Raw genomic sequence first — 56262 nt, forward strand, 5'->3', positions numbered from 1 at the left:
TCCTGAGCGGAAAATGCGGTGATGCTCTTTGGCGGGCATGTGCGGCGAAAGAAACAGAGTGGGCGAGCCGCAATCTTAACGCGGCGCCACACGCACGGCCGTCATCAACCCGATCAGGCACAGCGTGGGCTCGTCGTCTCGATAAGCGCGCACCTCGACCTGGCAAATGCTGAGGCGTCTGCCGGGCTTGACAACGCGGCCGCTGGCCACGAAACGTTCGCCGTCGGCGGGGGCCAGGAAGTTCATCTTGAATTCCGAGGTCAGTACGTCTTCGCCCGGTTCGAACAGGGTCAGTGCCGCGTACCCGCCCGCGGTGTCGGCGATGGTGGTGGAAATGCCGGCATGCAGGTAGCCGTTCTGCTGGCAAAGCTGGGGCTGGTAGGCAAGTTCGATATCCACCTGCCCCGGCTCGACGCGGGCCAGCGTTGCGCCGAATGCGGACATGACGGTCTGGCGGGCGAAACTGCTGCGCACCCGTTGGGCCGCCTCGGCAGCTGCGGCGGCGTTCATGCGGCCTTGTCCGTGTAGAGCTTGACGATACTGGAGAAATCGAGCTTGCCAGTGCCGGCCGCGCTATGCAATGAATACAGGTTGCGCGCCAGTTCGCCCAGCGGAATAGACGAGCGCGTGGACAGGGCGGATTCTGCCGCCAGGCCCAGGTCCTTGAGCATGAGATCCACGCCAAACCCACCCGCATAGCCCTTGGATGCCGGCGCATGATCCATGACGCCCGGCCACGGATTGTAGAGTTCGGTGGCCCAGTTGCGCCCCGAGCTTTTTGCAATGATGTCGGACAACACTTTGGGATCCAGGCCATTGGCCACACCCAGCGCCAGGGCCTCGGACGTGCCTGCCATCAGGATGCCGAGCAGCATGTTGTTGCAGATCTTGGCAACCTGCCCTGCCCCGGCCGCCCCCGCATGGAAGATGTTCTTGCCCATGCATTGCAACACGGGCATTGCGCGTTGCAGCGCGTCGGCTTCGCCGCCGACGATGAAGGTCAGCGTGCCGGCCACTGCGCCGCCCGTTCCGCCGGACACCGGCGCGTCTATCATGGCCAGCCCGCGGGCCTTGGCGGCCGCCGCCACCTTGCGGGCGGAATCTGGCGCGATGGTGCTGCAGTCGATGACGAGCGCGGCGGCATCGATGGCGGCAAGCAGGTCGTCGGCAAGATAGAGCGCTTCGACATGCTTGCTGGCCGGCAGCATGGTTACCACGACTTCGGCGCCCTTGACGGCCTCGGTTGCGTCGGCTGCGGCGCGCGCGCCCGCCGCCACCAGGCCCTGCACGGCCTGCGGCACCAGATCGAATACGGTGAGTTGATGGCCGGCCTTGATCAGGTTGTGCGCCATGGGCGCGCCCATGTTGCCCAGGCCGATGAACGCGATACTGCTCATGTTGGGTCTCCTTGGTTTTTATTGATGGCAACGGTAATGCCCGGCCGGGCGCCTGAACCGGGCGCGGGGCCGAGGCAGTCAGGTTTCGGGCGGCCCGAGATCGGCAAGCGGATGCGGCTCGCCTTCGGGCCAGGGCGGCTCGAAAAAGCGCTGCACCCAGGCTTCGCTCGCGCCGTCAAGGGTGGCCGGATTCCATTTGGGCTGCTTGTCTTTATCGATAAGCAGGGCCCGTATGCCTTCGGCGAAATCGCCATGGGCAGCGCAAGCCAGCGCGGCGATGTACTCGGTGCGAAACACGTCGGCCAGCGAGCGCAGGCGGGTGCGCTGCTGCAGGGTAAAAGCCAGCCGCGCCGAACCGGGCGAGCCGGCCAGCATGGTGGCCGCGGCGCGTGCCAGCCAGGGATCGGCATGTTCTTCAAGGGCCGCGATGGCCTGGTAGATGGCGCCCAGGTCGTTGCCGCTGCACAGGCTGTTGATCTGGAAGGCATGCTGGCGCAGCGGCCCCGGCGGCAGGGGCGCGGGCGGCTCGTGCGCCAGCAGCGCGCGACGTAACAGGCCATCGTTGATGGAGCGCGGCGGCGGTGCGCCATTACCGGGCCCGCCGGCCTGGCCTGCCCATGGGGTGTCGAGCAGGGTTTGCATGAAACGCGGCCAGTCTGCCGAATCGAGGCGGAAATCGGCCACCCCCGCGTAGAAGGCGTCGGAGGTGTTCAGGTGCGCGCCCGTCAGGGCCAGGAACAGGCCCGTGCGACCCGGCATGCGGTTGAGCAGCCAGCTTCCCCCTACGTCGGGAAACAGGCCGATGGAAATTTCGGGCATGGCGATGCGCGATGTTTCGCTGACCACGCGATGGCTGGCTCCCATCATGAGCCCCACGCCGCCGCCCATCACGATGCCATGCCCCCAGCACAGCAGCGGCTTGGGGTAGGTATGAATGCGGTAGTCCAGGCGATATTCGCGTTCGAAGAAATCGCGCGCCAGCCGGTTGGCCCAGGCGCCCTGCCCGCGATGCTGCTGCATGCTGCGATACAGGCCATGCAGGTCGCCGCCGGCGCTGAATGCCTTGTCGCCCGCCCCCTGCAGCACCACAATGGCCAGCCCGGCGTCGCGCGCCCATACATCCAGGCGCTCGGCAAGCAGATCGACCATTTCGAGCGACAACCCGTTGAGCGTCTGCGGCGCGTTCAGCGTCGCAATGCCCACGCGCATACCGTTGGACGCGGCCTTTTCTTCGAACAGCACCGGCGGGTTCATCTGATATCGGCTCCCTTTTCGAGCAATTGACGGGCCACGATGACACGCATGATTTCGTTGGTGCCCTCGAGTATCTGGTGAACCCGAGTATCGCGCACCAGGCGCTCCAGAGGATAGTCGCGCAAGTACCCATAGCCGCCGTGGATCTGCTGCGCATCAAGGCAGATCTGGAACCCCATGTCGGTGGCAAATCGCTTGGCCATCGCGCAGTAGGTGCCGGCGTCGGGCGAACCGGCGTCGAGCTTGCAGGCTGCCAGCCGCACCATCTGGCGCGCGGCGACCAGATGCGTGGCCATGTCGGCCAGCTTGAACTGCAGGGCCTGGAACTCGGCCAGCCGCCGTCCGAACTGGCTGCGCTCGTGCATATAGCGCCGCGCGGCATCCAGCGCGCCCTGTGCCGCCCCCACCGAACATGTGCCGATGTTGATGCGGCCGCCATCCAGGCCTTTCATGGCGATCTTGAAGCCTTCGCCTTCCCGGCCCAGCAAGTTTTCGGCCGGCACCCGGACGTTCTCGAAAGTGATGGGCCGGGTCGACTGGCTGTTCCACCCCATTTTCTCTTCTTTACGACCGTAGCTGATTCCCGGGCTGTCGGCCGGCACCGCGAACGCGCTGACGCCGCCCGGCCCGCCGGCGCCCGTGCGCGCCATGACGACCAGCAAGTCCGTATCGCCGCCGCCCGAAATAAAAGCCTTGGCGCCGTTCAGGACATACTCGCCGCCATCGAGCTCCGCGCGGGTGGCCAGCGATCCGGCGTCCGAGCCCGCCCCAGGCTCGGTCAGACAATACGAAGCCAGCTTCTGCCCGCTGGCCAGCAATGGCCCCCACGCTTCGCGCACGGCGGGCGTGGCCCATTGGCCGATCATCCAGGTGGCCATATTGTGAATGGTGAGGAATGCCGTGGTCGAAGGGTCGACGGCGGCCATTTCCTCGAACACCAGGGTGGCGTCCAGCCTGGGCAGCCCCAACCCGCCGATGTCTTCGGCGGCATAGATGGCGCAGAACCCCAGTTCGCCCGCGCGCCCCAGGGCTTCGCGCGGAAAGATGCCTTCGGCGTCCCAGTGCGCCGCATGGGGCGCGAGCTCTCCTTCGGCGAAATCGCGCGCGGCCTGGGCGAAGGCCTGCTGCTCGTCGGTCAGTTCCAGATCCACGGTTGTCTCCTGTTGATCGGTCTTGATGCGCCGTGGCTGCCTTGTGGGCCGCCACGCCGGTCAAGCGCCGATTTTGCATGACGTTAACGTAAACGTAAACCTTTTGAACCTGATATTACGCCCGATGGGCAGGCGGATTTTGTCAGGCCGGCGACAATGGAGCCCGCATGGGCCGGCCGGCGGGCTAGAGCAGCCCTGGGGGGCGCTCGCGCCCCTGTCGCGCCGCCTTGGCACGCCGGTGCTCGGCGCGGCGCCGGCGCGATATCTTGGGGTCGAAGGTCAGGGGCCGGTAGATTTCCAGGCGATCGCCGTCAGACAGCGGCGTACCGGGCTGGCAGGACTTGCCGTAAACTCCCACCCCGTGCTCCCAGGCATCGCGGCCAGGGTACTGGGTTGCAAACCCGCTGGCGCGCACCGCGTCGGCGGCCGTGGCCGAAGCCGGCAGGCGCACCGTGCGCTGCCATGCCGAGGTTGCAGATTCGGCAAAGCATACGCACACCTGCAGCGTGCCCGCCTCATTCGCCATACACTGCCTGCGCCCGCTTGGTGAACGAATCGATGAAGCTCGTGGCAATGCGGTTGAAAACCGGCCCCACCACCATCTCGAGCGCCCGGTTGGAAAAAGCGTATTCCAGGGTGAACAGCACCTTGCAGGCGTCCGGGGCCAGGGCATGGAACTCCCAGTGCCCCACCAGCATCGAAAACGGGCCGTCGACCAGTTCGAGCTCGATGCGCTCGGGATAATTGTGCGTGTTGCGCGTGGTGAACCGCTGCTTCATGCCGGCAAAACTGATCTGGATCGATGCCTGCATGCCGTGCTCGGTGCGCGACTGCACCTCGGCGCCGCCGCACCAGGGCATGAATTCGGGATACTTCTCCACGTCGGCCACCAGATCGAACATCTGCGCGGCGCTGTAGGGAACCAGGACGGATCGCTGTACTTTGTGCATCGGCTATCGCAAATGGCTAGAATGATCAGATTTTACCGGTAGCGCCGCTACCTCCGGATTTTCCGCCTCATGAGCATCATCGACAACCGCAAGGCCTCGCACGACTATTTCATCGAAGACCGCTACGAAGCCGGCCTGGTTCTGCAGGGCTGGGAAGTCAAGGCGATCCGCGAAGGCCGCGTGCAACTGAAAGAAAGCTACGTCATCGTGCGCGACGGCGAACTCTATCTGCTGGGCATGCATGTCAGCCCATTGCCGACCGCGTCCACGCACATCCACCCCGACGCCATGCGCACGCGCAAGCTGCTGCTCAAGGCCGAAGAAATCAGCAAGCTGATCGGCAAGGTCGAGCAACGCGGCTATACCCTGGTGCCGCTGAACCTGCACTACAAGAATGGGCGCATCAAGCTTGATTTCGCGCTGGGCCGCGGCAAGAAACTGTACGACAAGCGTGACACGGCGCGCGAAAAAGACTGGCAGCGCGAGAAAGAACGCATGATGAAGCACGACACGCGCAATGCGCGCAAGGGCGACTAGGCGGGCCCCTGGGCCCGCCTGGCGCGTCCGGCCTGTCAGGCCGTCTTGCCGGACTTCACGATCGTCATGGCCGAGGCGATCAACCCGCCCACGTCGGCCAGGTTCGACGGCAGGATCAGCGTATTGCCTTCCTTGGCCACATTGCTGAACGCATCCACGTAGCGTTCGGCCACCTGCAGGTTCACCGCTTCCATGCCGCCCGGCTGGCGCACGGCCTCGCCGACCTGCGTGATGGCCTTGGCCGTCGCTTCGGCAATGGCCAGCACGGCCGCTGCCTCGCCCTGCGCCTGGTTGATCTGCGCCTGCTTTTCGCCTTCGGAGCGCGCGATGGCGGCTTCCCGTTCGCCGGTAGCGATGTTGATCTGCTCCTGGCGACGGCCTTCCGAAGCGGCGATAAGCGCCCGCTTTTCGCGCTCGGCCGTGATCTGCGCCTGCATGGCGCGCAGGATTTCGTTGGGCGGAGTCAGATCCTTGATTTCGTAGCGCAACACCTTCACGCCCCAATTCAGGGCGGCCTCGTCCAGCGCGCTGACGATGGTGCTGTTGATGAACTCGCGTTCTTCGAACGTGCGGTCGAGTTCCATTTTGCCGATCACCGAACGCAGCGTGGTCTGGGCCAGCTGGGTAATGGCCGAAATATAGTTGGACGACCCGTACGATGCGCGCATGGCGTCGGTTACCTGGAAATACAGCACGCCGTCGACCTGCAGCTGGGTGTTGTCGCGGGTGATGCAGACCTGGCTGGGCACATCCAGCGGAATTTCCTTCAGCGAGTGCTTGTACGACACCCGCTCGATGAACGGGATGACAAAGCCCGCGCCGGGCGAGAGCACCCGATCGAATTTGCCCAGGCGCTCGACCACCCAGGCATGTTGCTGCGGAACGATGGCAATGGCCTTGATGATGACCAGCAAGGCCAGGATGACCAGTACGATCAGGGTGATGGTGGAAGTGTCAAACATCATGGAAGTTCCCTGCGTGGTAGTGAATAAGCATGTCAGCCATGCGCCGCGCTCTTGGGCGCCAGCACCAGGCAATTGCCGCGCACTTCGGCGATGACATGGGCGCCCGCCATGCGCGGGTGGCCGGCGGCCAGTTCGGCCTGCCAGTGCGCGCCGCGATACCACACCCGGGCCGCCCCGGCGTCGGACCAGGCTTCTACTTGTACGGTCTGGCCGATATCCATGTTGACGTCGGCGTTGCGCGCAGCGTTGACCTCGCGCTTTTTCAAGACGCCGGCGCGGCGCAACACCAGCAGCCCCAGCAGCGCTACCAGCGCGCAAGCGGCCAGCTGCCATTCGAAGCCCGCGGCCAGCCACGCGGCAATGCCGCCCCCGACCAGCCCCAAGGCAACCAGCAGCAGGTAGAAGGTGCCGCTGGCGACTTCGCCGATCAGCGCCAGCGCCGCCAGGCCGAACCAGATCCACATGCCCATACGACTTGTCCAGTTCAAATTGATACCGCGTCGATTGTACGGATTTCCGCCACACACCGTGCGAAATCGCGGCGCGGAGCTTATCATGGCGGCATGAACCCCGCCGTCCGCCCTGAACGTCCCGTGCTCATCCTGCACACTGGCGACCCCGACGACGGCCTGCGGCGCCGCCACGGCGATTATGCGCAGATGCTGCGCCATGCCGCGGGCCTGGCCGCCGATGCCGCACATATCGTGCGCGTCTTCGAGGGGCAAACGCCTCTGGGCGCCGACGCCTATCGCGCGGTGCTGATCACCGGCTCCCCGGCCATGGTCACCGACCACGCAAGCTGGAGCGAACAGACGGCCCAGTGGCTGCGCCAGGCCGCCGCGCAGCGCCTGCCCATGTTCGGCGTCTGCTACGGCCACCAGCTGCTTGCCTATGCACTGGGCGGGGCCGTCGACTTCAACCCGCAGGGCCGCGAACTGGGCACGCAAACCATCGACTGCCTGCCCGCCGCCGAAGGCGACCCGCTCATGGCCGGCTTGCCGGTGAGCTTTCCCGCACAACTGCTGCACGCCCAGACCATCACGCGCCTGCCCGATGGCGCCGTGACCCTGGCGCGCTCTGCGCTCGACGCCCATCAGCTGGTGCGCCTGGCTCCCGGTATTTATTCATCGCAGTTTCATCCGGAATTCGGCCCGGAATTCCTGCGCGCGCACCTGATACGCTATCAGGCCGTTTATGCGCGCGAAGGCCTGGACGCCGCCGCGCTGGCCGCCAACCTGAAGCCCACCCCTACCGCGGCCAGCCTGCTGCGCAGGTTCCTGCGCCTGAACCACGCGCCCGCCACTCAACAGGCATAAAGCGCGCGCGGCGGCGTCGCCAGCCACCCAGGGTGTCTGACACCCTACGGGAGTCAGACACTCGCGGCAGCCCACTTCCAGGCAGCCCATGTCCAGGCAGCCGACTTCCTGGTGTCTGACTCCCGCCAGGGTGTCAGACACCACCCAGCCGAAAAGCCGATTGCTGGTGTCTGACTCCCACCGGGTATCACACACCGCACCCAGCCGCCGCGCACAAAAAAGCCTGGCGCCCCAAAGGGGCCAGGCTTGCTCACACCGACCACGCGGCCGCCACTCAACAGGCATAAAGCGCGCGCGGCGGCGTCGCCAGCCATCCAGGGTGTCTGACACCCTACGGGAGTCAGACACCGGCGGCAGCCCACTTCCAGGCAGCCCATGTCCACGCAGCCCACGTCCAGGTGTCTGACTCCCGCCAGGGTGTCAGACACCACCCAGCCGAAAAGCCGATTGCTGGTGCCTGACTCCCGCCGGATATCACACACCGCACCCAGCCGCCGCGCACAAAAAAGCCTGGCGCCCCAAAGGCGCCAGGCTTGCTCACACCGACCACGCGGCCGCCACTCAACAGGCATAAAGCGCGCGCGGCGGCGCCGCCAGCCATCCAGGGTGTCTGACACCCTACGGGAGTCAGACACCGGCGGCAGCCCACTTCCAGGCAGCACACTTCCAGGCAGCCCACGTCCAGGTGTCTGACTCCCGCCAGGGTGTCAGACACCACCCAGCCGAAAAGCCGATTGCTGGTGCCTGACTCCCGCCGGGTATCACACACCGTACCCAGCCGCCGCGCACAAAAAAACCTGGCGCCCCAAAGGCGCCAGGCTTGTTCACACCGGCAAGCTTGCCTGACGGCAAGCCGAGCAGCTTCAGCCCTGCTTGGCCAGACGTTGCCAGGTATCCACCACCGTATCGGGGTTCAGGGACATCGACAGGATGCCTTCGTCCTTGAGCCATTGAGCGAAATCGGGGTGGTCGCTGGGGCCTTGGCCGCAGATGCCGACATACTTGTTCGCCGCCAGGCAGGCCTTGATGGCCCGGCGCAGCATGAATTTCACCGCGTCGTCGCGCTCGTCGAAATCGGCGGCCAGCAGTTCCATGCCCGAATCGCGGTCCAGGCCCAGCGTCAGCTGGGTCATGTCGTTCGAACCGATGGAGAAACCATCGAAGTACTGCAGGAACTCATCGGCCAGAATGGCGTTGGAGGGAACCTCGCACATCATGATGAGCTTCAGGCCGTTTTCGCCGCGCGCCAGGCCATGCGAGCCCAGCAATTCGACGACCCGGGCTGCCTGGCTGACGGTACGCACGAAAGGCACCATGATCTCGACGTTGGTCAGGCCCATATCGTCGCGCACCTTCTTGAGCGCCTCGCATTCCATGCGGAAGCACTCGCCGAACTCGGCGGCGATGTAGCGCGAAGCGCCGCGGAAACCCAGCATGGGGTTTTCTTCTTCGGGCTCATAGCGCGAGCCGCCCACCAGCTTGCGATACTCGTTCGACTTGAAATCGGACATGCGCACGATGACCGACTTGGGCCAGAACGCCGCCGCAATGGTGGCGATGCCTTCGGCCAGCTTCTCGACAAAGAACGCGCGCGGGCTGGCATAGCCGCGCGCGGCCGATTCCACGGCCTTTTTCAGTTCGCCATCGACATTGGGATAATCGAGCACCGCCTTCGGGTGGATGCCGATGTTGTTGTTGATGATGAACTCCAGGCGGGCAAGGCCAACGCCGGCATTGGGAATCTGCGCGAAATCGAAGGCCAGCTGCGGATTGCCCACGTTCATCATGATCTTTACGTCGATGGGCGGCATCTCGCCACGGCGCACTTCCTCGACTTCGGTCTCGATCAGGCCATCGTAAATGCGGCCTTCGTCGCCCTCGGCGCACGACACCGTGACTGCCTGGCCTTCCTTGAGCAGGTCGGTGGCCTCGCCGCAGCCGACCACCGCGGGGATACCCAGTTCGCGCGCAATGATGGCCGCGTGGCACGTGCGTCCGCCACGATTGGTCACGATGGCCGAAGCGCGCTTCATGACGGGTTCCCAGTTGGGGTCGGTCATGTCGGTAACGAGCACGTCGCCGGCCTGCACCTTGTCCATCTCGGAAATGTCGGCCACCACGCGCACCGGGCCGGAACCGATCTTCTGGCCGATGGCGCGTCCGGTCACCAGCACCTGGCCGGTGGCCTTCAGGCGATAGCGCTGCTGCACGTCGTTGCTGCCCTGCTGCGACTTCACCGTTTCGGGACGCGCCTGCAGAATGTAGATCTTGCCGTCGATGCCGTCGCGGCCCCATTCGATATCCATGGGCCGGCCGTAGTGCTTCTCGATGATGACCGCATACCGGGCCAGTTCGATCACTTCGTCGTCCGTCAGCGAATAACGGTTGCGCTCGGACACCGGCACGTCCACCGTGCGCACGGCTCGGCCTTCGGGGCGCTCGGGATCGAACTCCATCTTGATCAGCTTGGAGCCGATGCGACGGCTGACGATCGGATAGTGGCCCTGCTCGAGCGTGGGCTTGAACACATAGAACTCATCCGGGTTCACGGCGCCCTGCACCACCGTCTCGCCCAGCCCATAGGAGGAGGTGATGAACACCACGTCCTTGAAGCCCGATTCGGTGTCGATGGTGAACATCACGCCGGCGCTGCCCTTGTCGGAGCGCACCATGCGCTGCACACCTGCCGACAATGCCACTTCGGCGTGCGCGTAGCCCTTGTGTACGCGATAGGAAATGGCGCGGTCGTTGTACAGCGAGGCGAATACGTGGCGGATCTTGTCCAGCACGTCGTCGATGCCGACGACGTTCAGGAAGGTTTCCTGCTGGCCGGCAAACGAGGCGTCGGGCAAGTCTTCGGCGGTGGCCGACGAGCGCACGGCAAAAGACCCCTTGCCGTCGGCATCGAGCTCGGCGAAGGCGGTGCGGATCTGCTGTTCGAATTCCGGCGAGAACGGCGCGTCGACGATCCATTGGCGGATCTCGGCGCCAGCAGTGGCCAGCTCGCGGACATCTTCGGGGTTGAGGGTGCTCAGACGATCAGCGATACGACGGTCCAGTCCCGAGGCTTTGAGAAAGTCGCGAAAGGCCTCGGCAGTCGTGGCAAAGCCGCCCGGCACGCGTACCCCCGCGCCAGACAGCTGGCTGATCATTTCACCTAATGATGCGTTTTTGCCTCCTACCGAGTCCACATCCGACATGCGGAGCTGCTCGAACGAAACGACATACGACATTGAAGTCACCTTTTACAATGGAGAGAAAGCGAGTTTGGTCAATGCATCCGGATGCGCTGACCAAACTGGCCTTGGACCGCTCTTGGGGTGACTTATTCGGGGGCAGATTGTACCCGGTCGGGCACCATGGCTTTCCCCTTTGGTTGGAATATTTTACATATGGCTTCCCCCACTATCGAACGCACCGTCTACATCGTTTCCGACAGTACCGGCATCACCGCGGAAACGTTCAGTCACTCGGTCCTGTCGCAGTTCGAAGAAGTACATTTCAAGCCCGTGCGCCTGCCGTTCATCGACACACAGGAAAAAGCCCGCGAAGTCGCGGCGCGTATCGATCGAAACGCCCGTGAAACCGGGGTGCCTCCCATCGTGTTCAGCACCCTGGTCGATCCGGCCAGCATGAAAACCGTGCGCGCCGCCAACGGGGTCTTCCTGGACCTGTTCGGCACCTTCGTCGGCCACATCGAAAAGGCCCTGGGCCTGAAATCCAGCCATTCGGTGGGCCGGTCGCATATGGCGGCCAACTCCGAGCAATACCGCAATCGTATCGACGCCATCAATTTCAGCCTGGCGCACGACGACGGGCAGTTCATCAACCAGCTCGACCAGGCCGACGTGATCCTGGTGGGCGTATCGCGCTGCGGGAAAACCCCAACCAGCCTGTACCTGGCCATGCAGTACGCGATCAAGGCCGCCAATTTTCCCCTGACGCCCGACGATTTCGAGCGGGGCACCCTGCCTTCCACGGTTGCGCCGTACCGCGCCAAGTTGTTCGGCCTGTCTATCCAGCCCGAGCGCCTGGCCGAGGTGCGCCACGAACGGCGTCCCAACAGCAAATACGCCAACCTGGACCAGTGCCGCTACGAGGTCGCGGAAGCCGAACGCATGATGCGACGTGAAGGGATTTCCTGGCTGTCGACCACGACGAAGTCCATCGAGGAGATCGCCACCACGGTGATGCAGGAAGTGGGCCTGGGCCGGTCGAACTGAGGCCCGCGGCGGGGGCGCGGTGCGCCCGTCAGCCGCCGGCCCGGTGCTGGCGGCGTTGCTCGAACAGGCACAGCGCGGCCGCCACCGCGACATTGAGCGATTCCACCGCCGGCTCGTGGTCGATGCGCACCCGCAGCACGGCGGCCTGTTGCAATGCGGGCGACACCCCCTGACCTTCGTGGCCGAATACCCAGGCGCAGGCTGCCGGCAACGCGGCCTCGTACAGGCTGACGGCGTTGCCCAGCGTGGTGACCGCCAGGGGAACTTCCAGCCGCTCTGTACAGCCCGGCAGGTCCACGTGTTCGTGCAGCGCCAGGGCAAAATGCGCGCCCTGCCCCGCACGCAACACTTTGGGCGACCAGGCCGCCGCACAGCCCGCCGACAAAAGCACTCTTTCGATTCCAGCCGCCGCGCAGCTGCGCAGGATGGTGCCGACATTGCCCGGGTCCTGCACGCGATCCAGCCACACCATGGGCTCGGCCAGGCGCGCCGGCAGCGCCGGCTCCGGCGGATCCACGACGAACAGCACGCCCTGGCCGGTTTCTACGGTTTCGAGCTGGCGCAGCAGGCGCGCATCGGCCAGCAGCACCAGGTTCGACGGCAACGCCGCCAGCAAAGCCGCGAGTTCCGGATATTGCACCCGTTCGGCGTCAAAGACGGCCATGGACGGGGCGCCGACGTGCTGCAGCCACGCCTGGCACAAATGCACGCCTTCCAGGAGGGCCTGCGCGCCGCGCCGCCCCGCGTGCGCGCCCAGGCGCGACAACTGCTTGAAGGCGGGATTGTCGCGCGACGTAATGTGTTTCATGCGGGCACGGCCAGGCGCTCGCGGACCGGGGCGAAGCTGCGGCGATGCTCGGGGCAAGGGCCATGCTGGCGCAGGCGTTCGACGTGCAGCGGCGTGCAATAGCCCTTGTGCTGGTCGAAGCCGTATTGTGGATACTGCTGATGCAGGCGCAGCAGATCCGCATCGCGCGCCGTCTTGGCCAGGATCGACGCGGCCGAGATGGCGGGCACCAGGGCGTCGCCCTTGATCACGGTTTGCACGGTGCAACGCAGGGGCGGCGCCTGGTTGCCATCGACCATCGCCACCTGCGGCACGTGCGCCAGGCCCTCGACGGCGCGCTGCATGGCCAGCATCGTCGCCCGCAGGATGTTCAGGGTGTCGATCTCGCACACCGATGCGCTGGCCACGCACCATGCCATCGCACGCTCCTGGATGTACGCAGCCAGTTCTTCACGCCTTTCGGGCGTAAGCGCCTTGGAGTCGGCCAGGCCGTCGACCGGACGGCCCGGATCGAGGATGACCGCGGCGGCATACACGCCGCCCGCCAGCGGGCCCCGGCCAGCCTCGTCCACCCCGGCCATCAGGACGCCGGCAAAATCGGGCGTGGCGGCGAACAGGCTATGCTGCGCCATGGGCTACCTCGACAATGGCCTGCGCGGCCAGGCGCGCCGTATCGCGGGTCAGGTCGCGATGCAGCGCGGTGAATCGGGTTTCGATGCGGGCGGCGTGCGCCTCGTCGGTCAGGGCCACCCAGGTCGCTTCGGCAAGTTTATCGGGCGTGGCGTCATCTTGCAGCAACTCCGGCACCGCGAAGTCGCGCAACAGCACATTGGGCAGCCCCACCCAGGGCAGATAGGGGCGCTGCTGGCCCGATTTCCAGGCCATGATGCGGCGCATCCACGGCGACAGATAGTACGAGATCACCATCGGACGCTTGAACAGCGCCGTTTCAAGCGTGGCCGTGCCGCTGGCGACCAGCACTGCGTCGCTGGCCTCGAGCGCGCTCCAGGCCACGGGCTGCCCCGCCGCGGCGGGCAGGTCATCGGCGGTGAGGCACCGCAGCCCGGGCACCGGATACTGCGCCAGCACGGCTTCGAATTCCTGGCGGCGCTGCGCGTTGACCATGGGCACAATGCACACCAGGCGCGGATCGCGCCGTTGCAGTTGTTGCGCGGCCTGCAGGAACCGGGGCGCCAGGATGCGGATCTCGGACGACCTGCTGCCCGGCAGGATCGCCAGTACGCGGGCATTGTCGTCCAGGCCCAGGCGCTGCCGGGTCGCCTGGCGGTCGGGTTGCAGAGCAATGGCATCGGCCAGCGGGTGGCCCACATAGGTGACCGGAATGCCTTCCTTGCGGTAGAGCTCTTCTTCGAACGGAAACAGCACCAGCATGTGCGACACGGCCGCACGGATCTTGTTGATGCGCTCGTAGCGCCAGGCCCAGATCGACGGACCGACGAAGTGCACCGTGGGAATGCCCGCCTGCCGCAACTGCAACTCGAGCTTCAGGTTGAAGTCGGGAGCGTCCACGCCCACGAACACCGACGGCGGCTGCGCGAGCCAGCGGCGCTTGACGTCGCCGTAGGTGCGCAGCAGCCCCGGCAGGCGCTTGAGCGCGTCTACATAGCCGAACACGGTCAGCGCATGCATGGGATGCCACGCTTGGAAGCCGGCGTCCTGCATGGCGGGCCCGCCTATCCCCTGGCACGACAGGCCGGCGTCGCGCTGGCGCAGCCCCGCGATGACCCGGCTGGCCAGCAGGTCGCCCGAGGGCTCGCCCGCCACCATGCCCACGGACAAGCTCATGGCCGGATGATGCCCCGGCTGGAGGCGTCGAAGAAGTCCAGCCATATCTGCAGGGCCTGTTCGGCCTCGGGGTGCGATTTCTGGCGCGCGCGCAGTTCGGCGCGCGCCTCGTCCAGCGACAAGCCGCGCCGATACACGATCTTGTAGGCCTCGCGCAGGCTGGAGATGACTTCGGCGCTGAACCCGCGGCGACGCAGGCCCTCGACGTTGACGCCGACCGGCCGGCACGGATTGCCCGCGCCCAGCACGTAGGGCGGCATGTCCTGCATCAGCGAGCTGTTGCCGCCGGTCATGCTGTGGGAGCCTATCTTGCTGAACTGATGCACGCCGGTCAGGCCGCCCACGATGGCCCAGTCGCCCACATGCACGTGGCCGCCCAGTTGCACGGAGTTGGCCAGGATCGTGTTGCTGCCGATATGGCAATCGTGCGCGATATGCACATAGGCCATGATCCAGTTGTCATCGCCCAGCGTGGTGACGCCGCCGTCCTGCACGGTGCCCGTATTGAAGGTGGTGAACTCGCGCACCGTATTGCGGTCGCCGATCACCAGGCGCGTGGGTTCGCCGGCGTACTTTTTGTCTTGCGGCATGCCGCCGATGGAGCAAAACCGGTAGAAGCGGTTGTCGCGGCCGATGGTGGTGACGCCATCCAGGACGCAATGCGGGCCGACTTCCGTCCCGGCGCCTATCGTGACGCCGGGCCCCACGACGCAATATGGGCCAATCCGCACGCTCTGGTCGATCTGGGCGGCGGGGTCTACGATGGCGGTGGGATGGATGTTTCCGGACATTTAGGCTTCCAGACTGCGGATGGCGCACATGAGCTTGGCCTCGGCCACGATCTGGCCGTCGACCAGGGCCTTGCCCTGGTACTTGCAGATGGCGCGGCTCAGGCGTTCGGCCTGCACTTCCAGGCGAAGCTGATCGCCCGGCACCACCGGGCGGCGGAACCTGGCGTCGTCGATGCCCACCAGATAGTAGGCCGTCTTGGCGCTGTCGCATTTCAGGCCGCCGTCTTCGTCGGTAAACGAGAACAGCGCCGCGGCCTGGGCCATGGCTTCGGTGATGAGAACGCCCGGCATGACGGGATGATGCGGGAAATGACCCTCGAAGAACGGCTCGTTGATGGACACGTTCTTGATGGCGACGATGGACTTGCCCGGCACGATCTCCAGCACGCGATCGATAAGCAGCATCGGGTAGCGATGCGGCAAGCGCTCCATGATCGCCTTGATGTCGAGTTCCATTCGTAAAGTTTCCTACTGTTTTAATAGTTCTGCCGCGCCGGCACGGCCGGCGGATCGATCAGGATTTTTCAAGCGACCGCAGGCGGCGGCGCAAATGTGACAGTTGCTGTATGACCGCGGCGTTGCGCTGCCATTGACCATGCTCGGCGTAAGGATACACGCCCGTATAGCGGCCGGGTTGCGTGATGCTCGAGGTGACCGCGGTGCCGCCCGAGATATGGACGTCGTCGGCCAGCGTCAGGTGGCCGGAAAGCATGGCCGCGCCGCCAATGGTGCAGCGCGAGCCGATAACCGTGGACCCCGCGACGCCCACGCAGGCGGCCATGGCCGTATGGGCGCCCACACGCACGTTGTGCCCCAGCATGATCTGGTTGTCGAGCTTGACGCCATCGCCGATGTCGGTGTCTTCGAGGGCGCCGCGGTCGATGGTGGTGTTGGCGCCGATTTCGACGTCATCGCCGATGCGCACCCCCCCCAGCTGGGCGATCTTGCCCCACGCGCCCTTGCCCAGCGTCGGGTCCGGTGCGAAGCCGAAGCCGTCGGCTCCCAGCACGACGCCGCTGTGCAGAATGGCGCGCGCGCCCACCCGCACGTTGGGGTACAGGGTGACCCGCGCGTGCAGCAGGCAGTCGGGGCCCAGCGACGAGCCGGCGCCGATCACGCATCCCGGCCCCAGCGTGCTGCCGCGCCCGACGCGAGCGCCGGATTCGACCACACAATGCGGGCCGATGCGCACGCCGTCTTCGATCACGGCGTCATCGGCAACCACTGCCAACGGGTGTATGCCGGCAGGTTGCGCAGGCTGGCGCGCGGCGTCGAACCACTGGGCCAGCCGTGCATAAAGCAGGTAGGGCTGGGAACAAACCACCCGGGCGCATGCCGGCGCCGCAGGGTTGTCCGCCAGCGCCCGGGCCGCTTCGGGCGACAGGATGACGGCCGCTGCGCGAGTATCGGCCAACTGGCTCTGGTAGCGCGGGTTGGTCAGGAAGCTGATTTCTTCGGGCCCCGCGGAGGACAGCGTGCCGATGCCCCTTATACGGGGCATGGCACCGCCTGCCGCAGGTTCGCCTGCCGCAGGGTCGCCTGCCGCAGGCTCAATATGCCATTCGAGGCCTTGGGTGTGGGCAGCCGCCAGCAGTGCGTCCAGGGCCGGCGCGCGGGCGGGATCCAGCAGGATCGGCATGCGTGTGACGCCGCCGATTATTTGCCGAGGGCCTGGATCACCTTGTCGGTGATATCCACACGCGGATTGACCGTTACGGCGTCCTGCACAATGAGGTCGTAGTTCTCTTGCTCTGCAATGCGCTTGATGGCCTGGTTGGCCTTGTTGACGATGGCCGAGAATTCCTCGTTGCGACGCCGGTTGAAGTCTTCCTGGAACTCGCGGCGCTTGCGCTGCAGCTCGGTATCAAGGCGCGACAACTCACGCTGGCGGTTGGTGCGGTCGGTTTCGGACAGCACCGGCGCGTCTTTGTCGAACTTTTCGGCCTGGGCGCGCAAGTTGTTGCTCAGGCGCTGGAGTTCGTCGTCGCGCTTCTTGAATTCGGACTCGATCTTGGACTGCGCGGACTTGGCCGGTGCAGACTCGCGCAGAATGCGCTCGGTGTTCACGAAGCCGATCTTGGTGCCTTGCGCGTGGGCAGGAAGCGCCACGACGGAACCCAGGAGCAGCGCACCCGCCAAGGCCAGCGTACCGCGCAGTTTGCCGACGCGTCGCGCCGGGCTCGAGGTGTTGAGTGCGAAATCAGACATCATGAAAATCTCACCTTCCAATGAGGTAAAGCAAAGCCGATATTGTGCCACTAAACAGGCGGCCCGCCGGGGCGCCGCCACCTGCCCGTGTGATCAGGCGTAACTGACGGCGATCAGAAACCCGTACCGATCTGGAACTGGAAGCTCTGGCGATCGTCGCCCGACTTGGCGTTCAGCGGACGGGCATACGACAGCTGCAGCGGCCCCAGCGGGGACTGCCACGACAGCCCGATACCCGCAGAATAGCGCCAGCCGCAAGGATCGTCGACCTCGCGGCCCGGTTCGCCGGCCGTGCAATTCATGCCGCTGCCCGCCGCCACCTGGCCGGCATCGGCGAACACGAACCACCGCAGCGTACGATCTTTGGATGCGCCGGGGAACGGCAGGTACAGCTGCGCATTGGCAACGATACGCCGCGATCCGCCCAGATAGTCGCCGGTAAGCGTGTCGCGCGGACCCAGCGAGGCGCCGTCGTAGCCGCGCACGGTGCCGATGCCGCCCGCATAGACGTTCTTGATGACCGGGTAGTCCAGGCTGCCATAGCTGCGGCCGTAGTCGATCATGCCGTTGAGCGCCAGCGTGTAGCTGCGCCCCAGGGGAATGTAGTACTGCTGCTGCGCTGTGAGCAGGTAGTACTTCAGGTCCATGGTGGAGAAATCGCCCTTCAGGCGGGTGTACGAACCCTTGGTCGGGGCCAGCGCGCTGTCGCGGGTGTCTTTGGACCAGCCCACATTGAAGATCAGGGCGTTCGTGCTGTCGCCGTATTGGTCCACGAAGTCGCGGTAGGCCAGCGGCGAGTTGTTGTACAGGTCGATCTGGTTGCGTTCGAACGTAGCACCCAGGAACACACGGTCGTATTCAGAGATGGGCACGCCGAAGTTCATGCCCAGGCCCATCGCCTTGACGCGGTAGTCGCCGTCGTTGTTGTCCCAGGGCTCGGTCACGCGGTAGTAGGCCGACGTGGTGCGGCTGATGCCGTCCTTGGTGAAATACGGGTCGGTGTGCGAAAGCACCGCGGCGCGATTGGTCTTGCTGGTGTTGAACTGCAGCGTCAGGTTGGTGCCGCTGCCGAACACGTTGTCTTCGCTGATGCCCGCCGAAAGAATGGCCTTTTCGGATGAACCGTAGCCCACGCCCAGGTTGATCATGCCGGTGGGCTTTTCCTTGACGTCGACGTTGACGTCGACCTGGTCGGGCGAGCCCGGCACCGGATCGGTGGACACGTTGACTTCGCTGAAATACCCCAGCCGGTCGATGCGGTCGCGAGAAACCTTGAGGTCGCCCGAGTCGTACCACGCGGCCTCTTCCTGGCGCATTTCGCGGCGCACGACCTCGTCGCGGGTGCGGGTATTGCCGCCGATCTGGATGCGGCGCACGTAGACCCGCCGGCTGGGATCGACATAGAACGTGACGTCGGCTTCGTGCTTGGCGCGATCGAGCGTCGGGTTGGGGTTCACGTTGGCGAATGCATAACCGAGCTCGCCCAGGTAATCCGTGATGGCCTTGGCCGAATCGTTGGCCTGCGCGGCCGAGAAGGTCTCGCCTGGCTTGACCTGCACCAGGTCGTTGATTTCTTTGTCCAGGCCCAGCAGGTTGCCCGCCAGCTTCACGCTGCGCACCTTGTAGGGTTCGCCCTCGTGCAGGGTGACGGTGATGTAGATGTCCTTGCGGTCGGGCGAAATGGTGACCTGCGGCGGCTCGACGGAAAACTCCAGGTAGCCCTGGTCGAGGTAGAACGACCGCAGCCGTTCGATGTCGCCCTCGAGCTTTTCGCGCGAGTATTTGTCAGTGTTGGTGTACCAGGTAAGCCAGCCGGGCGTGGTGAGGTCGAACAGGTCGAGCAGTTCGCTTTCGGAGAAGGCCTTGTTGCCCACCACGCTGATCTGGCGGATCTTGGCGACTTCGCCTTCGAATACATCGAAGCTGACGCCGACCCGGTTGCGCGGCAAGGGAGTGACCGTGGAGGTGACTTCGACCCCGTACTTGCCCTTGCCCAGGTATTGTTCCTTGAGTTCGTATTCGGCGCGCTCGAGCATCGACTGGTCGAAGATGCGCCCTTCCCCGAAGCCCACCTGCATCAGCGACGTGGTGATCGCCTTGGAGTCGAACTCGCGCATGCCGTTGAACGTGACGGACGCGATCGTGGGGCGTTCCTGGACCACGACCACCACGACGTCGTTGTCGGTCTGGATGCGCACATCGCTGAAAAAGCCGGTGGCATACAGGCGGCGGACGGCCTCGGTGGCTTCGGCCTCGGTGAATTCTTCGCCCACCTTTACCGGCAGGTAGCCGAACACCGTGCCGGCGTCAGTGCGCTGGATGCCTTCTACGCGGATATCCCGCACGACAAAAGGGTCGAACGCGTGAGCCAGGGCCGGCATGAGCAGCGCGGCGATCAAGCTCGGCATGACGCCCTTCTTGTGATGAAATATCCGTAAAGACATGGGCTTGGCTATCCTAGGTGTAGCAAATGGCGGACGATTTTATTCGATCGCAAGTCAGGTGAACAGGCGCGCAAAATCGTTGAACAGGGCCAGCGCCATCAGCCCTGCCAACAGGCCGATGCCCGTGCGCTGTCCGATATCGATCCAGCGGTCGGGCGGCGGGCTGCCGCGCACAATTTCGACGAGATAGTACAGCAGATGCCCGCCATCGAGCATCGGAATCGGCAACAGGTTGAGGACGCCCAGGCTGATGCTGATGAGCGCCAGGTAAGCCACGTAGGCCGCCAGGCCCAGGCGCGCCGTCTGCCCCGCGTAGTCGGCGATGGTGACCGGGCCGCTGATGTTGCGCCACGACACTTCGCCGATGACCATGCGACCCATCATGCGCAATGACAGCCAGGCTGTGTCCCAGGTGCGTACGGTGGCCCGGCCCAGGCTTTCGAGCAGGCCGTAGCGCACCGTGACCATGGGCGCCTCGCCGCCCAGCTGCACGCCGATGCGGCCGATGGTCTGGCCTTCGACAGTTTCGGCGCGCGGCACGACGGTGAGCGACACCTGGGCGCCATCGCGCACGATCGTCAGCGGCAGCGACTGCCCGGCGTGCTGCTGGATGATGCGCACGAGCTGCCCCGTATCGGGATCGGCAACCTGCCCGGCGCGGATGATGAGGTCGCCCGCGCGCAGGCCGGCATGCTCGCCCTCGCCTGAGGCGAAGACTTCTCGCACGATGGGTTTGGGCAGCGCCAGGCGCAGGCCGGATTCGGCCAGCGGGTCGCCCTGGGCGGGATCCATGCGGCTGGGAGACACTTGCAGGGTATGCTGCCGGGCTGCGCCGTCGGCCGAGCGCACATCGACCTGCGCGCGGCCGCCGGACGACAGCATGTCCAGCAGGCGCCAGCGTGCGTCGTTCCAGGAAACTACCGGCCGGCCGTCGATGGCCACGATATGGTCGCCCCCCTGCAGGCCGGCCTGGGCGGCGGGCGTGCCGGCGGCCGGCACGGCAAGCACCGGGGCGGGCTCCTGTGTGCCGGCCAGGTTCAATCCGGCATAAAGCAGCACGGCGAGAATCAGGTTGAACAGCGGCCCTGCGGCCACGATGGCAATGCGGCGACCCACCGGCTGCGCGTTGAACGACTGCGCCGCCTGGGCGGGCGTGGCGCCGGCCGGCGGGTCGTCCTGCATCTTGACGTACCCGCCCAGCGGGATGGCCGAGATCGCCCACTCGGTGCCGTGCCGGTCGGTGCGGCGCGCCAGGACCCTGCCAAAGCCCACGGAAAACCGCAGCACGCGCACCCCGCACAGCCGCGCCACCCAATAGTGGCCGAGCTCGTGGAATGTAATGAGTGTGCCCAGGGCTACGACAAAGGCAAGCAGGGTGAAAAGCATGTATCGGTGTATGAGGGCGGCGTAGATCAGGCCAGGCCGAGATTGCCGGCATAACGCCGGGCTGCGGCGTCGAGCGCCAGGACGTCGGCCAGGCTATCGAGCGTAACAGAAGACTGGCGCTGCTGCCATTCGAGCGCGGCGGTGATTACACGGGGAATCCAGGTGTAGCGCAGGCGCCCTGCCAGGAACGCTTCGACAGCGACCTCGTTGGCGGCATTGAGGGTCACGCAGGCGGCCTGCCCTGCCCGCAAGGCGTCGAAAGCCAGTTGCAGGCACGGAAAGCGCTCCATGTTGGGCGTTTCGAACTCCAGCTTGCCGCAGCGTGCAAGGTCCAGCGGCCCCACGCCGCTGCTGATGCGCTCGGGGAAACCCAACCCATACGAAATGGGCGTGCGCATGTCGGGTTGCCCCAGTTGGGCCAGCACCGAACCATCTTCATATTCGACCAGCGAGTGCACGACGCTTTGCGGATGGATCAAGACTTCGATGCGGTCGGCAGGCATGGCAAACAGCCAGTGCGCCTCGATGACCTCCAGGCCCTTGTTCAGCATGGTGGCCGAATCGACCGAGATTTTGCGCCCCATCGTCCAGTTGGGGTGCGCGCACGCCTGAGCCGGCGTGACGTCGTGCAAATCGACGGGATCGACACGCCGGAAAGGGCCACCCGAGGCCGTGAGCAGGAGACGGCGCACGCCCCTGGCAGGCTCGCTGGGCACGTGGGCGCGATCACCGCGCGGCAGGCATTGAAAGATGGCGTTGTGCTCGCTGTCGATGGGCAGCAGCTCTGCGCCGTGCTCGCGCACGGCGCGCATGAAAAGCCCGCCCGCGGCGACCAGCGCCTCTTTGTTGGCCAGCAGCACCCGCTTGCCCGCCTGCGCGGCGGCCAGGGCGGCCGGCAGCCCCGCGGCGCCCACGATGGCCGCCATGACGGTATCGCATTGCGTGTCGGCTGCCGTGTCGGCCAGCGCCTGGGCGCCGACGCGGATCTCGGGAGGCGTGCGGCCCGCGGGCCACGCATCGATAAAGCGCTGGCGCGCCGCCCGGTCGGGCACCACCACCACCGGCGCGCTGCTGGCGCAGGCCTGTTCGGCCAGGCGTTCCATGCGGCTATGCGCCGATAGCGCGAAAACCTGCAGCCTTTCGGGATGACGCGCGATGACGTCCAGCGTGCTTTCGCCGATGGAACCGGTCGACCCGAGGACCGCTACGCGTTGAAGACGAGTCAAGACAACACTCCAGACAACAGCATGGCGAACGGCGCGACGGGCAGGATGGCATCGATGCGGTCGTACACGCCGCCATGCCCCGGCAGCAAGGCGCTGGAGTCTTTGCGGCCCGCGCGACGCTTCAACAAGGATTCGAACAGATCGCCCACGATGGATATTGCGCCCAGCACGGCGGCGGCCGGCAACGCCAGCCACAGCGAGCCGCGCTCGACCAGCGCGGCGCCGAAGCTGCCGGCCCACATGCTGGACACCCAGACCCACACGACGGCGCCCAGGATGCCCGCCACGGCGCCTTCGATGGTCTTGCCGGGGCTGACCCGCGGAGCGAGCTTGCGCCGCCCGAACGCGCGGCCCGCGAAATAGGCGGCGATATCGGCGATCCAGACCAGCGCCAGCAACGACACCACGAACCACCCGCCGCCCGAGAGGTACATAAGGGCCAGGACCGACCAGGCCGCCAGGACGGCCGGAACGCTGAACAGCGACCAACCCATGCTGGCCGCGGGTTTGTCGGCCCGGCCGCGCACCACGGCAGGAACAACCGCCAACAGCCAGATGGCGGCCACCGCCGGCACCAGCCAGCGCACGATGGCGGCGCCCCATCCCGCCCCGGCGGGCTGGCCGGACAACCACGTCCACGCCAGCCACAGCATGAGGGCGAGCATAGCGGCCGCCACGCCTATACAGAGCGTGCGCGATGGCGGCTGCGGCAGCGTCAGGCGCAGCCATTCCCAGCACGCGCATGCCGCAGCGACAGCCAGCAGGGCCATGAACCACCCCGGATTGCCGGCGGCCAATGCGGCCGCCAGCACGGCCAGCAACACCACGGCGGTAACGACTCGTTGGCCTAGCATGCGGTTCTCCGGATCACTGTGCGCTGTCGTTGCGCAATTGCTCGCTGGTGCGCCCGAAGCGGCGTTCGCGATTGCGGTACCACTCAAACGCGGCATCGAGTTCGGCTGCCCCGAAATCGGGCCAGTACTGGTCGGTGAAATACAGCTCGGTATAAGCCAGCTGCCAGACCAGGAAATTGGAAATGCGCTGTTCGCCGCCGGTGCGGATGAACAGGTCGGGCTCTGGCGCCCACGCCATCGACAGATGCGGCGCCAGGTGGCTTTCGTCGATACGTTGGGGTTCGCGGGCCAGGTCGGGGTGCTGGATGAGCATGGCCCGCATGGCTTGCAGGACATCCCAGCGCCCGCCATAGTTGGCGGCTACCGACAAATGCAGGCGGTCGTTATGGGCCGTGCGCACCTGCGCATCGGCGATAAGCGACTGCAGGCGCGGCTCGAAGCGCGACATGTCGCCCACGACGTGCAGCCGCACCCCCTGCTCATTGAGCTTGTCGACCTCGCGTTCCAGCGCCTGGACGAACAGCCGCATCAGCAACGAGACTTCTTCGGGGGGGCGACGCCAGTTTTCCGAGCTGAAGGCGAACAGCGTAAGGTAACGCACGCCCCGCCGCCCGCAGGCTTCGACCACCCGGCGCACGGCCTGCACTCCCTTTGCATGCCCGGCGGTGCGCGGCAGGTGCCGGCGCGTAGCCCAGCGGCCATTGCCGTCCATGATGATGGCAACGTGCTGCGGAACCGCCTGGGTGGCGGGAATCGCCTGGGTAGAACTGATAGCCATGAGCTGAAGCGTCGTGCCGGATGGGCCCGCGTGGGCCGGGAAACCAAAAGAACCGCGCCGCCTCGCCGCCACCCTGCCATGCAAGCAAGCAGCGGTACGGCACTGGCGGCGCGTGAAATCGGTACCTGGACCGATTATACGGTCATGATTTCGGCTTCTTTCTGCGTGACGAGCTTGTCGATCTCGGCCACGTTGCGGTCGGTGAGCTTCTGGATGTCGTCCTGGGCGCGGCGTTCGTCGTCTTCGGAGATTTCCTTGTCCTTGACCAGCTTCTTGAGGCCTTCATTGGCTTCGCGGCGCAGGTTGCGGACCGCCACCTTGGCATCCTCGCCTTCGGATTTGACCACTTTGGTGAGGTCGCGGCGGCGCTCTTCGGTAAGCGCGGGCATGGGCACGCGGATGGTGTCGCCCATGCTCATGGGGTTGAGCCCGAGATCCGATTCGCGAATGGCCTTTTCGATGACCTGGGCCATGGGCTTTTCGTAGGGTTGCACGCTGATGGTGCGCGCATCGACCAGGTTCACGTTGGCGACCTGGCTCACGGGCACCTGGGAACCGTAGTATTCAACCTGGACGTGGTCCAGGATGCCCGTGTGGGCACGCCCCGTGCGGATCTTGGACAGGTTGACCTTCAGCGTCTCAAGCGACTTGGCCATCCTGGATTCGGCGGATTTACGGATTTCTGCGACGCTCATGAGGATTTCCTTTGCTTAAACGTGTACCAGCGTGCCTTCGTCTTCGCCGCTGACGGCGCGCTTGAGCGCCCCCGACTTGTTGATCGAAAACACCTTGATGGGCAATTTCTGGTCCCGGCACAGCGCGAATGCCGTGGCATCCATGACTTCGAGGCGGCGCACGATGGCCTCGTCGAAGCTGATGCGCGCATAACGCGTCGCCGTTGGGTCTTTGTTGGGATCGGCGCTGTAGATGCCGTCGACCTTGGTGGCCTTGAGCACGATCTCGGCGCCGATCTCGGCGCCGCGCAGCGCGGCCGCGGTATCGGTGGTAAAGAAGGGGTTGCCCGTCCCGGCCGCGAAAATCACGACCTTGCCTTCTTCGAGGTACCGAAGCGCCTTGGGCCGGATGTACGGCTCGACCACCTGGTCGATGTTCAGCGCCGATTGCACGCGGGTGTCCACACCCTTGTGCTTGAGCGCGTCCTGCAAGGCCAGGGCGTTCATGATGGTCGCCATCATGCCCATGTAGTCGGCGGTGGCGCGGTCCATGCCCTGCGCGCCAGGGGCGACCCCTCGGAAGATGTTGCCGCCGCCGATGACGATGGCGAGTTCCACGCCCAGCGCGACGACTTCGGCGATTTCTTCGGTCATGCGCACGATGGTGCTGCGATTGATGCCGAACGCATCTTCGCCCATCAGCGCCTCGCCGGACAATTTGAGAAGAACCCGCTTATATGACCTGCTGCTCATAGGAAGATGTCCCAGGGAACGATCCGACGAAAGTGTAAGACAAGAAATAGGGCCGGACTAGACATTTATCTAGCCGGCCCCAGGCACCGCGGAAGGTCAGGCGCGACCGGCGGCGGCGGCAACTTCGGCGGCGAAGTCGCTGGATTTTTTCTCGATGCCCTCGCCCACCACGAACAGCACGAACTTGCTGATGGAGGCGTTCTTTTCCTTGAGCATCTGCTCGACCGACTGCTTGTCGTTCTTGACGAAGGGCTGCGACATCAGCGTGACTTCCTTCAGGAACTTCTGCACCGAGCCTTCGACCATCTTGGCGACGATCTCGGCCGGCTTGCCGGATTCGGCGGCCTTCTGCTCGGCAACCGAACGCTCGGCGGCGATATCGGCGGCGGGCACGCCTTCGGCGTTCAGCGCCTTGGGCTTGGTGGCCGCAATGTGCATGGCCAGGTCTTTGCCGACCTCTTCGCTGCCGGCGTATTCCACCAGCACGCCGATGCGGCCGCCGTGCACATAGCTGGCCAGGGCGTTGGGCGTTTCGATGCGCTCGAAGCGGCGGATCGAGACGTTTTCACCGATCTTGCCTACCAGCGCGGTACGGGTGGTTTCAACCGTGCCTTCGCCCATGGGCAACGCCGACAGGGCTTCGACGTCGGCGGGGTTCTGGGTGGTGGCCAGTTCGGCAACCTTGTTCACGAACGCCACGAAATCGTCGTTCTTGGCGACGAAATCGGTTTCGCAGTTCACTTCGACGACGGCGCCCTGCTTGGCGTCGGCCGAGATGTACAGGCCGATCAGGCCGTCGGCCGTGACGCGGGCGGCCGCCTTGCTGGCCTTGTTACCCAGCTTGACGCGCAGGATTTCTTCGGCGCGGGCCAGATCGCCCTCGGCTTCGGTCAGGGCTTTCTTGCACTCCATCATGGGCGCGTCGGTTTTTTCGCGCAGTTCCTTGACAAGGGCAGCGGTAATTTCAGCCATGATTGCTCCAGTTTCGGTAAGACGTGCACCGACGGCAGCGGAACACGCAGATTGATTCGACAGGACGCCCGCCGTAGCGGGCCCTGAGACGGGAATCCGTCTCGATGCTTGCAGCTTGCCGGGCGGGCGGAGTGCGGTGGTGGCCGCTGGCCGGCGCCCGACGGGACGGTTACAACAAGGCCATCAACCGCATGGCGCCGCGGGCCAGCCCGACTGCATCGAGCGGCGGACGGCGCGGCTTGCCATGCGGCGAAGCCCGGGCCGCATCAGGCCTGGTTGTCCTGCACCTCGACGAACTCTTCCGAGCCTTCGCCGGCTTCTTCGACCAAGCCATTCAGGCTTTGCTCGCGGCCTTCCAGCACGGCATCGGCGATACCCTTGGCGTACAGCGCGATGGCCTTGGCCGAGTCGTCGTTACCGGGGATGACGTAGTCGATCCCTTCGGGCGAATGGTTGGTATCAACCACGGCCACGACGGGGATGCCCAGCGTGCGGGCTTCGGCCACGGCGATCTTGTGGTAGCCGACGTCAATGACGAACAGCGCGTCGGGCAGGCCGTTCATGTCTTTGATGCCGCCGATGGACTTGTTGAGTTTGTCGAGCTCGCGCTGGAACAGCAGGCCTTCTTTCTTGATCATGCGCTCGGCGCCACCGTCGGCGACGACGGCTTCCATTTCCTTCAGGCGCTTGACCGAGGTCTTGACGGTCTTGAAGTTGGTGAGCATGCCGCCCAGCCAGCGGGCGTCGACATAGGGCATGCCGCAGCGGGCGGCTTCGGTGGCCACCAGCTCACGGGCGGCGCGCTTGGTGCCGACGAACAGGATGTTGCCGCCACGGGCCGCGAGTTGCTTGACGAACTTGGCGGCCTCTTGGTACTTGGCCACCGTTTGCTCAAGGTTGATGATGTGGATCTTGTTGCGATGGCCGAAGATATACGGGGCCATCTTGGGATTCCAGTAGCGGGTCTGGTGGCCAAAATGGACACCGGCTTCCAGCATTTCGCGCATCAAAGACATGAAATTCTCCGAGGGTTGGGTCTTGTGCTGCGCCCGTACCCGCCCTGACCAGGCAAGCACCCTAGGCGGCGCAACACGCGATTTCCTGATTACCAGGATGGAAAAACAAGCCAAAAAAACCCCGACCGTCGCCCCGCGATACCAGCCGTACAGCCATGGCGCAAGCCATGGGCCTACAATTAACTAGCGTTGGGCGCTGCCCCGGTTTTTTAGGCAAGCCTATAATTCTACTATTTTTCCACCCCGATACTCAAGCCGATACATGGGCATAGTTACCGACCCCGCCGACCTCGACAAAATGCGCGCGGCCTGCCGCGCCGCCGCGCAGATCCTTGATTTCATTACTCCTCACGTCAAGCCTGGCGTCACGACGGGCGAGCTCGACCGTCTGTGCCTGGAATACCTGACCGACGAGCTGAAGGTGAAATCGGCCACCGTGGGCTATGCGCCGCCCGGCTACCCGCCCTTCCCCGGGGCCATCTGCACGTCGGTCAACCACCAGGTCTGCCACGGCATCCCGGGCGACAAGGTGCTCAAGAACGGCGATGCGGTGAACATCGACGTAACGATCATCAAGGATGGCTGGTTCGGCGATACCAGCCGCATGTACCACGTGGGCGAGCCCACGATACAGTCGCGCCGGCTGGCCGAAGTCACCTTCGAGTGCATGTGGAAAGGCATTCAGCAAGTGCGCAACGGCGCCACGCTTGGCGATGTCGGCCATGCCATCCAGAAGCATGCCGAAGCCAACGGCTATTCGGTGGTGCGCGAGTTCTGCGGGCACGGCATCGGACGCAACTTTCACGAAGACCCGCAGGTGCTGCACTACGGCAAGCCCGGCAGCGGCGTGCGCCTGACCACGGGCATGATCTTCACCATCGAACCCATGATCAACGCCGGCCGACGCGAGATCCGACAGCTGGCCGACGGCTGGACCGTGGTCACGCGCGACCACAGCCTGTCGGCGCAATGGGAGCACACCGTGCTGGTCACCGACACGGGTTATGAAGTCCTGACACTGTCACCGGGCGTGCGCCAGCCGCCGGATTTCGTGGCCGAACGTCTGACGCTGCCTGCTTGAGGCACACCATGATCGCCGCGGCCACCCTTTCGCTGACTGACCTGCGCGGGCGGCTGGAAGCCGCCCGCAGCGCCGCCATTGCGCAATTCCGCCAGCATGGAAGGCCGGACACGCTGTTATCCGAACTGCGGCGCGTCGTGGACCACACCCTGCGCGAGCTGCTCAAACTGCATCCCTTGCCCGCCGGGGCCACACTGGCCGCCGTGGGCGGCTACGGGCGCGGCGAGCTGTATCCGCATTCCGATGTGGACTTGCTGATACTGGTGCCACACCGCCCTGGCCCCGAAGACGCCCGCGCCATCGAGAGCCTGGTGGCAGCCTTATGGGACCTGGGACTGGAGCCCGGCCATAGCGTGCGTACGCTGGCCGACTGCGAGCAAGAGGCGCAGGCCGACATCACAGTCGAGACCGCGCTGCTCGAATCGCGCTGGCTGGCCGGCAGCCGGACCCTGATGAAACAGTTCGAGGCCGCCATCCAGGCCCAGCTGGACGCGCCCGCCTTCTTCCAGGCCAAGCGGGTCGAAATGCAGCAGCGTCACGCGCGCTACCAGGAAACGCCCTACGCGCTGGAACCCAATTGCAAGGAATCTCCGGGCGGGTTGCGCGATCTGCAGGTGATTCTATGGATGGCGCGCGCGGCAGGGTTTGGGCGCACCTGGCGCGAGGTGGCCCAGGCAGGCCTGCTGACGCCCGCCGAGGCCCGCGACCTGCGCCGCGCCGAGCAGGCGTTCAAGCGGCTGCGCATCGAATTGCACCTGCTGACGGGCCGCCGCGAAGATCGGGTGCTGTTCGACCTGCAGCCGGGCCTTGCCGATATCTACGGCATCAAGGCCACCGCCACGCGCCGCGGCAGCGAGCTGTTGATGCAGCGCTATTATTGGGCGGCGCGCCTGGTGACGCAACTGAACGCGATTCTGGTGCCCAGCATCGAAGAGCGGCTGTTCCCGATGCCCGACACCGGAGCGCGCGAGATCGACGTGGATTTCCGCAACTTGCGCGGCCGCCTGGATATCGTGCGCGACGACGGCTTCGAGCGCAAGCCGACGCTGCTGCTGCGCGCCTTTCTTGTGATGCAGCAGCATCCGGAACTGACCGGCCTGACGCCGCGCACGCTACGGGCGATATGGCATTCGCGGCACCGCATCGACGCGCAGTTTCGCCGCAACCCGGTCAACCGCAAGCTGTTCCTGCAGATCCTGCAACAGCCGCGCGGCATTGTGCACGAATTGCGTCGGATGACGATGCTGAACATCCTGCCCCGCTATCTGCCCGTGTTCCGGCGTATTGTCGGGCAGATGCAGCACGACCTGTTCCATGCCTATACGGTGGACCAGCACACGCTGGCGGTGGTGCGCAACATCCGGCGGTTCACCATGCCCGAGCATGCGCAGGAATATCCGTTGGCCAGCCAGTTGATCGCCAACCTGGAACGCCACTGGCTGCTCTATGTGGCCGCGCTGTTCCACGATATCGCCAAGGGGCGCGGCGGCGACCATTCCGAACTGGGCGCGCGCGATGTGCGGCGTTTTGCGCAAGACCACGGGCTGGACGCGGACGATGCCGACCTGGTGGAATTCCTGGTACGCCAACACTTGCTGATGTCGGCGGTCGCGCAGAAGCGCGATTTATCCGACCCGGCCGTCATCAACGAATTCGCATCGGTCGTGCGCGATGAACGACGCCTGACGGCGCTGTATCTGCTGACGGTGGCCGACATACGCGGCACCAGCCCCAAAGTGTGGAACGCCTGGAAAGGCAAGCTGCTTGAAGACCTGTACAGGCTCACGCTCGCCGCGCTGGGCAGCTCTCCGGCCGACACGCATACCGTGCTGACCGAGCGCAAGGAAGAAGCCGCGCGGCTGACGCGCCTGGCGGGCCTGCGCGACGATGCGCGCGAAGCGTTCTGGAATGAACTCGACGTGGCGTACTTCCTGAGGCACGACGCCTCGGACATCGCCTGGCATACCCGCCACCTGTACTATCAGGTCGAGCCCGACGGCCCGGTGGTGCGTGCGCGCCCCACCGAACAGGGCGAGGGCCTGCAGGTCATGGTCTACACGCCCGACGTGCCCGAGCTGTTCGCGGCGATTTGCGCGTACTTCGATGCAAAATCGATGGGCATCCAGGATGCACGCGTGCATACCACCCGGCATGGATGGGCGCTCGACAGCTTCATCGTGCTGCTGCCCGAAGGCACCCTGGATCTGCGCGCCCAGGCCACCCTGGTCGAGCACGAACTGGCCCAGCGGCTGCGCGACCCGCACGAAGCCGTCGGCTCGCGCGCGGGATACGGCGCGGCGTCGCGTCGGCGTCAATCGCGGCTGTCGAAGGTATTTCCCATCATGCCCCAGGCCGAGCTGCAGCCCGACGAGCGCAGCCAATCATGGCGCCTGTCGGTAACTGCGACGGACCGCCCCGGGTTGCTGCACGCCTTGACGCGCGTGTTCGCCGAACACGCTGTCAGTGTCAGCATGGCCAAGATCATGACCCTGGGCGACCGCGTCGAAGACGTCTTTATCCTTTCCGGAGCGGTATTCGACCGGCCGCGCACGCAGATGCAGTTCGAGCGCGCCGTGCTGGATGCGCTGGCGGGAGAAGAAACGAGCAAACAGGCCGCGTAGCGTTGAGGGCCTCGTCCGGCGACGGCCTCGGTGTCAGACACCCAAAGGGTGTCAGACCCCCCCCGCATCACCCAACATCCCAGCCCATACACCAAACCGGTGTCTGACTCCCAAAGGGTGTCAGACACCCCCCGCGCATCACCCAACATCCAGCCCATACACCAAACCGGTGTCTGACTCCCAAAGGGTGTCAGACACCCCCCCGCATCACCCAACATCCAGCCCATACACCAAACCGGTGTCTGACTCCCAAAGGGTGTCAGACACCCCCCCGCATCACCCAACATCCAGCCATACACCAAACCGGTGTCTGACTCCCGAAGGGTGTCAGACACCCCCCGCACATCACCCAACATCCCAGCCCGCAAAGGATGTCAGACACCTGCCTACCGTGCCGCGGCGGGTGTTTCAGGCTGCGCGCTTTTCTGCCGTGCGGGCCTGTTCAAGGCGCGCGGCGGCGTCGCGCAGCGCTGTGCGCAGGCCCTCTTCCACCACGGGATGATAGAAGGGCATGTCGAGCATCTGGCCGATGGTCATGCGCTGCTGCACGGACCACGCCAGTAAATGACCCATGTGCTCGGCAGCCGGGCCGACCATTTCCGCCCCCAGGAACACGCCCGATTCGATGTCGGCGTACACGTGCAGCATGCCCTTGTTTTTGAGCATGACGCGCGAGCGTCCCTGGTCGCCGAAATCGACCTCGCCGGTCACGAAGCTGCCCGATGCCAGGCGTGCATAAGGCGTGCCGACCACGGCGATCTGCGGGTCCGAGAACACCACGGCCAGGGGCGCGCGCCGCAAGCCGGGCTGCACGTCGGGAAAGCGCGCCGCATTCATGCCCGCGATGCGTCCTTCATCGGCCGCCTCGTGCAAGAGCGGCACGTCGGCGTTGGCATCGCCCGCGATGAAAATGGGCGACTGCCCGGCCTGCAGGGTGTCGCGATTGAACAGCGGCACACCGCGCGCGTCCAGCTCGATGCTGGTCTGGTGCAGATCCAGCCCGTCGACATTGGGCTTGCGCCCGGTGGCCACCAGGGCGTAGTCGAAGTATTCGGTCTTTTCGGTGTTGTCCAGGGCGAGAAAGCGCACTTCCACCTGATCGCCAACCCGCGCTGTAGACAGGACGCGCGCGTCCGGATCCAGGTAGAACTCGTCCTGGAAGACACGGCGCGCGCGCTGGCGCACGTCGGGGTCGCTGATGCCGCCCAGGCTGCCGCTGACGCCGAATACCCGCACCCGCACGCCCAGGCGCGCCAGGGCCTGGCCCAGCTCGAGCCCTATGACGCCGGGACCGAACACAGCGACGCTGCGCGGCAGGTCCTGCCAGGCGAACACATCGTCATTGATCACCATGCGGTCGCCCAGCGCCGCGAACGAGGCGGGCACAGAAGGCCGTGAACCGGTGGCTATGACTACATTGCCGGCCTGGATCTCGATGGCGTCATCCACACGCAGCACCGTATCGGACACGAAACGGGCATAACCGGCGACCTTGTCCTGCGCCGGGATGTTCTCGACGCCTTGCAGGACAAAGCCGACAAAGCGATCGCGCTCGCGCCGGACGCGGTCCATGACTTCGCGCCCGTCGACACGCACGGCGCCGTCAATATGCACGCCGAACGCCTTGGCATGCGCCGCACCGTGCGCGGCTTCGGCCGCGGCGATCAACAGTTTGGAAGGCATGCAGCCCACGCGTGCGCAGGTGGTGCCATAGGGGCCGCCCTCGATAAGCAGCGCGCGCTTGCCGGCGCCGCGCGCCGCGCGATATGCCGCCAGGCCCGCAGTGCCCGCGCCGATGACGGCGACGTCGGTATGCAGTGATTTCATGAGTATTCCGTGCTGTGCCGGTGCCGCCGTACAGGCGGCAACCAAAGATAAGGCATGCCTGGCGCGCCTTGCGGCGGCCAGGTAAGCAGGCCCGCGTTGCGCCGGCCTCAGGCCAGATGAGCCTTCAGGTCTTCCAGGCCGCCCACCAGCGAGCCATTGATGAACACCTGGGGCGCAGTGCCCTTGCCCGATACGGCGCCGATGACGCGGCCCCGCACTTTGTGCTCGAGGGGAATCTCGATGGGATCGAAACCCTTCTCGACGAGCAACTGCTTGGCCTCGACGCAGAACGGGCAGCCCGGCTTGGAAAACACCACGGCCTGGTCGGGCTTCTTGGCGTTGGGGGCGATGTACGCCAGCATCGTGTCGGCGTCCGATACTTCAAACGGGTCGCCTTCTTTCTGCGGCTCGATGAACATCTTCTGCACGACGCCATCTTTTACCAGCATCGAATAGCGCCAGCTGCGCTTGCCGAAGCCCAGGTCGCGCTTGTCCACCAGCATGCCCATGCCTTCGGTGAAATCGCCGTTGCCGTCGGGCAGCAGCGTGATATTGGCGGATTCCTGGTCTTTGGCCCACTCGTTCATGACGAAGGTGTCATTGACCGATACGCAGATAATGTCGTCCACGCCGGCGGCACGGAACGTCGACGCCAGTTCGTTGTAGCGCGGCAAATGGGTGGACGAGCAAGTGGGCGTAAAAGCGCCCGGCAACGAAAAGACCACTACGGTCTTGTTCTTGAACAGATCGTCGGTAGTTACCTGTTTCCAGTCATTGCCCTGGCGTACGGGGAAAGTTACGTCAGGGACGCGCTGGCCTTCACGATTCTGCAACATCAATTCATCTCCTAGAGGTCGGTGGCCTCACCACCATGGAAGAGATGATAAATAGCCACTATCAATATATCAAATTTAATTATTAAACATAATCAATAGCTAAACACTATCAATACTCGCTATTCGATGATCTGTACCTCATATCCCGCATCGACGATCGCCGCGCGTACAGGTTCCATCGACGGCGCGCCTTGCACACTTACGCGTTTGCTGGACAGATCTGCGGTGACCTGCGCACCGGGCGCCGCCTGTTGCACGGCCTGGGTAATAGCCGACACACAGTGACCGCAGGACATGTCGGGAACATTGAATTCGAAGGCCATGAAAGCTCCTTGAGACAGTTTGACGTGGCCGGGCCGCGGATGGCCCGCCGGCTCTTCAGTACATGAGATGCCCAGCCTATACCTTCCCATGATGGGAAGGTCAACCGTATAATTCGCTGTTGACCTTCCCATCATGGGAAGGATGACACTATTGCTGTGTACATGCCCTGCCGGAGCCCTGCATGACTTCCCCTGCCACCCTGCACACCGAACTCGCCATCGAAGGCATGACCTGCGCCTCTTGCGTCAAGCGCGTCGAAAAGGCGCTTGCGGCGGTACCTGGCGTGGGAGCGGCCCATGTCAACCTGGCGACCGAACGTGCCCAGGTGCAGCACGGGCGCGATGCCGATGCGCAGGCGCTGGTGGCGGCAGTGACCCGCTTGGGTTATGCGGCGCGACCTGTTACGGCCGGCGACGACACGGCCGCGATGCAAGAACAGGCCCGCACCGACGAGGCGCGCGAACTGCGCCGCGCTTTCCTGATTGCCTTGGTGCTGACCCTGCCGGTTTTTGTGCTGGAAATGGGCGGGCACGCAGTTCCGGCGCTGCATCACTGGGTGGCCGCCACCCTAGGCACGCGCAACAGCTGGCTGCTGCAGTTTGTCTTGACGACCCTGGTGCTGGCCTGGCCGGGCCGCGTGTTCTTTATCAAGGGGCTGGCCGCGTTGGGGCGCCTAGCCCCCGAGATGAACTCGCTCGTTGCGCTGGGCGCCGGGGCCGCCTGGGCGTATTCCAGCGTGGCCACCTTCATGCCGCAATGGCTGCCCGACAACGCGCGACACGTGTACTTCGAGGCCGCCGCGGTGATCGTGACCCTGATCCTGCTGGGGCGCATGCTCGAGGCTCGCGCCAAAGGGCGCACCGGCGCGGCCATCAAGCGCCTGGTGGGACTGCAGCCGCGCACCGCCCGCGTAATGCGCGGCGAGCAGCCGCAGGACGTGCCCATCGAACAGGTGCGCCGCGGCGAACTCGTGCTGGTGCGTCCAGGCGAAAAAATTCCCATCGACGGCGACATCATCGAAGGCAATTCCTACATCGACGAATCGATGCTGACCGGCGAACCCATGCCGGTCGAGAAAGGCGCCGGCATGCGCGCCACCGGCGGCACGTTGAATACCTCGGGCAGCTTCACGATGCGCGTAACGCATACGGGCGCCGACACCATGCTGGCGCGCATCATCCGCATGGTGCAGGCAGCCCAGGGGGCCAGGCTGCCCATCCAGGCGCTGGTCGATCAGGTCACGGCCTGGTTCGTGCCCGCGGTCATGGCGACCGCCCTCCTGACCTTCCTTGCCTGGCTGGCCTGGGGGCCAGCGCCAGCGCTCACGCACGCGCTTGTCAATGCGGTTGCCGTGCTGATCATTGCGTGCCCGTGCGCGATGGGCCTGGCCACGCCGACGTCGATCATGGTGGGCACAGGGCGCGGCGCGGACATGGGCGTATTGTTCCGCCAGGGCGACGCGCTGCAATCGTTGCGCGACGTAGACATCGTGGCCTTCGACAAGACCGGCACGCTGACACTGGGCAAACCGGTGCTTACAGACCTGCACGCCGCGCCGGGTTTTGACGCCGAGCAGGTATTGAGCTGGCTGGCGGCGGTGCAGCAGCGATCCGAACACCCCATCGCACGGGCCATCGTGCAGGCCGCCGGCGAACGCCGGGTGCCCACGCTGCGCGCCTCGGAATTCCACGCCGTGACGGGCGCCGGCGTGCGAGCCACCGTCGAGGGCCGCAGCATCATTGCCGGAGCGGCGCGACTGATGCGCCAGGAAAACGTCGACGCGTCGATGTTCGCTGACCTGGCGGCGCAGTGGGGCGAAGCCGGCAAGACGCCCGTATATGTGGCAATCGATGGCGCCGCGGCCACGTTGCTGGCCGTGAGCGATCCGCTCAAGCCCTCTGCTGTCGAGGCGATTGCCGCCCTGCACGCGATGGGCATCCAGACTGCCATGATCACCGGCGACAACGCCTCGACCGCCCGGGCCGTGGCGCGCCAGCTGGACATCGACGAGGTGCGGGCCGAAGTGCTGCCCGATGGCAAAGTGCAAGCCATCGATGCGCTGCGTACGGGCGGCAAGCGGCTGGCGTTCGTGGGCGACGGCATCAACGACGCGCCTGCGCTGGCGGCTGCCGATATCGGCATCGCGATCGGCACGGGCACCGACGTGGCCATCGAAGCGGCGTCGGTCGTGCTGATGGCCGATGACCTGCGCGGCGTACCCGATGCAATCGGGCTGAGCCGCGCGACGCTGGCCAATATCCGTCAGAACCTGTTCTGGGCCTTTGCCTACAACGCGGCCTTGATACCCGTGGCCGCGGGTGCGCTGTATCCCGCCTTCGGCCTGCAACTGTCGCCCATGTTTGCCGCGGGCGCCATGGCGCTGTCGAGCGTGTTCGTGCTGGGCAACGCGCTGCGCCTGCGCGGTTACGGCGCCGCCGCACGCGGGCGGGCGCAGCACGCAACGGAGCCACGGGCATGAATATCGGACAAGCCGCGAAAGCCTGCGGCATTTCTGCCAAGATGATCCGCTATTACGAGAGCATCGGCCTTATCGGACCGGCCACCCGCACCGAGTCGGGCTACCGGGTGTACGGCGATGCCGACCTGCATACGCTGCGCTTCATCCGGCGAGCCCGCGACCTGGGATTCTCGGTGGAACAGATGCATGAACTGCTGGCCTTGTGGCGTGACCGCAACCGCGCCAGCGCCGACGTCAAGCGCATCGCCCTGGACCACGTGGCGGGCCTGGAACGCAAGGCGGCCGAGCTGCAGCAAATGGCCGACACATTGCGCCACCTGGCGCAGCACTGCCATGGCGATGGCCGGCCCACCTGCCCCATCATCGACGAGCTGGGCGGCCCCGCCGCCTGACCGGGCGGCGGGGCCGCCGCTGGCGGCGCCTGCTTACCCGGAAAGGAACCTGATACAGGCCTAGACGCCGGCCGCCTCGGATTCCGCTTCGGATTCCGCTTCGGATTCCGCCTTGCTGCGCGCCCGTTGCTGGGCCGCCAGCACCTCGTGGGCGGGCAAGGATTCGAACACCGCGATGGACTCGACATGGCCGGTGTGCGGGAACATGTTGATCACGCCCGCGCTCTTGAGCGCATACCCGCCCTCGTGGACCATGATGGCCGCATCCCGGGCCAGCGTGGCGGGGTTGCACGACACGTAGACAATGCGGTGCGGGCGCTCGTCCGGGCCGAGCACGGCCAGCGCCCGCGCCACGGCCTGCGCGCCTTCGCGCGGCGGGTCGATGAGCATGCGATCGAAGTGACCCAGCCCGCGCAGCCACGCCACATCCACCTCGAACAAGTTGAGTGTGGCGAAGCGGGTGCGTTCGGACAGGCCGTGCCGGCGGGCGGCGTCCAACGCACGGTCGGTAAGCGCCTTGCTGCCCTCTACACCCACCACTTCCCGCGCACGCGTGGCCAGCGGCAGGGTGAAGTTGCCCAGCCCGCAGAACAGATCGGCCACCCGGTCGCCGGGCTGCGTGCCAAGCAGGTTGAGCGCGCGCGACACCATCGCGCGGTTGATGGCATGGTTGACCTGCGTAAAGTCGGTGGGGCGATACGGCATGCGCAGGCCGAACTCGGGCATCGTGTAAGCCAGCGTATCCGCATGGGCGGGATCAAGCGGGTGCACCGTGTCGGGCCCCTTGGGTTGCAGCCACCACTGGACATCGTAGCGTTCGGCAAACTGCCGCAGCACCGCGATGTCGGCATCCACGAGCGGCTCGAGGTGGCGCAGCACCAATACCGTGACGCCCTCGCCCAGCGACACTTCAATTTGCGGCAGGCGGGTGGGCACGGACATCTGCGCGATCATGCCGCGCAATGGCATCAACAGATCGCTGACGTGGGGCGGCAGGACGTGGCATTCGCGCATATCGGCCACGTAACTGCTCTTGCGTTCGTGAAACCCAACCAGCACTCCGCCCTTCTTGGGCACGACGCGTACCGACAGGCGGGCGCGATATCGATAGCCCCACGTGGGCCCGTGCAGCGGCGCCAGCATGCGCGCCGGCCGCAACCGGCCTACGTGCCAGAAAGTGTCTTCCAGGGCGCGTTGCTTGATGGCCACTTGCGCGCTGGGTTCCAGGTGCTGCATGGCACAGCCGCCGCACACGCCGAAATGCGGGCAGCGCGGCGCTACCCGCAGCGGTGACGGGCGCAGGACATCCTGGACGCGGGCGATTTCATACGACGGCTTGCGCCTGACGGTTTCTGCAGTGACGCGCTCGCCGGGCAATGCGCCTTCGACAAATATGGCTTTGCCATCGCGGTGGGCGATTCCCCGGGCCTCCAGGTCCAGGGATTCGATATTCAGTACTTCGGCCATCTTGGGTAAGTCCAGGCTGATTCGGGCAACCGGGCATTGTAAAAGAAGCCGAAGTGCTGCGCGCGCGACGTCTAGAAGCTGCGGCTGACGGAGAACACCGCGCCCAGCCGCCCCGACGGGTGGCCGTTCTTGGTGGGCAGCCAGTTGTCTTCGCTCGCCCCTACGGCGGCCAGCCCCAGTACCCAGCCATTGAGGTCTTTGGTGACCCCCAGCTTGTAGTCCACATAATGGCCGATGGAATCGCCATCCATGTTCTGCTGCTTCTTCAGCTTCTGGTAGCCCACGTGCGCCACCAGGCCCCAGCCTTCGCCCAGGTCGAAATTGGCGGTGCCGTCCAGATACCACGTGCCCTTCGTGTCGGGCGTGCTGAAGAAATCGCTTGGCGTGTACGAATACTTCAGCGAGTAAGAGCCGTAGCTGAGCCCGACGTACAGATCCGTGTTGTTGTAGTTGCCGCCCTTGGGCGACGAGGAACCGGGGTAGTAGTAATAGAGGGCGCCTACGTCAAGGCCGATTCCGTGCCCCACCTCGCCCTTCCAGCCTCCGTAGAAGTCCATTTCCAGGTTGCCTTCCGGAAACACGTAGTCGGACACATTCGAGTTCCAGTTGCCCACATAAAAGCCCGAACTGTGGGACAGATCGAAACCCACCTGCACGGCGGGACGGAAGTTGGTCTGCGAGTATCCGCGGAAACGGTAGTCGTTGACGATGGTGGCGTTGCCGCTGAGCGAGAAGCCCGCGCCCAGGTCGGTTTCGGCGTATGAAGTGGCGGCGAATGCGGCGCAAAGCGCCAGAGGCAAGGCAAGCAGCGTGCGTTTCATGGATGCGTATCCTGTGCGGAAAGGTCCGGAACGCCGGCGGGACTGCCGGTCTGGTGTTTCCGTGGCGCCCCGGTGAAGCGCCACTGGCCCTGTTCACAAAGCACCTTTCATGCCAACTCCGGACATGCTGCATGCGCCGTGTCGCCAGGCTTGCCGCAGCGCTGCCATGCACCGTATCGGGGCTGCACGCACATTCTCGGAGCAATCCGCCGGCCGGGCTTGCGCCGGTCCGGGGCATGCCGCCAGATGCCGGCCTCGCGCGAAAAAAAAGCGGCCCATAGGGCCGCCCGCCGGCAGGTGCTGCGCGTCTGCGCAGCACACCCGCGTGCACGTCAGTTGGCCGGCGCCGCGCTGGCCGCAGCAGGCTGCGCGGCAGAGCGCTCTTGCCTCTTGGCCTGCCTTTCCTGCATCTTGGCGATGCGCTGCTGCATCTTGTCGTGACGCGCCTTGACCCATTCGGCCACCTGCTTGCGTTGGCCATCGTTCAGGGTATCCCAGGCGGCCAGCCACTTGCCTTGAACCTCGCCGGCCTGCTGGCGGAATTGCTCGCGGCCTTCATCGGCGCTGGCCACGAGCGCCCGGGGGTCAAGCTTGCCATCAGCCAGCTGGCTCTTGAGCAGGTCGTGACGCTGGGCGCCGGCCTCGCGCATGGATTTGCGCAGCGCATCCTGGGACTGCCGGGCGGCATCAAAAGCAGACTTCTGGCTGGCGTCGAGCTTCAGCGCTTCAACCTGCTTCTTGGAAAGCGGGCCGACACCGGGGATCATGAATCCATCCTTGTACATGCCGAAATGGTGATGGCCATGTTTGCCGCCGCGATGGTGGCGCTGGTCATGGCGCGCGCCGTCGGCATCGGGCGCCGCGAACGCAGGAGCGGTGAAGCCTGCGGCGGCCATGGCCAGGCCAAGGGCGGCAAGCGTAGAACGGATCGCGATTCGGGACATAAAGGTCTCCTTCAAGTAGAACGCGAGACCATTGTCCGGCCGGGCCGGTTTCATGCGGGTTACTGGCAGCCCGCCCGATATTTCAGTTGGTTGCGGCCGCCCTAGCCGCCCGCGTTCCAGGCCGCCAGGTACTCGCGCCAGTGCGCGGCCTGGCTGCTCGCGAGGGTGTCGCGTACCAGCTGGACTTCGGCCTGGTATGCGTCGGCGTCGAGTTCGCCGCGCAGGAAACGGAAGCGGCAGTACACCAGCCAGGTGTTGACCACGTCGGTTTCACAGTAGGCGCGGATCTCGTCGGCCTTGCCCTGCTGCCATGCGGGCCACACCTGGCTGCCATCCATGCCCAGCTTGCCCGGAAAACCGCACAGCTTGGCCAATTCATCGAGCGGAGCATTGGCGCGGCCGTTGTACTTGGCCAGCAAGTCCATCAGGTCGATGTGGCGGTTGTGATATCGGCCCAGATAGTTGTTGAACTTGAACTCGCGGTCGTCTTCACCGGTATCCCAGTAGCGCGGGGCGGGCACGCCGTGGATCAGGCTGCGATAGTGCAGCACCGGCAGGTCGAAGCCCGAACCGTTCCAGCTGACCAGGCGCGGGGTGTAGCGTTCGATGGTCTTGAAAAACAGGCCGAGCAGCGTGGCCTCGGAGTCGCCCGGCTGGCCGAGTGTCTTGACGCGAAACCCCTGGTCGTCGCGGAACACGCAGCCGATGACGGCCACGCGCTGCAGGTGCAGGGGCAGGAAATCGTGTCCCACCGTGTCGCGGCGCGCCTGGAAGGCGCGTTCTGCAACTTCGGCGTCGGGAACTTCGGGACCCCAGCCGTTCAGCTTGCGCAGCCCGTCGACATCAGGCAGCGTTTCGAGGTCGAACACGAGCGTGGGCGTCATCGGGGCGGCAGATATTGCAGCGGGTCGACAGGCGTGCCCTGGCGGCGAATCTCGAAATGCAGGCGGGGCGACGTGGTGTCGCTCTGGCCGACTTCGGCGATCTTGGCGCCGCGCTTGACGGTTTGCCCGGTCTTGACCAGCAGCGTCTGGTTGTGCGCGTAGGCGGTGATGAAACCGTTCTGGTGGTTGATGATGATGAGATTGCCCAGGCCGCGCACGCCGTTGCCGCTGTACATGACCTTGCCGTCGGCCGCGGCGGCCACCGGATCGCCGAGCGAACCGCCGATGTCGATGCCTTTGGTGCTGCTGCTGAACGCTTGCAGGATGGGGCCGCTTGCCGGCCAGCCCCAGCTGATGAGGCTGGCGTCCGACGCGCGCGGCGGCGTGGGCACCGCGGCCGGTGCCTCGGCAGGCGGCGTAGCGGTGGCGGGCGGCTCGGGCTGGTCCAGCGGAACCGGCTTGGGCTCGGCGGGCACGGCAGGGGTGACCGGCGTGGCGGGCGGCGTGCTGGCGCCAGCCGCGCCGCCGGACAATTTCAGCACCTGCCCCACCGACAACTGGTTGGCGTCGCTGATGTTATTCCAGCGCTTGATCTCATCGATTCCCAGGTTATGCGCCCGGGCAATCTGGTATAGCGTGTCGCCCGGCTTGACGACATACGTGCCGCCCGGCTGCACCGACGCGGGTGGCTGGTTCGAGAGATCGACGACCGGGGCGCGGTTCTTGTTGACCGAGCACCCGGCCAGCAGTGCCAGGCTGAACATACCCGCCAGCCGCGCGGTTCGCGGCAAGCGCGCGGCGCGAACCGCGGGATAAGAAAGTTCGGTCAGTGGCAACTGCCCGTTGAGCATGTGTTTCTCCTGGTAGCTCAAGATTGTATTCCGGCCCTGAGCGGGACGAAGCGGACGGCTTCGAGCTCGGTGCGCTTCCAGCTGGCGGCGCCCGTACGTTCGATGAGCACCAGCCGCTGGCTGGATCCGCCTTCGGGTGCGATCAGACGGCCGCCCATCGCCAGCTGCGTCAGCAACGCCTGAGGGATGGACAGCCCGGCCGCAGCCACAACAATAGCATCGAAAGGCGCGGCGCCGGGCAGGCCCAGCATGCCGTCGCCATGGACCAGCCGTACGCGCGTGGTCAGCCGCAAGGCGCGCAGATGGGTGCGGGCCAGTTCGAACAGACCCCGGATGCGCTCGATGGCGTGCACATCGCGCACGAACTGCGCGAGTACCGCGGCTTGATAACCGCAACCTGCGCCGACCTCGAGCACGCGCGTGGGCGTACGGTCTTCGCAGGCGGCGGCGATCATGCGCGCCACCACCCAGGGCTGTGAAATTGTCTGAGAATGGCCGATAGGCAACGCGGCGTCTTCATAGGCCCGGCTGGCCAACGCCTCGTCGACGAAAATGTGGCGCGGCACGGCGGCCATGGCATTGAGTACGCGCTCATCGCTGATGCCCTGGCTGCGCAGACGCTGCACCATGGCATGGCGCAGGCGGTCGGAGTTCAACCCCAGGTTGCCGCCCTGCCCTGCTGCCCCGCCGGCTGGCGCAGGCCGCGCCAGCGTGGGGGGCGAGATGCGGGTATTGCTGTTGGCCGCGGTAATGCCGGGCGCAAGCGCCGTAGATCCATACTGGGCCTGGCGCGGACGCGGCGCGGCGCCGGGAGGTGTCACTGGCTTGCGCATAGCGGTTCCGCCCATTGCCGAACTTCGTCGAGCTGGCTGTGCTGTGTCAGGTCCAGGCGCAACGGGGTGATAGACACCGCGCCCTGCGTCACGGCATGAAAGTCGGTGCCGGGCGCGGCATCAGCGGCCAGGCCCACGCGGCCGATCCAATACACCGTATCTCCGTAAGGCGTGGTGGTGCGCACCACCGGCTCGGACGGATGGCGCTTGCCCAGCCGCGTGACCTCGATGCCGCTGATGGCCTCGTACGGCAGGCTGGGGATATTGACATTGAGCAGCAGGGGCGCGGCCAGGCGTTGGGCGATCTGCCTTTCAACGATCTGGCGCGCAATGCGGGCGGCCGCGTCAATGTGTTGCCAGCCCTTTTCGACCAGCGAGAACGCGATGGCCGGGATGCCGAACAGGTATCCCTCGGCCGCAGCGGCCACGGTGCCGGAATACAGGGTGTCGTCGCCCATATTGGCGCCGTTGTTGATACCCGACACCACCAGGTCGGGGCGGGCGTCCATGAGGCCCGTGAGCGCAACGTGTACACAATCGGAAGGCGTTCCGTTGACACACACAAAGCCGTTGGCGGCGGTGCGCACGGTGAGCGGGCGATTCAGCGTAAGCGAATTCGAGGCGCCGCTGTGATTGGTTTCGGGCGCCACGACAGTCAGTTCGCCCAGCCCCTGCAGGGCCTGAACCAGGGCTTCCAGGCCTGGCGCCGTATAGCCATCGTCGTTAGAAACCAGAATCCGCATTGTGCATCCAGAAGAAAGCGCACTCATTGAAACGCGACCGATTGTACCGCCGTAATGCTGCCGGCCAGTGTCCGGAACACCACGGGAGCCGGGCCGCAGTCTGGCCTTATGGATAACCCGCAGACGCCGCCGCGGGCTGCGCGGTAGAATCCGCAGCCACGAGCTCTATGCGAGCGATCAGCTATCAAAACGGACTTCAGTCATGGTGCAGACAGCCCCTTCGTTCTTCTTCAGCGCGGCGCTTGTCGCCCTGGCCTACCTGATCGGGTCCATCCCCTTCGCGGTGGTGGTCAGCAAGCTGATGGGCCTGAAAGACCCGCGCAGCTACGGCTCGAAGAACCCTGGCGCCACCAATGTGCTGCGCTCGGGCAGCAAGGCCGCGGCCGCGCTGACACTCGTGGGCGATGCCGCCAAGGGCTGGTTTGCACTGTGGCTGGCGCAGGCGCTGGCGCCGGGCCTGACCTGGAACGCCTTCGCCATGGTGGCGCTGGCCGCCTTTCTGGGCCATCTGTACCCGGTGTTCCTGGGCTTTCGGGGTGGCAAGGGCGTCGCGACCGCCCTGGGCATCCTGCTGGCCATCCATCCCGGCCTGGCGCTGGCAACCGCGGCCACCTGGGTGATCGTGGCGGTATTCACCCGCTATTCGTCGCTGGCCGCCCTGGTGGCCGCGTTTTTCGCGCCCGTGTACTACCTGTTCGGTTCCGGCGTGGCCTGGTACGCCCAGGCGCCCATCGGCGTGGCGCTGGGCGTCATTACCATTTTGCTGTTCTACCGGCATCGCGCCAATATTGCACGGCTGATGGCCGGCACCGAAAGCCGCATCGGCAGCCGCAAAAAAGCCTAGCGCGCGGGGGCCGCGTCCGCGCCAATGTCGGCCAGGTCCCAGCGGGGCCGCACGGTAAACGCGTGCTGGCCGGGGCACAGCGTGGCCAGGCCCGCCTTGACCCGCTCGGCCGCGGCAAAGGCGATCATGGCGCCATTGTCGGTGCACAGTGACAGCGGCGGGAAATAGGCGCGTGCGCCCAAGAGCTTCAAAGCGCGCGCGAGCTGTTCGCGCAACTGTTCGTTGGCGCCCACCCCCCCGGCCACCACCAGGCGCTTCAGCCCCGTCTGCTTGAGCGCGCGCGCGGACTTGGCCACCAGCACTTCAACGATCGCCGCCTGCGTGGCCGCCGCCAGGTCGGCGCGCGCGGCATCATCCAGGCCCCCGTCGCGCTCGGCCTCTTTTACCCGCGTCAGGACGGCGGTTTTCAGGCCGCTGAAGCTGAAGTCCAGGTCGCCGCTGTGCAGCATGGGGCGCGGCAGGACGAAACGCTGCGCATTGCCGTGGGACGCCAGGCGCGCCAGCGCCGGCCCGCCGGGGTACCCCAGGCCCAGCAGCTTGGCCGACTTGTCGAACGCCTCGCCCGCCGCGTCATCCAGGGTTTCGCCCAGCAAGGCGTAGCGGCCCACGCCGTCCACACGCATCAGCTGCGTATGGCCGCCCGACACCAGCAGCGCCACAAAAGGGAAATCGGGGCGCGGATCATCCAGCAGAGGCGACAGCAAATGCCCTTCCAGGTGATGAATGGGAATGGCAGGCAGTCCGCGGGCCCAGGCAAATGCCTGCGCCACACTGGCGCCGACCAGCAAGGCCCCGGCCAGGCCCGGCCCGGCCGTGTAGGCCACCGCGTCGACATCCTGCAGGCCCAGGCCCGCATCGGCCAGCACCTGGCGGGCCAGCGGCACTGTGCGGCGGATATGGTCGCGCGAGGCGAGCTCGGGCACCACGCCGCCGTATTCCTGATGCATGGCGATCTGGGTATGTAGCGCGTGCGAGAGCAAACCGCGTTCGGTGCACACGGCCGCCACGCCGGTTTCATCACACGAACTTTCAAAGCCTAGGATGATCATGGCAGGAAGTTTACATCTGGTGCGAAAATGGCGGCTTTCTAACACCGCGCCTACCAATTACCGGGGAACCGAAAAATGCTGGAGAAGCTATTCAAACTGCGCGAGCACGGTACCAATGCCCGTACCGAGATCGTCGCCGGCCTGACGACATTCCTGACGATGTCCTACATCATCTTCGTCAATCCGGATATCTTGTCGTCAACCGGCATGGACCGTAATGCCGTGTTTGTCGCCACATGCCTGGCCGCCGCGCTGGGCACTCTGATCATGGCGCTGGTGGCCAACTGGCCCATCGGGATGGCGCCTGGCATGGGCCTGAATGCCTTCTTCGCGTTCACCGTGGTCAAGACCATGGGCTATACCTGGGAACAGGCGCTGGGCGCAGTGTTCATCTCCGGCGTGATCTTCCTGCTGCTTACCGTTACCGGCGCGCGCGGATGGCTGATCAAGGGCATTCCGCATTCGCTGCGCAGCGCCATCGCGGCCGGCATCGGGCTGTTCCTGGCCATTATCGCGCTGTCCAACGCCGGTATCGTGGTGGCGCATCCGGCTACCAAGGTAACCTTGGGCGACCTGCGCGGCCACGGCCCGCTGTTCGCCATTCTGGGGTTCTTCATCATCGCAGCGCTGGACGCATTGCGCGTGCGCGGAGCCATCCTGATCGGCATCCTGGCCGTCACGCTGCTGTCGATGGCCCTGGGCTACAACGAATTCCACGGCGTCTTCTCGTCGCCGCCCAGCCTGGCGCCCACGTTCATGCAACTGGACATCATGGGCGCCCTGCACACGGGCTTCGTGCACGTGATCCTGGTGTTCGTGCTGGTTGAAGTCTTCGACGCCACCGGCACGCTGATGGGCGTGGCCAAGCGGGCAGGCCTGGTGCCCGAAGACCGCCCCAACCGCCTGGGCCGCGCGCTCTTCGCAGACAGCACCGCCATCGTGGCCGGCTCCGTGCTGGGCACCAGCAGCACGACCGCATATGTCGAAAGCGCCTCGGGCGTACAAGCCGGCGGCCGCACCGGCCTGACGGCACTGGTGGTCGGCGTGCTGTTCCTGGCCGCACTGTTCATTTCGCCGCTTGCCGGCTCGGTGCCCGCCTACGCCACGGCGCCCGCCCTGCTCTATGTGGCAGGCCTGATGATGCGCGAGCTGATCGATATCGACTGGAACGAAGTGTCCGAAGCCACTCCCGCGGCTTTGACGGCGCTGATCATGCCATTCACCTATTCGATCGCCAACGGGCTGGCCTTCGGGTTCATCAGCTACGTCGTGCTCAAGACCTGCACCGGCCGCGCCCGCGAAGTCCATGCCGCCACGTGGCTGGTGGCCGCGCTGTTCGTCATACGGTACGCATTCTTCCCCGAGTGACGGATAGAGCATGAAGCGGGTGCATCTCGCTGCGGGAACCGGTCTCGGTGTCTGACACCCTTCGGGAGTCAGACACCTGACGAAGTCCGCGAGACCCAGGCTTCCTGGTCGGGGCGGCTGATCGCGGTGTCTGACACCCTTCGATCTCGATGTCTGACACCCTTCGGGAGTCAGACACCTGACGAAGTCGGCGAGACCCAGGCTTGCTGGTCGTGGTGCCTGATCGCGGTGTCTGACTCCCTTCGGGTGTCAGACACCTGGCGGATATGCGCGCCCGCGCGAGAACGACACCGCTCCATCGCTTTCTTGCCACAGTCCCGCGCCGTGGGGGCTTGCGGGGCGGCGCGTTGGGCGGCGGGGCAGCCGGCGCAGCCGGCCGAGGGCGCCTGCATGCGCCCGAGCCCGACGCACGTGCGCCGCCCTGCAAGCCCCCACGGCGCGGGACGGCGCCAGAACCGAACAAGGCCGCGACTGCTTACCGGTGTCTCGATGTCTGACACCCTACGGGAGTCAGACACCTGGCGATCTGACGGAAGCCGATCAACGCCGTGAGTTCGGCCGACATCTCGATGTCTGACACCCTTCGGGAGTCAGACACCTGACGCACTCTACGGGGGGCAGGCACCTGACGCACTCTACGGCGGTCAGACGCCTGACGTACCCCGCGGAAGTCGGGCATGGGACGAAGCTGAGCCGCACCGGACTGCACTGCCCGTCGTTGCCATGCCGGCGCCTACGCCGGACGCTGCGTCCATCGGCATGGCGATTGCGTGCCTGCGCGCCAACAGCAACCCGCCCGTGCATACTTCCTTGGCCATTGGCAGTTTCTATCGACCTGATCAAGAGTGCGGTTGATCGCGCCTTGCGGCGCAATCGCCGATACACTGTCCGGAAATTGCACAGGCGCCCGGCTTCGGGCGCTTTATTGTCATGCCTTCCGGGAGCCTTACCACCATGACCGATCTGGCCCGCGTGCCGTTTTCCGTACTGGACCTTGCCCCCATCGTGCAGGGCGGCACTGCCGCTCAGGCGTTCCAGAACACCGTGGACCTGGCCCAGCACGTCGAGCGCTGGGGATACAAGCGGTTCTGGCTCGCCGAACACCACAACATCACCGGAGTGGCCAGCAGCGCCACCGCCGTGCTCATCGGCCACGTTGCCGCCCGCACCAGTACCCTGCGAGTGGGTTCGGGCGGCATCATGCTGCCCAACCATGCCCCGCTGATCATCGCCGAACAGTTCGGCACCCTGGAAAGCCTGTTTCCCGGACGCATCGACCTGGGCCTGGGCCGCGCGCCGGGCAGCGACGGCGCCACACAGCACGCCTTGCGGCGCGGCCCGCGCAGCGGGCTGGAATTTCCTGCCCTGCTCGACGAACTGCGCGCCTTCCTGGCGCCGGAACGCCCCGGCCAGAGCGTGCGCGCCATTCCCGGCGCCGGCCTGGACATCCCCATCTGGCTATTGGGTTCCAGCGACTTCAGCGCACGCCTGGCAGCCGAACTGGGGCTGCCCTTCTCGTTCGCCGGCCACTTCTCGCCCGAAGGCATGGCCGCCATGCGCCTGTACCGGCATCTGTTCAAGCCATCGGCAACGCTGTCGCGCCCCTACGCGATGATAGGCGTGCCGGTAATCGCCGCCGACACCGACGAGCACGCCCGTTACCTGGCCACCACCCAGCAATTGAAATTCCTGTCGCTGGTGCGCGGCAACCGCCTGCAGCTGCAGCCCCCGGTCGCCAGCATGGACGGGCTCTGGAACGAGTGGGAGCAGCATGCAGTGGAACAGAAACTGGCAGCCTCGATCGTCGGAGGCCCTGCCACCGTCAAGGCCGGTCTGCAGGCGCTGATCGCCCAGACCGAGGCCGACGAGGTCATGATTGTTTCCGATTTCTATCGCCACGCCGATCGCCTGCGCTCTTACGAAATACTTGCTACGCTGAAGCAAAACGCAGCCGCCCAGGCCGCAGCGTAGGCCCGCACCCCCGCCCCGCGGCGGGATTTTCGCGCGGACGCCCGGCAAGCGCCCGCCCAATCGGCCGATCCGGCCATCGACGCCGCCCATTCGGCGGCAAGGACGCCAAGCATGAGCAGCATTCTCGAACTCACCAAAGAATCCTTCCAGGAAGCCATCACGCCCGACAACACCCTGATCGTGGACTTCTGGGCGCCCTGGTGCGGCCCCTGCCGCGGCTTCGCTCCCGTATTCGAGCAAGCCGCCAAAGACCACACCGACGTAACCTTTGCCAAGGTCAATACCGACGAAGAGCAGGAGCTGGCCGGCGCCCTGGGCATCCGCTCGATTCCCACCCTGATGGTGTTCCGTGAACAAGTGCTGATGTTCTCGCAGCCCGGCGCCCTGTCCGCCGGCCAGCTTCAGGAACTGCTCGAGAAGATCAAGGCGGTGGACATGGAAAAGGTGCACCAGGAAATCGCCGCCGCCCAAGGCGACACCGACAAATAGGCGCCTGCGGGCTCGCCGGCTAATCGCGGACTTGCCAGCCGGCGCGGCCGCGCGTAACGTCGGCGGCGATCTGTTCCACGTTGGATAACGCGTCGCGCGGCACCCGCAGCACCAGCGACGCGCCCTCGCCGCCAAAAGATTCGGCCTGCACCTGCGCGCCGGCTTGCGCGACGCGCGCCTTGAGCAAGGGCAGTTCAGCGTATTCGCAGCGGCACGTAACGGTGGCCATATCCACAATCGGGACGCGGGGCGCCAGGCGCAGGCATTGTGCCGCGCAGCCGCCATAGGCCCGCACCAGGCCGCCCGCGCCCAGCTTGACGCCCCCGAACCACCTGACCACCAGCACCGCGACCCGATCCAGCCCCTGCCCCTCTATGGCCTGCAATATGGGGCGCCCGGCCGTCCCGCCCGGCTCGCCATCGTCATTGAAGCGATAAGCCTGCCCGATACGGTAAGCCCAGCAATTGTGGGTGGCCGTCGGATCGCTGTGCGCGGCAAAAAACGCCATGGCTTCGTCCACGCTGGCCACCGGCGCCGCGTAAGCCTGGAAACGGCTCTTCTTGATGTCTTCTTGATGCGCGCTCGCCGCGCTCAGGGTTTCGCTCATACCCCGGGATTGTAGGCGGCCGGCGCCCGCCGCCCGTCAGCCGTGGCAGTCGGGGACTTCCTGGTCCAGATAAACGTCGAACGCGACGTCGCGCGCCCACTTGCGCGCCATGGCTTGCCAGACGCCCTGGCTGCGCCATTGGCGCATGGTGGCGGCCAGCCAGCGGGCCGTGGCCTGATCGCCATTGCGGGCCACCCATACCAGTTCCGCCTGCGGGCCGGTGACGGGCAGCGTTGCCGAAAACTTCTTCCATTCGGGGAACTGCATCAACGGGCCCCACACCGTGTCGTCCACCAGGCCGATATCGCAGCTGCCTTCCCGTACCGCCACCAGCGCATCGGACGGCACCCGATGAGTCTGCACCTTTGCGCCCCAGGTCGCGGCCAGCGCCTGCGCCTGAAAGGCAGCGGTGGACATGCATACGGTAAGGCCCTTTGCCTGGCTCCAGTCGCGCAACGGCGTGTCGCTGCGGATAACCGCCTTGGGGCGCGTCACATAGCCCGCCGCCACCACGGCCGTGCCGTCGCCCTGCAACGCGGGGGCAGACTGGTCCGCGACACGGTCGGCGAGCAGCACGTCGACCACGCCGTCGGCCAGCGCCTGGGCCTGTCGCGCGGGCGGGATCTGCACCACTTCAAGGGCGAGGCCGAGCTGCTCGGCCAGGCGCGCCGCCGCAACAGTGTCCAGGCGCTCGGGCGTACGCACCTTGGCGCCTGCCGCCGCAGGCGGCGCCAGGTATGGCACGCCAACCACGAGCGTGCCGCGTTCGCGCGCCTTTCCGAACGGCTGGCCCGCCGCATCGGCCGGGCCCGCCGCCTGCGCGCACAGCAGGCAGGCCGCAAGCCCTGTGGCCAGGGCGCGGCGCGCGTGAGAAACAACTTTCAAGCCAGGCATGGTGCTAAGCGGCGGGGGCAAGCCCCGCCTTCCGTCCGGTTAAACGTACTGATACCGCAACAGGCGGTGCTTGAGGTTTTCAAGCACGAGCTGGTCGATCAGGGCGGCAAGAATCGCTATCACCAGGATGTTCATCATCACGCCGCTCATGTCGGCGATTTCACCCGAATACGCCAGCGACCGCCCCAACCCTTTGCCGAAGCCGATCAGCATTTCGGCCGAAATCAGGGCCCGCCACGCATTGCCGAAGGCCAGTTGCGCGCCGGTGATCAGCTCGGGCATGACGGCGGGCAGATAGACGCGCTTGATCAAGCCCCAGCGCGTGGCGCCCATGACGCGCGCGGCCGACACATGCACCCGTTGCACGGATTCGGTGGCGTTCATGACGCTGAGCGCCGCCGGAAAGAACGCCGCCAACGCGACGACCACAATGATGGGCGCGCTGCCGAACCCCATGACGATCAGAAAGAGCGGCACCCAGGCAATCGACGGAATGGATTGCAGGATGACAATGGCGCTGCGCAGCACTTCGCGAAAGAAATACAGCACCGCCGCCACCAGCCCGAACCCGACACCGGCCAGCAGGGCCAGGCCGTAGCCCGCTCCCAGCCGGCCCAGCGTGCCCATGAGGCTCTGGTGAAAGCCCGGGTCGCCCAGGTCGTGCAGCAGGCGCAGCACCACCGTGGGCACGCCCGGCATCAGGAAGTCGGGCAGCGCCCAGGCCGCGGCTTGCCAGAGCAGCAGGATGAAAGCCACGCCAAGCACCCCGGCGAGGTGCTTGCGCAGCCCTGTTACGCGGGTCGAGGACGTCAAAGCTTGCGCGCCTCTTGCCACGAAAGGTCAACGATGGTCGAGACATCGTACGGCTTGCCGTCGCGGGTCTTGAGCGAGCCCTGCGCCTGCAGGATATCGGCGATTTCCTGCATGCGCGCCGCGTCCTTGTCGGTAAGCTTGGCCGTAAAGACCTGCGTCTTGATGGCTTCTTCGATGACCGTCTCGCGCGGCAGCTCGCCACGCTTGAGCGTCTTGAGCGTGGGCTCGGCAATGAAGTACGAAGCGATCAGGCTTGCGGCCTTGGAGGGATTCTGCTGCAGCAGGTCGATGGCGGCCTTTTGCGCGTCCAGCGCCTTCCATACATCGTCCTTGCGCTTTTCAAGCACTTCGCCCGAGGTGATCACCACCATGCACGGGAACGGCCATGCCTGGCCCACCTCGTAGATCTGCTTGACCGGGGCGACCAGTTGCGCGATGCGGTCATAGGGCTCGAACAGGAACGCCGCGTCGACGCGCTGCCCGACCAGCGATTGCACCGCAACGGCAGGGCTCACGCCCATGATGTTCACGTCCGAGGGCTGCAGGCCGCCCTCTTTCAGCACTACGCCCTTGAGCACCACGTCCGCGGTACTGCCCTCGCTCTGCGAGGCCAGCGTCTTGCCCTTGAGGCCCGCGATATCGTCGATGCCCGTGCCTTCGCGCACCAGCAGCGAGTGGTACCCCTGTTGCGCGCCGCCCACGACCTTCAGATCGGCGCCCTTGGACGCCCACGCCACGGCGTTGGTAAAGCCCAGCACGCCGATGTCGAGCTGGCCGCCGACAATCGCCTTGATCAGGTCGGTGCCCGACTTGAACTCCACCAGCTCAGTATCCAGCCCGGCGTTCTTGTAGAAGTCGCCCTCCTGGGCCACGATGGCCTGCGCATCGTCCATGACGCGCAGATAGCCCACGCGGAACTTTTCGGCCGCGGCGGCAGTCGGGGCGAGCGCCATGGCCGCCGCTGCGGTGGCCAGCGTGGCGGCCAACCAGTTCTTGAGTCTCATTGTTTGCTCTCCAGTGCTTCAACAGATAGTGATATGAAATTCGATGCGGCGCCGTCGGGCGCCATGGATGGGCCGCGGGCCGGGGCGCCGTCAGGCCGCCAGCGCGATGTCGCTGTCGGCGACGCGGATGCCCAACAGGCTGAGGATCTCGCGCTTTTCGCCGGCGAGGTCGGCCAGGTCGTGCGTCTTGCGGCGATGCTTCAGATTGAATTCGCGCAGCACACGAGCAGGCCGCGCGCTGAACACGACCACGCGGTCGGCCAGGAACAGGGCCTCGTCCACATCGTGCGTGACCAGCAGCACAGAAGGCTTTTCTTGTTGAATAAGCTGGCGCAGGACGTCTTGCAGGCTGAGCCGAGTCAGCGCATCCAGCGCGCCGAACGGCTCATCCATCAGCATGGTCTGGGGTTGCGCGATAAAAGCGCGCGCCAGAGCCGCACGCTGGCGCATGCCCCCTGAAACCTGTTGCGGATAATAGTTCTCGAAGCCTTCCAGCCCCACTCGCGCCAGCCAGCCCACGGCCTTTTCGCGCGCCGTCGCCTTGGCGACATTCTGGAATTCCAGGGCCAGCGCCACGTTGTCGCGCAGCGTCAGCCACGGGTACAGCGCATGTTCCTGGAACACCAGCGTGCGGCTGGGGTGCGGGCCGGCCACCGGCTTGCCGTCGGCCAGCACCTGACCCTGCGTGGGGGTCTCGAGCCCGGCGGCCATGTGCAGCAAGGTGGACTTCCCGCAGCCGGACGGACCCACCAGGGCGACCAGCTCTCCAGTCTTGAATTCACTGGAGAAACCGTCCACGACCTGCAGGGCGCCGAAGTTCTTGTGGACGTGATCGAAAGTCAGATTCATGGGGATGGGGCTCGCACGGTGGCGTGTAAAGAGCCCCTAATCTAACAATCCGTTATATGAATCCAAACAATATTTTTATAATTCTTTAATAACTATCAGGCATATAGAAAGAGCCGGCGCGGGCAGGCCGGCCCGCCTGGGCCGGCTTTGGGCCGGTCAGCCTTCGATGCCGCGGGAAGCCAGGTAGTCTTCGTATCCGCCACGGTAGTCCACGATTTCGCCGTCGGGCAGGATTTCGATGACCCGTGTGGCCAGGCCGGACACGAACTCGCGGTCGTGCGACACGAATATCAGGGTGCCCTGGTATTTTTCGAGCGCGAACTGCAGCGATTCGATGGATTCCATGTCCAGGTGGTTGGTCGGCTCGTCGAGCAGCATGACGTTATGCCGGCCCAGCATCAGGCGGCCGAAGGTCATGCGGTTTTTCTCGCCCCCCGACAGCACGCGCGGCGCCTTGGGCAGGTCGTCGGCCGAGAACAACAGGCGGCCCAGCACGGACCGGATGGCCTGATCGTCGTCGCCGGGCTGGCGGTATTCGCTCATCCAGTCGAACAGATTGATGTCCGACTGCTGGAACTGGTCGGATACGTCTTGCGCCATGTAGCCGAGGTCGGCGTTATCCGACCATTTGATCGAGCCCGAATCGGGCGCGAGATCGCCCGCCAGCATGCGCAGAAGCGTGGTCTTGCCCACGCCGTTGGCGCCGATGATGGCGATCTTTTCGCCGGCGTCGATCATGGCCGAAAAATCGCGAATGACAGGCGCGTCGTACGACTTGGACAAGCGTTCGATGGTGGCGGCCAGGCGATGCATGACCTTGTTCTGCTCGAACCGTATGTACGGGTTCTGGCGCGATGATGGCTTGACGACGACCTGCTCTGCCTTGATGCGGTCGATCTGCTTCAGGCGCGAGGTCGCCTGGCGCGACTTGGACTTGTTGGCCGAGAAGCGCCGCACGAAGTCCTGGAGTTCGGCGACGCGCTCCTTGGCCTTGGCGTTGTTGGCCACCAGGCGCTCGCGGGCTTGCGTGGACGCCAGCATGTAGTCGTCGTAGTTGCCCGGATAGATGCGGATTTCGCCATAGTCCACGTCCGCCATATGGGTGCAGACCTGGTTCAGGAAGTGCCGGTCGTGGCTGATGATGATCATGGTGCTCTGGTAGCTGTTGAGCACCGTTTCCAGCCAGCGGATGGTGTTGATATCGAGGTTGTTGGTGGGTTCGTCGAGCAGCAGCACGTCCGGATTGGAAAACAGCGCCTGCGCAAGCAGCACGCGCAGTTTCCAGCCGGGCGCGATTTCGCGCATGGGCAGTTGGTGCTGGTCGACGGCGAACTCCAGCCCCAGCAGCAGTTCGCCCGCGCGGGCTTCGGCCGTGTAGCCGTCGTATTCGGCGAACTTGGCCTCGAGCTCGGCGGCCCGCATGTAGTCGTCTTCGGTGGCGTCGGGGTTGGCGTAGATCGCGTCGCGCTCGGTCATGGCCGCCCACATTTCGGTGTGGCCCATCATCACGACGTCGAGCACGCGCATGTCTTCATACGCGAACTGGTCCTGGCGCAACTTGCCCAGCCGCACCCCCGGCTCGAGCGACACGTTGCCGGCCGACGGCTCGAGATCGCCGCCGATGATTTTCATGAACGTCGACTTGCCCGAGCCGTTGGCCCCGATCAGACCATATCGGTTGCCTTCCCCGAACTTGACGCTGACGTTTTCGAATAGGGGCTTGGGGCCGAACTGGATAGTGAGATTGGCGGTAGAAATCACGGCTGTGGAATTGGAGGCAGGCGCGTCGCAGACGCAGGGGTAAACCGGGTAGTTTAGCAGCCAAGGGGCCCTTCCCGCGAATGGCGCCGCGCGCGGACGGTGGACGTTCGGCAGAATCGGTACGGGTTATCACCAAGCGTCAGGCAATTGTCAGATCACGCCCGGCACGGTTTAATCGCCTTGCGACCCACCCGCCATGCGGCGGCTGTTTCTCTGTGCGGCCGCACGCTTCATGCATTGCGCTTTGTCCTGTAGTCCGCTGTCCCACAAGTTGTGCACAACAAGTTGGTTCACGCAGTCAAAAAACCGGAGACAACAAGCCATGCAACACCCCCCCTCTTCCCGCCGTCGTTTCATCGCGGGCGCGACGTCCATAGCGGGCACCGCGGCCCTGGGCTTTCCGGCCATTACCCGCGCGCAGGGCTCGCCTGTGTCGCTGCGCTTCCAGAGCACCTGGCCGTCCAACGACATTTTCCACGAGTTCGCGCAAGACTACGCACGCAAGGTCAACGACATGGCCGAGGGCCAGTTGAAGATAGAGGTGCTGCCCGCGGGCGCCGTCGTCAAGGCGTTCGACCTGCTCGACGCCGTTTCGGCCGGCACGCTCGATGGCGGCCACGGCGTGGTGGCTTATTGGTACGGCAAGAACACGGCGGTGGCGCTGTGGGGATCCGGCCCTGCGTTCGGCATGGACGCCAACATGCTGCTGGCCTGGCACGAGTATGGCGGCGGCAAGGAGCTGCTGACGGAAATACAGCAGGCCATGGGGGTGAACGTGGTGTCGCTGATGTATGGCCCCATGCCCACCCAGCCCTTCGGTTGGTTCAAGCGTCCCATTACCAAGGCCGAAGACGTAAAGGGCGTGAAATTCCGCACCGTGGGCCTGGCCATCGACATGTATTCGGCCATGGGGGCTGCCGTGAACGCGCTGCCGGGCGGCGAGATCGTGCCCGCCCTGGACCGGGGCCTGCTGGACGGCGCCGAATTCAACAACGCGTCGTCCGACCTGGCATTGGGCTTCC

55 protein-coding genes (2 of these 55 only partly in view) are annotated in these 56262 nt (G+C 65.5%); 12 read left to right on the forward strand and 43 right to left on the reverse strand.

The annotated features are described in order from the left end of the window. The 7 genes from CAL18_RS07195 to CAL18_RS07225 form a co-directional block, all read right to left on the reverse strand. Positions 1 to 39 carry the 5' portion of a VIT1/CCC1 transporter family protein gene (locus tag CAL18_RS07195; protein WP_026638596.1) on the reverse strand. The gene continues 651 nt to the left of window position 1, outside the view, so the window shows 39 of its 690 coding nt (coding positions 1-39); the start codon lies at positions 37 to 39; its stop codon lies beyond the left edge, outside the window. Between the two features lie 36 nt (positions 40 to 75). Beyond that, positions 76 to 510 (reverse strand): PaaI family thioesterase, encoded by a 435-nt coding sequence (locus CAL18_RS07200; RefSeq protein ID WP_094817611.1) that lies wholly within the window; start codon positions 508 to 510, stop codon positions 76 to 78. After that, positions 507 to 1397, reverse strand: a complete 891-nt coding sequence (gene mmsB, locus CAL18_RS07205; RefSeq protein WP_094817612.1) for a 3-hydroxyisobutyrate dehydrogenase — start codon at positions 1395 to 1397, stop codon at positions 507 to 509. Before mmsB ends, CAL18_RS07200 begins: the two co-directional genes overlap by 4 nt. A gap of 78 nt (positions 1398 to 1475) precedes the next feature. Further along, positions 1476 to 2651, reverse strand: a complete 1176-nt coding sequence (locus tag CAL18_RS07210) for an enoyl-CoA hydratase/isomerase family protein (RefSeq protein WP_094817613.1) — start codon at positions 2649 to 2651, stop codon at positions 1476 to 1478. After that, a complete protein-coding gene (locus tag CAL18_RS07215) occupies positions 2648 to 3802 on the reverse strand; it encodes an acyl-CoA dehydrogenase family protein (RefSeq protein ID WP_026638600.1) in 1155 nt (384 codons plus the stop codon). The genes CAL18_RS07210 and CAL18_RS07215 overlap by 4 nt, the downstream gene beginning before the upstream one ends. A gap of 184 nt (positions 3803 to 3986) precedes the next feature. Further along, positions 3987 to 4328 (reverse strand): RnfH family protein, encoded by a 342-nt coding sequence (locus CAL18_RS07220; RefSeq protein ID WP_094817614.1) that lies wholly within the window; start codon positions 4326 to 4328, stop codon positions 3987 to 3989. After that, positions 4318 to 4752: a type II toxin-antitoxin system RatA family toxin gene (locus CAL18_RS07225; RefSeq protein WP_026638602.1), complete on the reverse strand. Its 435-nt coding sequence runs from the start codon at positions 4750 to 4752 to the stop codon at positions 4318 to 4320. The genes CAL18_RS07220 and CAL18_RS07225 overlap by 11 nt, the downstream gene beginning before the upstream one ends. A gap of 69 nt (positions 4753 to 4821) precedes the next feature. Here CAL18_RS07225 and smpB point away from each other — a divergent pair, with 69 nt between their 5' ends. Beyond that, on the forward strand, positions 4822 to 5289 hold the full coding sequence (smpB, locus tag CAL18_RS07230) for an SsrA-binding protein SmpB (RefSeq protein ID WP_026638603.1): 468 nt from the start codon (positions 4822 to 4824) through the stop codon (positions 5287 to 5289). Between the two features lie 35 nt (positions 5290 to 5324). Here smpB and CAL18_RS07235 read toward each other — a convergent pair whose 3' ends face one another. Then, a complete protein-coding gene (locus tag CAL18_RS07235) occupies positions 5325 to 6251 on the reverse strand; it encodes an SPFH domain-containing protein (protein WP_026638604.1) in 927 nt (308 codons plus the stop codon). Between the two features lie 35 nt (positions 6252 to 6286). After that, the gene (locus tag CAL18_RS07240; protein ID WP_026638605.1) at positions 6287 to 6718 is read right to left on the reverse strand and encodes an NfeD family protein; all 432 of its coding nucleotides are present in this window, start codon (positions 6716 to 6718) and stop codon (positions 6287 to 6289) included. A 99-nt stretch (positions 6719 to 6817) separates the two neighbouring features. On the opposite strand from CAL18_RS07240, the gene CAL18_RS07245 reads away from it, so the two are divergent. Then, positions 6818 to 7570: a glutamine amidotransferase gene (locus CAL18_RS07245; RefSeq protein WP_094817615.1), complete on the forward strand. Its 753-nt coding sequence runs from the start codon at positions 6818 to 6820 to the stop codon at positions 7568 to 7570. Between the two features lie 863 nt (positions 7571 to 8433). On the opposite strand, the gene ppsA is transcribed toward CAL18_RS07245, so the two are convergent. Beyond that, entirely contained in the window at positions 8434 to 10803 is a 2370-nt protein-coding gene (gene ppsA / locus CAL18_RS07250) for a phosphoenolpyruvate synthase (protein ID WP_094796580.1), read from the reverse strand. 159 nt (positions 10804 to 10962) lie between these two features. Between ppsA and ppsR the strand changes: the two genes are divergently transcribed. Beyond that, positions 10963 to 11793 carry a posphoenolpyruvate synthetase regulatory kinase/phosphorylase PpsR gene (gene ppsR / locus CAL18_RS07255; RefSeq protein WP_026637868.1) on the forward strand — a complete coding sequence of 277 codons (831 nt, stop codon included), beginning with the start codon at positions 10963 to 10965 and terminating at the stop codon, positions 11791 to 11793. Positions 11794 to 11821: 28 nt separating this feature from the next. On the opposite strand, the gene CAL18_RS07260 is transcribed toward ppsR, so the two are convergent. The 16 genes from CAL18_RS07260 to rpsB form a co-directional block, all read right to left on the reverse strand. Next, entirely contained in the window at positions 11822 to 12601 is a 780-nt protein-coding gene (locus CAL18_RS07260; protein ID WP_026637869.1) for a TrmH family RNA methyltransferase, read from the reverse strand. After that, positions 12598 to 13212 carry a ribonuclease HII gene (gene rnhB, locus CAL18_RS07265; protein WP_094817616.1) on the reverse strand — a complete coding sequence of 205 codons (615 nt, stop codon included), beginning with the start codon at positions 13210 to 13212 and terminating at the stop codon, positions 12598 to 12600. Before rnhB ends, CAL18_RS07260 begins: the two co-directional genes overlap by 4 nt. Next, the gene (gene lpxB, locus CAL18_RS07270) at positions 13199 to 14386 is read right to left on the reverse strand and encodes a lipid-A-disaccharide synthase (RefSeq protein WP_094817617.1); all 1188 of its coding nucleotides are present in this window, start codon (positions 14384 to 14386) and stop codon (positions 13199 to 13201) included. Before lpxB ends, rnhB begins: the two co-directional genes overlap by 14 nt. Then, positions 14383 to 15177, reverse strand: coding sequence for an acyl-ACP--UDP-N-acetylglucosamine O-acyltransferase (gene lpxA, locus CAL18_RS07275; protein ID WP_026637872.1), 795 nt, complete (start codon positions 15175 to 15177; stop codon positions 14383 to 14385). Before lpxA ends, lpxB begins: the two co-directional genes overlap by 4 nt. Next, a complete protein-coding gene (fabZ, locus tag CAL18_RS07280; RefSeq protein WP_026637873.1) occupies positions 15178 to 15633 on the reverse strand; it encodes a 3-hydroxyacyl-ACP dehydratase FabZ in 456 nt (151 codons plus the stop codon). A 58-nt stretch (positions 15634 to 15691) separates the two neighbouring features. Further along, the gene (gene lpxD / locus CAL18_RS07285; protein ID WP_094817618.1) at positions 15692 to 16816 is read right to left on the reverse strand and encodes a UDP-3-O-(3-hydroxymyristoyl)glucosamine N-acyltransferase; all 1125 of its coding nucleotides are present in this window, start codon (positions 16814 to 16816) and stop codon (positions 15692 to 15694) included. 17 nt (positions 16817 to 16833) lie between these two features. After that, a complete protein-coding gene (locus CAL18_RS07290) occupies positions 16834 to 17388 on the reverse strand; it encodes an OmpH family outer membrane protein (protein ID WP_094796584.1) in 555 nt (184 codons plus the stop codon). Positions 17389 to 17498: 110 nt separating this feature from the next. Beyond that, the gene (gene bamA / locus CAL18_RS07295; protein WP_094796585.1) at positions 17499 to 19829 is read right to left on the reverse strand and encodes an outer membrane protein assembly factor BamA; all 2331 of its coding nucleotides are present in this window, start codon (positions 19827 to 19829) and stop codon (positions 17499 to 17501) included. Between the two features lie 54 nt (positions 19830 to 19883). Then, complete coding sequence (rseP, locus tag CAL18_RS07300; protein ID WP_026637877.1) at positions 19884 to 21215, reverse strand: RIP metalloprotease RseP; 1332 nt, start codon at positions 21213 to 21215, stop codon at positions 19884 to 19886. 26 nt (positions 21216 to 21241) lie between these two features. Then, positions 21242 to 22441, reverse strand: coding sequence for a 1-deoxy-D-xylulose-5-phosphate reductoisomerase (locus CAL18_RS07305; protein WP_026637878.1), 1200 nt, complete (start codon positions 22439 to 22441; stop codon positions 21242 to 21244). After that, positions 22438 to 23295 (reverse strand): phosphatidate cytidylyltransferase, encoded by an 858-nt coding sequence (locus CAL18_RS07310; RefSeq protein WP_094796587.1) that lies wholly within the window; start codon positions 23293 to 23295, stop codon positions 22438 to 22440. Before CAL18_RS07310 ends, CAL18_RS07305 begins: the two co-directional genes overlap by 4 nt. Before the next feature lie 13 nt (positions 23296 to 23308). Further along, positions 23309 to 24073 (reverse strand): polyprenyl diphosphate synthase, encoded by a 765-nt coding sequence (gene uppS, locus CAL18_RS07315; protein ID WP_094796588.1) that lies wholly within the window; start codon positions 24071 to 24073, stop codon positions 23309 to 23311. A gap of 134 nt (positions 24074 to 24207) precedes the next feature. After that, positions 24208 to 24768, reverse strand: coding sequence for a ribosome recycling factor (frr, locus tag CAL18_RS07320; RefSeq protein ID WP_026637881.1), 561 nt, complete (start codon positions 24766 to 24768; stop codon positions 24208 to 24210). Positions 24769 to 24783: 15 nt separating this feature from the next. Further along, entirely contained in the window at positions 24784 to 25500 is a 717-nt protein-coding gene (pyrH, locus tag CAL18_RS07325) for a UMP kinase (protein ID WP_026637882.1), read from the reverse strand. 96 nt (positions 25501 to 25596) lie between these two features. Continuing rightward, positions 25597 to 26472: a translation elongation factor Ts gene (gene tsf, locus CAL18_RS07330; RefSeq protein ID WP_026637883.1), complete on the reverse strand. Its 876-nt coding sequence runs from the start codon at positions 26470 to 26472 to the stop codon at positions 25597 to 25599. Between the two features lie 266 nt (positions 26473 to 26738). Continuing rightward, positions 26739 to 27488 carry a 30S ribosomal protein S2 gene (rpsB, locus tag CAL18_RS07335; RefSeq protein WP_026637884.1) on the reverse strand — a complete coding sequence of 250 codons (750 nt, stop codon included), beginning with the start codon at positions 27486 to 27488 and terminating at the stop codon, positions 26739 to 26741. 262 nt (positions 27489 to 27750) lie between these two features. Between rpsB and map the strand changes: the two genes are divergently transcribed. Together map and CAL18_RS07345 are read left to right on the forward strand one after the other, a co-directional pair. After that, positions 27751 to 28569: a type I methionyl aminopeptidase gene (map, locus tag CAL18_RS07340; protein WP_026637885.1), complete on the forward strand. Its 819-nt coding sequence runs from the start codon at positions 27751 to 27753 to the stop codon at positions 28567 to 28569. An 8-nt stretch (positions 28570 to 28577) separates the two neighbouring features. Beyond that, the gene (locus CAL18_RS07345; protein WP_094817619.1) at positions 28578 to 31190 is read left to right on the forward strand and encodes a [protein-PII] uridylyltransferase; all 2613 of its coding nucleotides are present in this window, start codon (positions 28578 to 28580) and stop codon (positions 31188 to 31190) included. Positions 31191 to 31598: 408 nt separating this feature from the next. Here CAL18_RS07345 and CAL18_RS07350 read toward each other — a convergent pair whose 3' ends face one another. From CAL18_RS07350 to CAL18_RS07360, 3 genes are all read right to left on the reverse strand, one after another. Beyond that, entirely contained in the window at positions 31599 to 33017 is a 1419-nt protein-coding gene (locus CAL18_RS07350) for a dihydrolipoyl dehydrogenase (RefSeq protein ID WP_026637887.1), read from the reverse strand. A 107-nt stretch (positions 33018 to 33124) separates the two neighbouring features. Then, positions 33125 to 33853: a glutathione peroxidase gene (locus CAL18_RS07355; protein ID WP_026637888.1), complete on the reverse strand. Its 729-nt coding sequence runs from the start codon at positions 33851 to 33853 to the stop codon at positions 33125 to 33127. 119 nt (positions 33854 to 33972) lie between these two features. Continuing rightward, positions 33973 to 34176 carry a heavy-metal-associated domain-containing protein gene (locus CAL18_RS07360; protein WP_026637889.1) on the reverse strand — a complete coding sequence of 68 codons (204 nt, stop codon included), beginning with the start codon at positions 34174 to 34176 and terminating at the stop codon, positions 33973 to 33975. A 182-nt stretch (positions 34177 to 34358) separates the two neighbouring features. Here CAL18_RS07360 and CAL18_RS07365 point away from each other — a divergent pair, with 182 nt between their 5' ends. Next, a complete protein-coding gene (locus tag CAL18_RS07365) occupies positions 34359 to 36656 on the forward strand; it encodes a heavy metal translocating P-type ATPase (RefSeq protein WP_094817620.1) in 2298 nt (765 codons plus the stop codon). Then, positions 36653 to 37048, forward strand: a complete 396-nt coding sequence (gene cueR / locus CAL18_RS07370) for a Cu(I)-responsive transcriptional regulator (protein ID WP_094796593.1) — start codon at positions 36653 to 36655, stop codon at positions 37046 to 37048. Before CAL18_RS07365 ends, cueR begins: the two co-directional genes overlap by 4 nt. Before the next feature lie 60 nt (positions 37049 to 37108). Here cueR and rlmD read toward each other — a convergent pair whose 3' ends face one another. The 7 genes from rlmD to surE all read right to left on the reverse strand — a co-directional run bounded on the left by rlmD (position 37109) and on the right by surE (position 43591). Then, positions 37109 to 38515: a 23S rRNA (uracil(1939)-C(5))-methyltransferase RlmD gene (rlmD, locus tag CAL18_RS07375; protein WP_094817621.1), complete on the reverse strand. Its 1407-nt coding sequence runs from the start codon at positions 38513 to 38515 to the stop codon at positions 37109 to 37111. A gap of 71 nt (positions 38516 to 38586) precedes the next feature. Then, on the reverse strand, positions 38587 to 39336 hold the full coding sequence (locus CAL18_RS07380; protein ID WP_026637893.1) for a TorF family putative porin: 750 nt from the start codon (positions 39334 to 39336) through the stop codon (positions 38587 to 38589). 332 nt (positions 39337 to 39668) lie between these two features. Beyond that, positions 39669 to 40280, reverse strand: a complete 612-nt coding sequence (locus CAL18_RS07385) for a hypothetical protein (protein ID WP_094817622.1) — start codon at positions 40278 to 40280, stop codon at positions 39669 to 39671. A gap of 101 nt (positions 40281 to 40381) precedes the next feature. Next, the gene (locus tag CAL18_RS07390; RefSeq protein ID WP_026637895.1) at positions 40382 to 41164 is read right to left on the reverse strand and encodes a 3'-5' exonuclease; all 783 of its coding nucleotides are present in this window, start codon (positions 41162 to 41164) and stop codon (positions 40382 to 40384) included. Further along, positions 41161 to 42015 (reverse strand): peptidoglycan DD-metalloendopeptidase family protein, encoded by an 855-nt coding sequence (locus CAL18_RS07395; protein ID WP_094817623.1) that lies wholly within the window; start codon positions 42013 to 42015, stop codon positions 41161 to 41163. The genes CAL18_RS07390 and CAL18_RS07395 overlap by 4 nt, the downstream gene beginning before the upstream one ends. 17 nt (positions 42016 to 42032) lie before the next feature. Then, positions 42033 to 42848, reverse strand: coding sequence for a protein-L-isoaspartate(D-aspartate) O-methyltransferase (locus CAL18_RS07400; protein ID WP_249278386.1), 816 nt, complete (start codon positions 42846 to 42848; stop codon positions 42033 to 42035). Beyond that, positions 42833 to 43591: a 5'/3'-nucleotidase SurE gene (surE, locus tag CAL18_RS07405; RefSeq protein WP_026637898.1), complete on the reverse strand. Its 759-nt coding sequence runs from the start codon at positions 43589 to 43591 to the stop codon at positions 42833 to 42835. Before surE ends, CAL18_RS07400 begins: the two co-directional genes overlap by 16 nt. Before the next feature lie 202 nt (positions 43592 to 43793). Between surE and plsY the strand changes: the two genes are divergently transcribed. Next, on the forward strand, positions 43794 to 44435 hold the full coding sequence (gene plsY / locus CAL18_RS07410) for a glycerol-3-phosphate 1-O-acyltransferase PlsY (protein WP_026637899.1): 642 nt from the start codon (positions 43794 to 43796) through the stop codon (positions 44433 to 44435). On the opposite strand, the gene tsaD is transcribed toward plsY, so the two are convergent. Continuing rightward, positions 44432 to 45484 carry a tRNA (adenosine(37)-N6)-threonylcarbamoyltransferase complex transferase subunit TsaD gene (gene tsaD / locus CAL18_RS07415; protein WP_094817624.1) on the reverse strand — a complete coding sequence of 351 codons (1053 nt, stop codon included), beginning with the start codon at positions 45482 to 45484 and terminating at the stop codon, positions 44432 to 44434. The genes plsY and tsaD overlap by 4 nt on opposite strands. A gap of 75 nt (positions 45485 to 45559) precedes the next feature. On the opposite strand from tsaD, the gene CAL18_RS07420 reads away from it, so the two are divergent. The 3 genes from CAL18_RS07420 to trxA all read left to right on the forward strand — a co-directional run bounded on the left by CAL18_RS07420 (position 45560) and on the right by trxA (position 49312). Continuing rightward, positions 45560 to 46852 (forward strand): NCS2 family permease, encoded by a 1293-nt coding sequence (locus CAL18_RS07420; protein ID WP_026637901.1) that lies wholly within the window; start codon positions 45560 to 45562, stop codon positions 46850 to 46852. A 954-nt stretch (positions 46853 to 47806) separates the two neighbouring features. Beyond that, complete coding sequence (locus CAL18_RS07425) at positions 47807 to 48823, forward strand: LLM class flavin-dependent oxidoreductase (RefSeq protein WP_094796599.1); 1017 nt, start codon at positions 47807 to 47809, stop codon at positions 48821 to 48823. A 111-nt stretch (positions 48824 to 48934) separates the two neighbouring features. Then, a complete protein-coding gene (trxA, locus tag CAL18_RS07430; protein ID WP_026637903.1) occupies positions 48935 to 49312 on the forward strand; it encodes a thioredoxin in 378 nt (125 codons plus the stop codon). 19 nt (positions 49313 to 49331) lie between these two features. Here trxA and CAL18_RS07435 read toward each other — a convergent pair whose 3' ends face one another. The 6 genes from CAL18_RS07435 to CAL18_RS07460 form a co-directional block, all read right to left on the reverse strand. Beyond that, positions 49332 to 49919, reverse strand: a complete 588-nt coding sequence (locus tag CAL18_RS07435) for an IMPACT family protein (protein ID WP_026637904.1) — start codon at positions 49917 to 49919, stop codon at positions 49332 to 49334. A 36-nt stretch (positions 49920 to 49955) separates the two neighbouring features. Further along, complete coding sequence (locus CAL18_RS07440) at positions 49956 to 50804, reverse strand: ABC transporter substrate-binding protein (protein ID WP_432759136.1); 849 nt, start codon at positions 50802 to 50804, stop codon at positions 49956 to 49958. Between the two features lie 48 nt (positions 50805 to 50852). Next, complete coding sequence (locus tag CAL18_RS07445; protein ID WP_026637906.1) at positions 50853 to 51626, reverse strand: ABC transporter permease; 774 nt, start codon at positions 51624 to 51626, stop codon at positions 50853 to 50855. Further along, entirely contained in the window at positions 51623 to 52630 is a 1008-nt protein-coding gene (locus CAL18_RS07450; RefSeq protein WP_094817626.1) for an ABC transporter substrate-binding protein, read from the reverse strand. Before CAL18_RS07450 ends, CAL18_RS07445 begins: the two co-directional genes overlap by 4 nt. Before the next feature lie 90 nt (positions 52631 to 52720). Next, complete coding sequence (locus CAL18_RS07455; RefSeq protein ID WP_026637908.1) at positions 52721 to 53479, reverse strand: ABC transporter ATP-binding protein; 759 nt, start codon at positions 53477 to 53479, stop codon at positions 52721 to 52723. A 156-nt stretch (positions 53480 to 53635) separates the two neighbouring features. After that, positions 53636 to 55240 (reverse strand): ABC-F family ATPase, encoded by a 1605-nt coding sequence (locus CAL18_RS07460; RefSeq protein WP_026637909.1) that lies wholly within the window; start codon positions 55238 to 55240, stop codon positions 53636 to 53638. A 322-nt stretch (positions 55241 to 55562) separates the two neighbouring features. Here CAL18_RS07460 and CAL18_RS07465 point away from each other — a divergent pair, with 322 nt between their 5' ends. Further along, a protein-coding gene (locus CAL18_RS07465; protein WP_026637910.1) for a TRAP transporter substrate-binding protein crosses the window boundary here: on the forward strand, positions 55563 to 56262 show its 5' portion. Its footprint extends 425 nt past the window's final position; 700 of the gene's 1125 nt are visible here — the first part of the coding sequence; it begins with the start codon at positions 55563 to 55565; its stop codon lies beyond the right edge, outside the window.

Source organism: Bordetella genomosp. 7 (assembly GCF_002261415.1).
GTDB lineage: Bacteria > Pseudomonadota > Gammaproteobacteria > Burkholderiales > Burkholderiaceae_B > Bordetella_A.

Bases quoted from the DNA above. Each gene is read 5' to 3' on its own strand.
- lpxD (WP_094817618.1), bottom strand. From the start codon at position 16,816: ATGCCGATCCTGCTGGATCCCGCCCGCGCGCCGGCCCTGGACGCACTG.
- uppS (WP_094796588.1), bottom strand. From the start codon at position 24,073: ATGGCTATCAGTTCTACCCAGGCGATTCCCGCCACCCAGGCGGTTCCG.
- surE (WP_026637898.1), bottom strand. From the start codon at position 43,591: ATGCGGATTCTGGTTTCTAACGACGATGGCTATACGGCGCCAGGCCTG.
- CAL18_RS07425 (WP_094796599.1), top strand. From the start codon at position 47,807: ATGACCGATCTGGCCCGCGTGCCGTTTTCCGTACTGGACCTTGCCCCC.
- map (WP_026637885.1), top strand. From the start codon at position 27,751: ATGGGCATAGTTACCGACCCCGCCGACCTCGACAAAATGCGCGCGGCC.
- rnhB (WP_094817616.1), bottom strand. From the start codon at position 13,212: ATGGCGCAGCATAGCCTGTTCGCCGCCACGCCCGATTTTGCCGGCGTC.
- CAL18_RS07220 (WP_094817614.1), bottom strand. From the start codon at position 4,328: ATGGCGAATGAGGCGGGCACGCTGCAGGTGTGCGTATGCTTTGCCGAA.
- rseP (WP_026637877.1), bottom strand. From the start codon at position 21,215: ATGCTTTTCACCCTGCTTGCCTTTGTCGTAGCCCTGGGCACACTCATT.
- CAL18_RS07345 (WP_094817619.1), top strand. From the start codon at position 28,578: ATGATCGCCGCGGCCACCCTTTCGCTGACTGACCTGCGCGGGCGGCTG.
- CAL18_RS07390 (WP_026637895.1), bottom strand. From the start codon at position 41,164: ATGACGCCCACGCTCGTGTTCGACCTCGAAACGCTGCCTGATGTCGAC.
- plsY (WP_026637899.1), top strand. From the start codon at position 43,794: ATGGTGCAGACAGCCCCTTCGTTCTTCTTCAGCGCGGCGCTTGTCGCC.
- CAL18_RS07310 (WP_094796587.1), bottom strand. From the start codon at position 23,295: ATGCTAGGCCAACGAGTCGTTACCGCCGTGGTGTTGCTGGCCGTGCTG.
- CAL18_RS07365 (WP_094817620.1), top strand. From the start codon at position 34,359: ATGACTTCCCCTGCCACCCTGCACACCGAACTCGCCATCGAAGGCATG.
- CAL18_RS07435 (WP_026637904.1), bottom strand. From the start codon at position 49,919: ATGAGCGAAACCCTGAGCGCGGCGAGCGCGCATCAAGAAGACATCAAG.
- CAL18_RS07420 (WP_026637901.1), top strand. From the start codon at position 45,560: ATGCTGGAGAAGCTATTCAAACTGCGCGAGCACGGTACCAATGCCCGT.
- frr (WP_026637881.1), bottom strand. From the start codon at position 24,768: ATGAGCGTCGCAGAAATCCGTAAATCCGCCGAATCCAGGATGGCCAAG.
- CAL18_RS07360 (WP_026637889.1), bottom strand. From the start codon at position 34,176: ATGGCCTTCGAATTCAATGTTCCCGACATGTCCTGCGGTCACTGTGTG.
- CAL18_RS07235 (WP_026638604.1), bottom strand. From the start codon at position 6,251: ATGTTTGACACTTCCACCATCACCCTGATCGTACTGGTCATCCTGGCC.
- CAL18_RS07455 (WP_026637908.1), bottom strand. From the start codon at position 53,479: ATGAATCTGACTTTCGATCACGTCCACAAGAACTTCGGCGCCCTGCAG.
- trxA (WP_026637903.1), top strand. From the start codon at position 48,935: ATGAGCAGCATTCTCGAACTCACCAAAGAATCCTTCCAGGAAGCCATC.
- ppsA (WP_094796580.1), bottom strand. From the start codon at position 10,803: ATGTCGTATGTCGTTTCGTTCGAGCAGCTCCGCATGTCGGATGTGGAC.
- ppsR (WP_026637868.1), top strand. From the start codon at position 10,963: ATGGCTTCCCCCACTATCGAACGCACCGTCTACATCGTTTCCGACAGT.
- CAL18_RS07240 (WP_026638605.1), bottom strand. From the start codon at position 6,718: ATGTGGATCTGGTTCGGCCTGGCGGCGCTGGCGCTGATCGGCGAAGTC.
- CAL18_RS07400 (WP_249278386.1), bottom strand. From the start codon at position 42,848: ATGCGCAAGCCAGTGACACCTCCCGGCGCCGCGCCGCGTCCGCGCCAG.
- lpxA (WP_026637872.1), bottom strand. From the start codon at position 15,177: ATGTCCGGAAACATCCATCCCACCGCCATCGTAGACCCCGCCGCCCAG.
- CAL18_RS07290 (WP_094796584.1), bottom strand. From the start codon at position 17,388: ATGATGTCTGATTTCGCACTCAACACCTCGAGCCCGGCGCGACGCGTC.
- CAL18_RS07385 (WP_094817622.1), bottom strand. From the start codon at position 40,280: ATGTCCCGAATCGCGATCCGTTCTACGCTTGCCGCCCTTGGCCTGGCC.
- CAL18_RS07450 (WP_094817626.1), bottom strand. From the start codon at position 52,630: ATGAGACTCAAGAACTGGTTGGCCGCCACGCTGGCCACCGCAGCGGCG.
- lpxB (WP_094817617.1), bottom strand. From the start codon at position 14,386: ATGAGCTTGTCCGTGGGCATGGTGGCGGGCGAGCCCTCGGGCGACCTG.
- CAL18_RS07225 (WP_026638602.1), bottom strand. From the start codon at position 4,752: ATGCACAAAGTACAGCGATCCGTCCTGGTTCCCTACAGCGCCGCGCAG.
- cueR (WP_094796593.1), top strand. From the start codon at position 36,653: ATGAATATCGGACAAGCCGCGAAAGCCTGCGGCATTTCTGCCAAGATG.
- tsaD (WP_094817624.1), bottom strand. From the start codon at position 45,484: ATGATCATCCTAGGCTTTGAAAGTTCGTGTGATGAAACCGGCGTGGCG.
- tsf (WP_026637883.1), bottom strand. From the start codon at position 26,472: ATGGCTGAAATTACCGCTGCCCTTGTCAAGGAACTGCGCGAAAAAACC.
- CAL18_RS07350 (WP_026637887.1), bottom strand. From the start codon at position 33,017: ATGAAATCACTGCATACCGACGTCGCCGTCATCGGCGCGGGCACTGCG.
- bamA (WP_094796585.1), bottom strand. From the start codon at position 19,829: ATGTCTTTACGGATATTTCATCACAAGAAGGGCGTCATGCCGAGCTTG.
- CAL18_RS07245 (WP_094817615.1), top strand. From the start codon at position 6,818: ATGAACCCCGCCGTCCGCCCTGAACGTCCCGTGCTCATCCTGCACACT.
- CAL18_RS07260 (WP_026637869.1), bottom strand. From the start codon at position 12,601: ATGAAACACATTACGTCGCGCGACAATCCCGCCTTCAAGCAGTTGTCG.
- CAL18_RS07210 (WP_094817613.1), bottom strand. From the start codon at position 2,651: ATGAACCCGCCGGTGCTGTTCGAAGAAAAGGCCGCGTCCAACGGTATG.
- pyrH (WP_026637882.1), bottom strand. From the start codon at position 25,500: ATGAGCAGCAGGTCATATAAGCGGGTTCTTCTCAAATTGTCCGGCGAG.
- CAL18_RS07395 (WP_094817623.1), bottom strand. From the start codon at position 42,015: ATGCTCAACGGGCAGTTGCCACTGACCGAACTTTCTTATCCCGCGGTT.
- fabZ (WP_026637873.1), bottom strand. From the start codon at position 15,633: ATGGAACTCGACATCAAGGCGATCATGGAGCGCTTGCCGCATCGCTAC.
- CAL18_RS07355 (WP_026637888.1), bottom strand. From the start codon at position 33,853: ATGTTGCAGAATCGTGAAGGCCAGCGCGTCCCTGACGTAACTTTCCCC.
- rlmD (WP_094817621.1), bottom strand. From the start codon at position 38,515: ATGGCCGAAGTACTGAATATCGAATCCCTGGACCTGGAGGCCCGGGGA.
- CAL18_RS07200 (WP_094817611.1), bottom strand. From the start codon at position 510: ATGAACGCCGCCGCAGCTGCCGAGGCGGCCCAACGGGTGCGCAGCAGT.
- smpB (WP_026638603.1), top strand. From the start codon at position 4,822: ATGAGCATCATCGACAACCGCAAGGCCTCGCACGACTATTTCATCGAA.
- rpsB (WP_026637884.1), bottom strand. From the start codon at position 27,488: ATGTCTTTGATGCGCGAAATGCTGGAAGCCGGTGTCCATTTTGGCCAC.
- mmsB (WP_094817612.1), bottom strand. From the start codon at position 1,397: ATGAGCAGTATCGCGTTCATCGGCCTGGGCAACATGGGCGCGCCCATG.
- CAL18_RS07380 (WP_026637893.1), bottom strand. From the start codon at position 39,336: ATGAAACGCACGCTGCTTGCCTTGCCTCTGGCGCTTTGCGCCGCATTC.